The organism is Desulfolithobacter sp., assembly GCF_054025815.1.
On the sequence record NZ_JBPMMS010000035.1, the window covers coordinates 115,343 to 160,013 of the forward strand.

The window sequence follows — 44,671 nt, forward strand, 5'->3', positions numbered from 1 at the left end:
GTAGCGCTGGAAGCGGATCACCTGGCTGTCAGGACCGTCAGCATGATGCAGGGTCCCGTCTTCCAGGACCACGGTTACCAGCATTCGTTCCACATCGGCCTCCATGTGTCCGCCCCTGGCCATGGTGATCATGGGCTGCTTCCGGCCCCGCATATCCGAGACATACACCCCGTGCCACTGCCTGTCGCGGTCTACCCGGTCCACATAGATAACCAGGTTGCCCAGGGCTTCAGTGAATGTGCCGGCCTCGATCCCCCGGTCGATCTTTTCCCTGGCCAGCTGGAACATGAGCTGGCGCATGGCCACCTTGCCCGCCGGAACGAGATGGACGGAAAAGAGGAGGGTGATTCCGGTGATGGCCGCTGCCACCAGGATCACCGGCAGAGCCAGTTGATAGATACTGACACCGCAGGCCTTGAGGGCCAGGATCTCCCGTTCGGTGGTCATCCTTGTAAAGCCTATAATGACTCCGGTCATGCTGGCCATAGGCAGGACATAAAGCAGCATGTGCGGAGAAAGATAGGTGAAAAGGCGGATGAAGTCGCCAATGCCGATACGCAGGGCCAGAACCTCTTCCAGGATGGGCATGAGCCGGACCAGAAAAAAAACACAGTAGAGGATGGCTGCGCTGGCGAAAAACGGCGCCAGAAGTTCGGTGGCGATGTAGCTGTAGAGCAGAAGCGGCAGGCGGAGACGCGGCATGGCAGGTCGATGAACTCCGGGTCATCCCGGGATGACCGTAAGGCTGCTTTGATTGCAGCCCGTTGTCATCCCGGAGGCAATGGCGGGCGGCAGGGATTTAGAGCTGGCTGTCACTGAGCACGGCATTGATGTTGACATCGATCCAGTGTTGATCCCACCATTCCACAGGGGTGACGAAGATGCCGTGAACCAGCATGGAGAAATGGAGGTGGTCTCCTCCGGCCATGCCGGTGGCCCCGGAATGACCTATCAGGTCGCCTTTCTTGACCAGTGTTCCGGTTTCGGTATCGATACGGCTTAAATGGGAATAGAGGCTGTAAAGACCCTGGCCATGGTCGATAATCACGGTGTTTCCATAGATACCCAGATAATCAGTGAAGACAACCTTGCCGTTGTTGGCAGCCTTGATCGGAACTCTGGCCGTGGAAGCGATGTCCATTCCCAGGTGTACCTGGTGGTCAATGGCTTTATTTTTGTAATAATAGGTTCGCTGGTCGGCGAATCCGGCCCGGCCGGCCCCGGGCATGCGCAAGAAGCGGTCTTTCCACATCTGATCAGGCACCGGGTTGGCGCATATCTCCCTGATGGCACTGGCATTACGCTGGCGGATCTCATTGTTGGCAAAGAGATATTTTTCCAGATCGGAACCGCTCATCTCCGGGTAATGGGCCTCGAACTCGGGGATCTTTCGCTTGAGGAAACCGTCGCTGACATTGATCCGGTCTTTCTTCTCCCGGACCTTCTTGTAGATCATGGAAAAGACAGCCTTGCCACGGTTTCCGGCCCTGTCTTCGGCGATCACCTCGGTTTTCCGGGGTGGTTCGGCGTTCCAGGGCAGGGCTATGTAGGCAATATATCGGTTATCCCTGATGGGCAATGGATAGCCTTGAAAAAAGTTGTCATCGATGAGAACTCCGTGGCGTACGGTTTCTTCCGAGAGGTCGTAGACCACGATCCCTGAACCACCAGGGCGGATGTAGCGCTGGGCATGGGCCATGGTGACCCTGGGGGCGCGGGTATCGACAATCACCTCCAGGCGCTGTTCGGTGGTGTTGCCTTGAAACGTCTTGTTCAGGGAAAAATCACGGACCTGGAGGACCAGTTCCGCCTTGCCATCCTTGATTCCGGCCTTGCGGGCGTCAAAGGAAAAGGTGCCGCTTTCGCTGGCGGGTCCGGCCTGGGAGAACCAGGCCTGGCGCGGAAATTTTTTCTCCAGAAGGACGACGGATTTTCCGTTCTGGACAATGGAAATGACAATGGACGAGATGCCGCTCTTCCCGTCCCGGGCATGCCAGGGAAGGGAGGCCCTGGTGCCCAGGTATTGAGTGTCGGAGTCGATGGTGATGGTGGGCTTTTCATTTTCAAAGAGGATCAGTCCGCCGGCCGTCAGTCCGCCGGCCAGGATGATGATGAGGAGGAAGAGAATTTTGCGGCCAATACCGCTGTTTTTTCTCGATCTTTTGAGTCTGTTATGTCGTGCCATGCCTGTAACCGTCCTTATCGGTATTCAATCTGTTCACAGTGGCTCATTGTCTGCCGGTACGATATGTAGCAGGGGACAGTCATTATGCGCGATAACGTTCCTGCTCCGGCCTTTGTTCCGGACGCCGAGGCGTTTCTCAGGTCCTGTTTTTTTAGGCCAGCTGAAAAAATTATTCGTTCCAGATGACCTCGTAGCGCTTGATGTGAATATCCCGAACCGGGATGATGGTGAAACGCTTTCCCGTTTCCTGCTCCAGCATTTCGATATTGGAGCTCTCTTCCCGCAACAGCATGTCAGCCACCCGGGGGTGTACCTTGATGGTCACGTTGCTGCCGCCGATTTTTTTTGCGTCACGGGAGATCTTGCGGAAGATCTCATAGCATATGGAGCGCCTGGACTTGATGATCCCGTCACCGCCGCAGTAGAAACAGGGCTCGCTCATGAGCTGGGAGAGACTTTCACAGGAGCGCTTGCGGGTCATCTGGACCAGGCCAAACTCCGAGAGTCTGAGAATATTGACCCGATTTTTGTCCTTGCGCATGGCCTCCTGGAAGGCGGTAAACAGCTCCTCGCGGTGCTGTTCGCTGTCCATATCGATGAAATCGATGATAATGATTCCGCCGATGTTGCGTAGCCTCAGCTGGTAGGCAATTTCCTTGACCGCCTCCATATTGGTTTTGAAGATTGTCTCGGCCAGATCGTTTTTTCCCACATAACGCCCGGTGTTGACGTCGATGACGGTCAGAGCCTCGGTGGTCTCAATGATGATATAGCCGCCCGAACGAAGCCAGACTTTTTTATCCAGGGCCCGGTTGATGTCCACCTCGATTCCGTAGGACTCGAACAGCGGCGTTGTTCCGTCATAGTGGACAATTTTGCTCTGCAGTTCCGGGGCAAAGGTCTGGACAAAGGAGAGCAGACGTTCGTATACCGGCCTGGAGTCTACAATCAGTTCATTGATATCCTTGGTGAACAGGTCGCGGACCGAACGGAGCACCATGTCCAGGTCCTTGTAGACCAGGCTGGGTACCGGGGCCTTGGCGGCCGTGCCCTTGATCTCGTCCCAGAGAACGAGCAGAAACTCCATATCCGCCTCCAGCTCATCGTCGCTGACGTTTTCCGCCACGGTGCGGACAATGAACCCGGTTCCCTGTGGACGCAGTTTTTCAATGGTTTCCCTGAGGCTCTGGCGGACTGCCTCGTCGGTTATTTTGCGCGAAATACCGATATGATCGGTAAGAGGCATAAAGACCAGATTGCGGCAGGGCAGGGTGATGTGGCAGGTCAGGCGGGCACCCTTGGTTCCAATCGGTTCTTTGGAAATCTGAACCAGTACTTCCTGCCCTTCCTTGAGCAGTTCATCAATGCCTGGAGCACTGGTCGACCGTTCAGGGCTGTCCTGCTCAGGGGAGTCCAGGGTGTACTGGGTGCAGGGCTGGTCACCGTTGACCATGCGTTTTTCAATATCATCGGTTGCCGCGATGTGAATGTCATCCACGTAGAGAAAACCCGTGCGCTCCAGGCCGATATCGACAAAAGCCGCCTGCATTCCAGGAAGGACCCGGACCACTCTGCCCTTGTAAATGTTTCCTGTCAGGCCCTTTTCCGCAGGCCTTTCAAGGTGAAATTCCAGAAGATTACCGGCCTCCACCAGGGCGATACGGTTTTCATAGGGTGTTGCGTTGATCAGGATGTCTGTGTACATATATATCTTTTGTTTATGGAGAGTGCAGAAGTGATCGGCTCGGATCAGAGTCCGTGACCTGAAAAGATTTTTGTCTCCCAACTGTCAAGTATACCCGAGACCACAAGGTCTGTGCCATAACAAATTCCCGTCCATTGGCCTAAGTACCATGATTTCAGTCATCATTCCCACCTGTAACCGGGCCGTTCTCCTGAAAAAGGCCCTGGAATCGGTCCTGGCCCAGACCCGGCCACCGGATGAGCTTCTGGTGGTGGATGATGGTTCCACCGATTCCTCGGCCGAAGTGGTGGCCTCCCTGGCAGCCGGTGCGGATTTTACGGTGCGTTATTTCTATCAGGAAAACCGGGGCGTCTCCGCGGCCAGGAACCTGGGTCTTCACAATGCCCGGGGAGACCTGATCTGCTTTCTCGACTCTGATGACCAGTGGGTCCCGCAAAAGCTGGAGGTGCAGAGCCAGGCCATGGATCGCATGTCGGATTACCTGATTTCCCATACCCGGGAACTATGGTTTCGCCAGGGCAAACGGGTGAACCAGAAGAAAAAGCATGATCCACCCCACGGAAATATTTTTTCCCGCTGTCTGAGCATGTGTGTTGTGGGTATGTCTACTGTTATGGTTCGCCGGGAGTTTTTTGACCGCTTCGGCTTGTTTGACGAAGAGCTTGTCTGTTGCGAAGATTATGATCTCTGGCTTCGGGCCAGTGTCCATATCCCCTTTCTGCTGGTCGGCGAACCACTGACAGTCAAGGACGGTGGACGGCCTGATCAGCTTACAGCTGTTCACCGTCAGGGCATGGACAGGTACCGTATCCGCGCCCTGGTCAAGTTGCTTGAAAGCGGCCTTGAGGACCGGGAAATGTTCCGCATGACCCTGGCTGAACTACGCAGGAAGTGCACCATCTACGGGCGTGGCTGTATCAAGCATGGCCGGAGCAGGGAAGGGCGGTACTATCTCACGCTCCCGGACCGGTTTGCCGGAGCAGACACCTGATTGCATCCTGATTCGAGCAATTCATCCGCTGTTGAGCCTGGACAGCTATAAGGTGTGATGGACTTCCTCCGAGACCATCCCGCATATACAGAGGTTTTTTTATGTCGTACGGTGATCCATCCACCCATGTCACCCATCTCTACGTGAACCGTGACTGCAGCGATCTTCCCTATGCACGCGAGATCATCGATCGCAGCAGGTTGCCTGTAACCGTCCTCGATGAAGGCCAGGTGCCTGAGGTGCCGGGAAGGTATCCTGATAACCTGACCCGCGGTAAACATCATCTTTTGCTCTGCCGGAACCGGGGCGCTTTTTTCAAGCCCTGTCCTGCGACCAGGGAGTACCGCTGCTGCGAGTACCAGGTCCTCAGTGTGGGGATGAACTGCCCCATGGACTGCGTCTACTGTATTCTCCAGGCCTATCTCAACAATCCGTGGCTCTCGGTGTTTGTCAATATCGAGGATATGTTCGCGGAACTGGACCAGGCACTGGACCAGGCCGGGCCCGGGGAGTTTTTCCGCATCGGCACCGGTGAGTTTACCGACAGCCTGGCCCTGGACCGGCTGACCGGACTGAGCCGCCACCTGGTGGAGTACATGGCGGGCAGGGCCGCAAAAAAGGAAAACTGTGTCCTGGAGCTTAAAACAAAGAGCGTGGTGATCGACAATCTGCAGGGGCTCGACCACCGCGGCCGGACCGTGGTGGCCTGGTCTCTGAACAGCCCCGCGGTGATGGGCAGCGAGGAAATCCGGACCGCCAGCCTCGATGAACGCCTCCAGGCCGCAGTCACCTGCGCCGAATGGGGTTACCACCTGGCCTTTCATTTCGACCCTGTCATCTGGCACGACGGCTGGGAACAGGGATACAGGGAGACCATTGACCGGCTTTTTGCCACAGTCCCGGCCGAACGGATCGCCTGGATCAGCATGGGGGCCCTGCGCTACCTGCCACCCCTTAAAGGTATCGCCGCCACCCGTTTTCCGCGCTCGCGTTTTTTTTACGAGGAGTTTATCGACGGGCTGGACGGTAAGGCCAGATATTTCATCAGCCGGCGGATCGAGATGTACAAGGTGCTTGCCGACGCGCTCCTGCCACGGCTCCATCCACGGACCTGTCTCTATTTCTGCATGGAAAGTGATCGGATATGGCGGGAAGTACTGGGCTTTGCCCCCGGAGAACGCGGTGGCTTGCCGGCCATGCTGGACAGGACTCTTTCTGGTGGTGATTGTCCATAAGATGGTGTTTTGGCACAGACACCTGTTCATAAACAGGTGCGAGAACAAAAAACGCGCTGGATTTTTATCCAATGACAGGTATTATACATCTGATAAAATTTTCACGACACCCAAGGTAAACGTAAGGATGGAAAAATGGTTAACAAGGTGATATTAATAGGTAATTTGGGAGCTGATCCCGAGATTCGCTACACTCAGAGCGGCACGCCGGTTGCCAACTTCAACCTGGCGACATCTGAGACATGGCGCAATCAGGACGGGACCAAGGAAGAACGCACCGAGTGGCATCGGATCGTGGCCTGGCGTCGGCTGGCAGAGATCTGTGGCGAATACCTCAACAAGGGCACCCGGGTTTATATCGAGGGGTCCATCCGGACCAGAAAATGGGAAGATCGGGACGGGAATCCCCGTTATACTACGGAAATCGAGGCCCGGGAAATGAAGATTCTTTCGCCCCGTTCCGGTGGCAGCGGCGGAGGCGGCACCTATGCCCAGGAACAGTCATCCTACGAGCCGCCTCCCGGGGTTGGCGACGACGTTCCCTTTTAGCCGGCTGTTTGGCCTGAAAGCGCCACCGGGTATGAACCGGACTGCTTTAGCGAAAAGAGCGATGTTCTCTGTCGGCACATCTATTTACTGAATTTTACTGATAATCACAAAGACAAAGGAAAAAAGTTTCGCGGCGGTTTTTGCAGAATGGTCGGTTCGACTGTGGAGCTGCCGGTATAAGGTGGAAGGGGAGACCTTTCCACCTTTTTTGCGTCTGCAAAATGGACAAGCTGTAAATCGGTATTATAGTTTAGGCGCAATGAATCTGTTTGAAAAGAACGGTTATTATAGTCAACTCGTACACAGAAAAGACACAGCACAATGTCCATGGATTATTACGAGGTTCTTGGTGTTTCAAAGACCGCCTCAGCCGTTGAAATTAAAAAAGCCTACCGTAAACTGGCCCTTAAGTACCATCCTGATCGCAACAAGGGCGACAAGACGGCCGAGGCCAAGTTCAAAGAAATCAACGAGGCTTATGCGGTGCTCTCTGATCCGGAGAAACGCAAGCAGTATGACACCTTCGGCTCCACCGAGTTCCATCAGCGCTATTCCCAGGAGGATATTTTCCGGGGCTTTGACATCAACGACATCCTGCGCCAGTTCGGTTTCAGTAGCGGCTCGTTTCGGACCAGCGGGAGTTTCCGCTCTTCCCAGGGAGGCAATCCCTTTGAATCGATCTTTGGCCATGCCGGCGGCATGGGTGGCGGCTGTCAAAGCGGGAGCTGCCGGACCCAGGCTGTCAAGGGCGCGGACATTACCTACGAGCTGAGCATCTCCCTGGAGGATGTGCTCCACGGGGCGGAAAAGACGATATCACTGCGCCACAACGGTACCACCGAGAATGTCTCGGTCAAGATACCCAAGGGTATCGAAGCCGGCAAACGGCTCCGGCTCACCGGCAAGGGCCGGCCCGGTTCAGCCGGCGGTCCTCCCGGAGATTTATACCTGAAAATAAACATAGCCCCCCACCCGGATTTTGTCCGGGATGGGGACGATCTGCTTGTCGAGCGCAAGATTCCGTTCAGCCAGGCATGTCTCGGTACCACGGTCAAGATCACCACCCTGGAGGGCAAGACCTTCAGTGTCAAGGTCCCGGCCGGAGTGCAGCAGGAGTCCAGGCTGCGGATCAAGGGCTACGGGTTGCCGTCCGGCCCCATTGGCCGGCGGGGTGACATCTATGTCCGGATCCTGGTTCAGATTCCGAAGAAACTGACCCGGGAGCAGAAAAAGCTGGTCAAACAACTTGCTGAGGTGGGCTTGTAGGGTAGAACGATTACTGGCGCATGAACGCCAAAGGCCGCCTGGCCCGGGGACTTTTTTTCTTTTCTCATCCCCGGGCCAGGCGGCCTTTTTTGGTGATTGTAAACGGACGTAGCCGAAGGGGTTAATAGTTTTGATCTGCGTAGGCGAGCCAGCCGCCGGCGGCTACCAGCTTCTTGTCAAAGGGGTTGAGGCTGAAGGAGCAGGTCACCGACTGGTCGCCCGCGGTGGCGGTGAGCTCTTCGCGCTCCAGATCCACTCGGATGAAGACCTTGCCGGGCAGTGCAAAAAGTCTGTCCAGGTCAGCCGGGTCGAGCTCCACGGCCAAGATGCCGCAGTTGAACATGTTCTGCCTGAAGATACGAGCAAAACTCTCGCCGATCACCACGTTGATGTCATTGACCTCCAGGGCCCAGACCGCGTGTTCCCGCGATGAACCACAGCCGAAGTTGGAACGGGTCACCAGGACGCGGGCCTCCTGCAGCTCCTCGCTCGCCGGATCAAAGTTTTGGCCTTCCAGGTGCAGGTCTTCGAGAAGGTGTGGTTTCAGCGCTTGCTTGGAAATCTCTGTCAGGTATTTTGCCGGAATAATTTCATCGGTATTGATGTCGTTTCTATCGATAAAAAATGCCGGTCCACCGAATTCTTTCATATTCTCTCTCCAGGGTTGGCTCTGCCGGAGTTGCAGGTTGCGGCCTGCATGCAATACATGGGCAGGCTCTCACAAGTTACAGAAACTGTCGCGGATCGGTGATCTCGCCGGTAATCGCGGCCGCCGCCGCACTGAGCGGACTCATCAGGTGCACCATTCCGCCCTTACCCATGCGGCCATTGAAATTACGGTTGGTGGTCGAGGCGCAGACCTCACCTTCGGCCAATACACCGCTGCTCATGCCGAGGCAGGCGCCGCAGGTGGGGTTGAGGACGCAGAAGCCGGCGTCCATGAAAATCTTGATCAGCCCTTCGTCCAGGGCCTGGGAATAGATAGTCGGCGTGGCCGGGGTCAGGATGCCCCGGACCGTATCGGCAATGGTTCGTCCCTCGAGGATGGTGGCCGCGGCCCGGATATCCTCGATACGGCCGTTGGTGCAGGACCCGATGTAGATCTGATCCACCCGGGTGCCGGCCATCTCGCCGATATCGCGAACCTGGTCAGGTTTGAAGCCAAAGGTCACCTGGGGCTCCAGGTCAGAGACATCCAGGATCAGGGAGGCTGCATAGTCGGCATCGGGGTCTGAATGCCATTTTTCGAAATCCTCCACTGCCTCCTCAATGGATTCATAGTCATTTTTTATAAACTCCCACAGGTAGCGGGCCGTGGTCTCGTCGGGCAGGCAGAGACCCGAAGTGGCTCCGGCCTCCACTGCCATATTGCAAAGCGTCATCCGTGAAGACATGTCCATCTTCTCCACGACCGTGCCGCTGAACTCCATGACATGGTCCGTGGCACCGTTGACGGTCAGTTCCCTGATGATCCGCAGGATAACATCCTTGGCATAGACCCCTTCGGGCAGGGTGCCGGTGATCTCGATTTTCATGGACTTGGGAGCGCGGAAGGCGCAGACTCCCTTGAGGATGCCCACTTCCAGGTCAGTGGTTCCTACTCCGGCGGCAAAGGCTCCGAAGGCACCATGGGTGCAGGTGTGGGAGTCGCCCATGATGACCGTGTAGCCGGGGCGGATGAAGCCTTTTTCAGGAAACAGAGCGTGGCAGACTCCGTTGCGGCCGATATCAAAAAAATCCTTGATGCCGTGCCGCCGGGCCCATTCACGCATGATTTTGGACTGGGTCGCGGTCTTGGAGTCCTTGGGTGGGGTGACATGGTCGATGACGGCCTTGATCTTGTCCGGATCAAAGACCCGGTCCATGCCCTTGTCCATGAGATCCATGATGGCTATGGGAGTGGTGATTTCATGGCACATGACCACGTCCAGATCCAGCACCATGTTATCCGGGGTCGGGGTATCTCGAAGGTGGGCTTCAAATATCTTCTGGGTAATTGTTAGTCCCATTCCTGTCCTCCATGGGATGATGTGCAGGAGGCTGAGGGGGTGGACACCCCTTCAGCGCTGTACGCGAAATTAAAAAAAATGAATCCTTCATGTTACACCTGTGCCGAAATTTGGTCAATTGTTTCCGGGAATTTCTTTTCCCGTCTCCACCGTTGTTGACCGGGGTTGAATCAGGTGTATAATACGAGAGATACGCTCACCCTGTAACTTTTTCCCTGACCATGGATTTCATGCCTGTTTTTCAATGGATCTTTATCCTGTTTTTCTGTTTTTTCTCTCCGCTCAAGGCCCTGGCGGCGCACGGAATCAGTCTTGACGGCAAACTGAAGTATCCTGCTGATTTCACCCGGTTCGACTACACATCGGACAAGGCCCGCAAGGGGGGGCGCCTGATCCTGCATGATCTTGGCAGCTTTGACAAGCTCAACCCCTTTACCCTCAAGGGCAACGCACCCTTTGGCCTGGAGATGTTTGTCTTCGAGACCCTGGCCGTGGCCAGCCTTGATGAGCCGTTTGCTGAATACGGACTGGTGGCCAGTGATATTGACCTGGCCGGTGACCGGACTTCGGTGACCTTTACCATCGATCCCAGGGCCCGTTTTTCCGACGGTACGCAGGTGACCCCTGAGGATGTGAAATTTTCTTTCGAGATCCTCAAAAGTGATAAGGCGCATCCCTTCTATCAGATCTATCTCCAGGATATTGCCGGTACCAGGATACTGGACGACCGCCGGATCCAGTTTCTCTTTTCCCGTCCCAACCGGGAGCTGCACATGATTGTCGCTCAGCTGCCCGTCCTGAGCAAAGCCTTCTATACCCGCCACCCCTTTGACTCTCTGGACGACATGCGAACCCCACCACTTGGTTCGGGGCCTTACGTGGTGGCGTCGGTGAAGCCGGGCAAATCGATCACCTACAAAAGAAACCCCGACTACTGGGCCGCAGAACATCCTGTACGACGTGGAATGTTCAACTTTAACACCATCACCATCAAGTACTTCAAGGATCAGATCGTGTCGGTGGAGGCCTTCAAGGCCGGCGAATTCGATTTCATGGTGGTCAATATCGCCAAACAGTGGGTGCGGGATCTCAAAGGTCGACGTTTCGACAATGGCGAGCTGGTGAAAAAACGGTTTCCGCACAGGAATAATGCCGGCATGCAGGGTTTTGTTTTCAACACCCGTCGGTCTCTGTTCCAGGATCCTTTGGTCCGCCAGGCCCTGGGCCTGGCCTTTGACTTTGAATGGACCAACCGAACCCTGTTTTTCAACCAGTACACCCGCAGCAACTCCTATTTTTCCAACTCGGACCTGGCAGCCACCGGTCTGCCAAAGGGCCGGGAGCTCAAGTTACTGGAACCGTACCGCGACCAGTTGCCGCCCGAGGTGTTCACCACTCCGCTTGCACCGCCGTCCACCAATCCGCCAAACAGTCTGCGCCGCAACCTTGTCCAGGCCCGCAAGCTGCTCATGCAGGCCGGATGGCAGGTTAGGAACGGTCAGCTTCAGAACCAGGCCGGCGAACCCTTTCAGTTCGAGATCCTCCTTGTCAGCCCCTCCTTTGAAAGGGTCATGGCCCCGTACGTGAAAAATCTTCATAAACTCGGTATCAAGACCACCTACCGGACCATTGACGCGGCCCTCTACACTGACCGGATTAAAAATTTTGATTTCGATATGGTGGTCAACGTCTTTGGCCAGTCCCAGTCGCCGGGCAATGAACAGCGCGACTACTGGTATTCCTCCTCGGCTGCGCGCAAGGGATCGAGGAATCTGGCCGGAGTGCGCTCGCCTGTGGTGGACGCACTGGTAGATGAGATTGTCTACGCCTGGACCAGGGAGGAGCTCACCGCTGCCTGCAGGGCACTGGACCGGGTCCTCTGGTACGGGTACTACGTGGTGCCCAACTGGTATCTCGCCAGTCACCGACTGGCGTATTCTTCCCGGTTCCACCAGCCCGAAACCCTGCCTCTGTACTATAACCCCTACCAGCTGCTCATGACCTGGTGGATCGAGTAAAGGGGACACTGCAGATGATATCAGGACACATTCCAGGCTCCAGTCCGGATCGACAGATCAAGGTACTCTTTGTTGACGACGATCCCATCAACACCACAAGCTTTGTCGTCAGCTTCAGCGACCAGTACGATATTCTGACCGCGGCTTCCGGCGAGGAGGGTCTGGAAATCTTTCAGCGGGAAAAGGACATCGCCATTGTCCTCTCGGACCAGAAAATGGACGGGATGAGCGGGGTGGATTTTCTCTGCCGGGTCTATGAGAAAAGCCCGGAGGCCGTGCGCATCATCGTTACCGGTTATGTGGATGTGTCCGATATCATTGACGCCATCAACAAGGGTCATATTTATCAGTATGTGCTCAAGCCCTGGGATATCGTCCAGCTGGGATTGATCCTCGATCAGGCGGTACAGACCTGGGTGCTGACGAAGGAAAACATGTTGCTGGCCGAGAAGCTCAGGCGCAACAACGAGCTCCTGCAGGCAACCAATGAACAGCTGCGCAATTCTGAGGAACGGCTCCGCTTTCTCTCCTCGGCCCTGATCAAGGCCCAGGAGAATGAGCGCAAGCGAATTTCCATGGAGCTCCACGATGAACTGGGGCAGTCGCTGGCTGCGGTCAAGCTGCAGATAAAGGTGCTGCAGAATAAACTGCATGGTTCCAGTGAGATGTCGGAGAGAGAGATCAATGGAAACCTGGAACAACTCCGCAGTGTTCTTGACGAGATTATCGAAAATGTTCGCCGGCTGTCAAAGAACCTGAGCCCTGTGATCATCGATGACCTCGGCATGGATGCGGCCATCGAGAATCTGGTCCTCAACTTCAGCAAGATCTACGGTATCCGCTGCTCTTTTCATCCCTGTCCGCTGGGGCACCTGTTCGGCCACGACGCCCAGCGGTTGATCTACCGTTTGATTCAGGAGGCGCTCAACAACGTGGGCCGCCACTCCAATGCCCGGACCGTGGACATCTTGTTTCTGCTTGACGGGGAACAGCTCGTTATCCGTCTCCAGGATGACGGCGATGGATTCGACCTGGAGGAAATCGAGCAGCAGGATGCTTCCGAACGGGGAATCGGCCTGACCGCCATGACCGAGAGAACCAACATGTTAGGGGGTACGGTGCAGATCAAATCGGAACAGGGGCAGGGAACGCTGGTTGTTTTTGACATTCCGATCCCGGCCGAGAACAGTCAGTCCCAGAAAAAGAGCAGTGGTTGATTCGGGAGACTACATGATTCTTTATCTCAGGTCGTTGACCGATACTGAAATATTCGGTCGCCTGGTGGGAACCCGCTCCCGGCCCGGCGATCTGATCCTGCTCTCCTCTGACCTGGGCGGGGGCAAGACCACGCTGACCCAGGCCATTGCCAGGGGGCTCGGCGTGCCCGGAGAGCAGTATGTTTCCAGCCCCACGTTTGGCCTGCTTCATGAATATCACGGCCGATTGCCCCTTTACCACATGGACTGTTACCGGCTCATGGGGGAAGACGACATCCTGGCTGCCGGCCTGGACGAATACCTGGACACCTCCGGAGTAACTGTCGTTGAATGGCCGGAACGGCTCGGCAGCCTGGTGCCGGGGGAGCGGCTGGAGATCACTCTTGTGCGCGGTCCCGATGAGCAGGAACGAACAGTGTACCTCAGGGGCCGCGGCGGGGACTGGCCTGAACGGGTCGCCGATATCCTTGAATCCTTTGTTCATGAACAGGAGAGACCCCTGTGAGCATGGATGTTTACCTGGCCCGGCAGCCAATCTTTGACCGGCACAAACGGGTCTTTGGGTACGAGCTTCTTTACCGCACAGCCGGGCAGAATATCTGCCAGGAAACCGACGGGGACCTGGCCACTACCAGGGTGGCGGCCAACAGTCTCCTTTCCATCGGCATGGAGACCCTGGTCGGCACCGGCCGTGCCTTTATAAACTTCACGGAAAAACTGCTTCTGGAGAACCTTCCGTCCATTTTCCCCCCGGACATGATTGTTGTGGAAGTACTTGAGCACGTACCGCCAAGTCCGGAGATCACCGCAGCCTGTCAGCAACTCAGGGAGCAGGGGTACGTGCTGGCCCTGGATGACTTTGTCTTTTCCCCTGGTATGGAACCGCTCATCGATCTGGCCGACATCATCAAGGTGGATATCATGCAGACACCCCTGGACAGGGTGGAAGACATCTGCCGTTCCCTGCGGGGACGCGGCATTCGCCTGCTGGCAGAAAAGATAGAAACCTACCAGGAGTTTGACCAGGCGGTCCAGCTGGGGTTCAGCTATTTTCAGGGATACTTCTTCCGCCGGCCAGAAGTCCTCAAGCGCCGGGAGGTTGGCTCGACCAAGCTCAACCTCTTCAACCTGCTTGCCGAGGTGAATAAACCTGGTTTTTCCATGGGCCGGATCGAAGAACTGGTCAGCTCTGATGCATCGCTTTCCTACAAGTTGCTCCGTTATATCAACTCGGCCTATTATTCCCTGGTCAGCGAAGTAACCTCCATCCGACATGCTCTGATCTATCTCGGAGAAAAGGGAATACGGCAGTTTGTCTCCCTGGTAGCTACCAGTTTCATGGCCGGGGACAAGCCCGAAGAGCTGCTGCGGGTCTCGGTAATCCGGGCCCGGCTCTGTGAGCTGCTGGCAGAGCGCGGGCGGATGGCCGAGGACAAGAGTAATTATTTTCTTCTGGGTCTTTTTTCTCTCCTGGATGCCATGCTGGACACCGAGATGGAAAACATCATGGAACAGTTGCCCGTAACCACAGAGATCAAGGATGCTCTCGTTCATCGGCGCGGGCCCATGCGCCCCCTGCTCGAAGCGGTGATCGCCCAGGAACAGGGAAACTGGGATCAGAGTCGAAAACTGCTGGTCGATATCGGGGTGGACCCTGATGAAATAATGCAACTCTATCTTGAGTCCATCGCCTGGGCTGACATGTTTACCGCTGGAATCCAGAAGGAATAAACAGAAGTCGGTGATGGAAAAAATTCGCGGATAACCTGTCTTCTCCAATTCCTTCTTGCATGAATTGTCATTTTATGCTCAGTATAGCCGGAACAAATAAACCACAATGTGGGATGAGCTGAAGATGGGTCCCACTCTTTTTACTAACCAAATACCAACAGTTCTCATGAAAAAACAACCAATACGCATTTCAAGTTGCCAGAAGGTGTACACCTATGACCAGGACAAGGCCTGTACGCCGGAAGAAACCGTTGCCCGCTTCCACGAGCGGCTCAAGGCCACAGGCCTTGACATCCTCAAAGAGGTCCGTCGCATTGACACCGGGAGACTTGATATCCCGGTTTATTTCAGTGTTTGCGGAGAGGACGCCCTCAAGACCATCGGCACGAAGAAACAGATGGGCAAGGGCTCGACCCCGGAGCAGTCCAGGGCCAGTGCCTGCATGGAGCTTGGCGAGCGGTTCAGTTTTTTCAGCTTTCTGAAAAATCCCGATAATTTTGTCGTCGGGGACTACCGGACCATGCGCGAGGCCGGCTATCCGGTTCTTGACATTGAGGTCCTGCTCCAATCAGTACACGACACCAAAAATGATTCCGGGTTGCTTGAGAATCTTCTGGAAGGTTTGCCCATGCGGTGGACCTGGGCCACCTCCCTGACCCGCGAAACCGAGATACTGGTCCCTTTTTCCTGGTTCTACGCCATCAACGAGTTTAATGGCCCTTCGGCGGGCAATACTTATGAGGAGGCGATTCTCCAGGGAATCTCCGAGATCGTGGAGCGTCATGTCTGTGCCGTGGTGACCAGGGAAAGGATCAGGACCCCGGGGATCGATCCTGATTCGGTCACAGATCCGGTGGCCCGGCGGCTGATCGAGCGGTTCCAGAGGTGCGGTATTAAGCTCTACCTCAACGATTTTTCTCTGGATACAGGCATGCCCACTGTCGGTGCTCTGGCCTGGGACCCTTCCACCTTCCCGGAAAAAAGCGAGATCGTCTATACCGCCGGCACCACGCCCAACCCGACCAAGGCCCTGATCAGGGCCCTGACCGAGGTCGCACAACTGGCCGGTGATTTCAATACCGAGGCCAACTATGTGGCTTCCGGCCTGCCCAAGCCCTTGAGTTTGGATGAGGTGGACTACGTGGTTCGGCCGGAGAGAAAAATCCGTCTCGATGAGATGGTTGATATCAGTGCGTCGGACATGCGCCAGGAAATCGTCAACTCCCTGCAGGCCCTGGAAAGGATCGGCATGGAAGTCCTGGTGGTCAACACCATCCACGACAAGTTGCAGATCCCGGCCATCTACACGATTGTGCCCGGGGCCCATTTCCGGGAGCGGGCCGCTGGTGGCGATGCGGCGCTCTTTGCCGCCAAACTGGCAGCCGAGCTGCTTGAACCGGCAGCCCTGGAAGGGAAACTTTCAGCCATGCAGCAGATTCTGCCCGAGGCGTATTATCTTGAGTTCTACCGGGGCCGTAATCTTTATGACCAGGGGATGGTGGAAGAGGCACTGGGCTGTTTTGACCGGGCTCTTTTGCGTAATCCCGAAGAGGAAGACTTGCCCTATATATACTCCTACAAGGGATGTTGCCTGCGGGATCTTGGCCGGTGGAGCGAAGCGGTGGAGGCCCTGGAACTTGGTCGGAGGCTCGATGATGAGCGACCCGACATCCATAACATTCTCGGTGTCTGTTACTTCAAGCAGGATAACCATGAGCAGGCGGTCTTTCATTTTTCCCGGGCTGTGGAGCTTAATCCAGTATCGGCCATTGATTATGCCAACCTGGCCATCAACCTGGAACGGCTCGACCGGCACGACGAGGCCATCCACAACTACCAGATAGCCCTGTCCATGAATCCTGACATCGAGTTCGCCCAGGCCGGGCTGGCTCGTTTACTGGAGAAAGAGGTCGAGGCCTGACCCTGACCGTTTCAAGGTTTGGGAGAAGAGGAGTTTGAAAAGATCCGGTCGCTTTGGCGACTGGATCTTTTTTGTTGTCCTTTTTCGGAATTTACTGTCAACTCCCGGCAAAGTTGGTAACGGACGGCTGTCCGGTCGATCAAACCAGACTTTATTGGCCAGTCAGCACTCAGCCATTTCTGAACAGTGATGGATTTCCCGCAAGTTTATCAAAACAGGGAGAGCCTGACATTCCAGCCGTTGCGAAGGATTTCATTGACCACCGGGTTGAGAAGTTCGGCAGGGGTGAAGTTGTAGTCGCCAGGTTGTGTCTGGCGATAAATATCCAGGCTCCAGTCCTTTCCCAGGCGGATGCCGAAAAAGGGCCGGGGAAACCCCAACCAGCCCTGTTTCACCTTGATCGGACACAGACTCAGGTCAACCGACCTGCTCCGGCCGCTCACGATCACGGTCCGGGTGGCCGGATCGAAGCGGAGCTTGAGCTCAAAGAGTCGTTTGAGCCCCTGTTGTTCCATCCTTTCACACCACAACCCCTCTTCACAGCGCCAGGAAACAAGGAAGGTTTTTCTCTTTTTCCGGATCCGGACAGGACTGGCGTGCATGTCGTTGACCGAAAGCAGCAGCGACTGAAGAAGTTCCGGGGGTACCGGCTCGCCTTTACCCGGGAAGAACCAGAATTTCCGGACGATGCCGCTGAGCAGCAGGGGGAGGGAGAGGGCAAAAAGAGACAGCCAGATCATGAAATAGGTGAGAAACTGGCCGGCGGTCATTTGATCTCTGGCCAGTAAACCTGGCCAGAGAATCAGCCAGTAGGCCAGCAGCAGGGGCAGGGTGGCGCCGATTGTCTTCAGGTAGCGTCCGATCATCGTTTTACCCCGCCTGCCGGGCTGAACCTGGCTGGAAGAGAAGCCTGCCGTCCAGGTCGTCCATTTCTGTTTCCATGCCGATGGGCAGGGCCTGGTTTCGATCCCGGTGGCCAAAGGGAAGGCCAGCCCAGATCGGAAACTCTAAATCATGGCTCAGCTCCAGGATTCGCTGCCATACCATCTCCTGCAGCCGGAGAGTCTCCAGACTGTCACCGTGGCCTGGATCGAAAACTCCCAGGATCAGGCCGGCCAGTTGTCTGTAGCCACGGCTCATGGCCAGTTGGGTCAGCATTCGGTCCAAGCGGTAGGGTGGCTCTCCGGTATCTTCCAGGATAAGGATGCGACCGCGCAGATCCACTTCCCAGGGGGTGCCGAGCAGGTGAACCAGGGTCGACAGGTTGCCGCCGACAAGTTCTCCTCGGCCGCGGCCCGGCTTGAGGATCTCCAGATCCCGGCTTTCCATCGGGGAAAAAATGCCACTTATGATTTCGAAAAAACGTTCGATGGAATCCCGGTCAAGCCTGGTGAGCGAGTGGGCGGTGGGTCCGTGGAGGGTGATGATGCCGGTTTCCCTGAATAAGGTGTTGAGCAGGACGGTGAGATCGGAAAAACCGACCAGCCACTTGGGCCGGCTGCGGATGAAGCTGAAGTCAAGACCAGGAAGCAGGCGCAGACAACCGTATCCGCCCCGGACGGCGAGGACGGCTTTGACCTCTTCGTCAGCCCAGAGGCGGTGAAGCTCGTCCAGCCGTTCATGGTCCGCGCCGGCCAGGTAAACGTCAGCCGCGTATTGATCGACCGGGCGGAGCGTTTTGACCCGCAAACCAGCGTCGTGCAGCAGATCGACACCCTTCTGCAGCCGTCCTGTGTCGCGGATTGGCCCGGCTGGAGCACACAGGCCGATGGTGTCTCCGGGACGCAGGGGTGAGGGCAGGATTGAGGTTGCTCTTTTTTCCATCTCAGCCCTGGTGACGTTCGTGGATCAGCCTGAGTCCGGTGAGGGTGAGCAGCGGGTCGACGTGGCTGATGGTTTTGGCATAGGGGGCGATCAGGTGGGCCATGCCGCCGGTGGCCACGGTGTGGACGGTCTCGCCGGCAGGTCCCAACTGCTTGCTGATCAGTTTCACCATCCGATCCACCAATCCGCCGAACCCATGGAGAATGCCGGAGCGGATTGCATTGGCCGTGGTGTCGCCGATGACCTGTTCAGGCTTGCGGTCGATGTCGATCCGTGGCAACTTGGCCGTCCTTCCGGCAAGGGCGTCCAGGGAAATGCCGATACCAGGATGGATGGTGCCGCCCAGGTATTCCCGTTTGTGAGAAACACAGTCAAAGGTGATGGCGGTGCCGAAATCAATCACGATGAGCCGGTCCTGGAAGTGGTCCCAGGCCGCCACAGCGTTGACGATCCGATCGGCGCCCACTTCAGCGGGGTTCCTGGTTTTAATCGTTATTCCGGTATCGGTTTCATGGTTGACAGATAGTGGCCTGGTGTGGAGATGACCGAGGTATTTTTCAGCAAATCCAAGCCAGCTGCCCTCCAGGGTGGGGACCACCGAGGCAAGCACAAAACCGTTTATCTGGCCCGGGTCCACGCCGGCCATTTGAAAGAGGGAGTGATAGCGGATGGCCAGTTCATCGGCGGTCCGGTCCTGATCCGATTTGAGCCGCCACTGACAGGCCAGCCGTTTTCCTGTGAAAACACCGCTTACCGTGTGGGAGTTACCCACGTCAACCGCAAGGAGCATTTTGTCGTCTGCCGGGTACCAGGTGATGTGTTAGGACAAAGACCTCTGCCTGTGGAGTGTACCCATCCCGATCACCACCGCATGGTGTCTGTCCGGTCGGGTCATCTGGCATGTTGCAAGTCACTCCGGGATGATTACAATATTCCATAACATTAAAAAATACCAGTGTGCGGGGCGGGATCATGAATAAATATATTCAGGTCGTGACGACCTTTGAGGACTATGAAGAGGCGAAAAAAGTAGCAGAACAGCTTGTGTCGGCCCGGCTTGCCGCCTGTGTCCAGATCGTACCCAACTGCCTCTCGATCTACCGGTGGCAGGGAAAGGTGGAATCGGCCGCTGAGATCGTCTGCACCATGAAATCTCGGCGCGATCTTTTTTCCCGTCTGAGCGAGGCGATCAGGTCCATGCACTCCTACGAAGTGCCGGAGATCATCGCCACTGAAATCATCGATGCCAGTCAGGACTACCTCGACTGGCTTGACCAGGAACTTTTTTCTCGAAAAGATGACTGACGAAACAAAGAAGACAGGCAGGGCCGGGAACCACCGGCGACGGAAAAGGGAATTTAGATGCCACTGCTGCAGGCAGGTGCAACCTTTTTGCTGGAACTGCACCTGCGGCTTCCAGATCTGCCCTCAATGCTTTGCAGAAAACAGGTGGGGAATGAGCAACGGCCCCACCTGGATCTGCCCGGATTGCGAGCGGGTTCACATGATGGAGTAGGCGGCCGACTGGTCGGGCCGGGACCAGTCGGCAGGGCCTGATCATTTTTGCGTTTTTCAGGCTGTTTCTGTTCCTTCTTTTCTTTCGCCGGCCTTATGGACAGTAAGTTGCGGAAAGGGAATCTCCCATCCTTCACGGGTGCAGGCTTCCACGCACCATTTTTGCAGAGATCTTCGCATCCGGTTGTAAAGCGGAGCCATTTCTCCGTCAAAATCCGCGATCACCACCAGATTCAATGAAGATTCGGCGGCCTCCATGAACTCAATCCGGAGGTTTTTGAGGTGCTCCCCATATCCCTCCTCGCCAATCCTGCGCGACAGGTATTGCCTCAGGGTCTCGGGAATCTCTTTGGTCGCCTCTTTTTGCAGGTCATAACTGATACCAAATGGTACCTTGAGCCTGAAGTTACTTGAGAGGTTCAATGGTGCCAGGGCGAGAAAGTCCGAGGTGCGATACATCCGTCGTGCTCCACCACGCTGGACAAGCTCTACTGCTTCATGGCTCTGGCTGACAACTTTACCCCGGGTCCCGTCGGCGAGAATGACCCAGTCTTCTCTTTTGCAGGGAAACCATCGTTCCCAGCGCCGGAAAGGCCGTGATTCCATGTCAAGAAGTCTGCCAATGGGCAGGCGCAGAGTTACACCGAGGTCTGGATTTTCGACAATGGTAAAGACATTGATTTTACGAACCAGCCATGGAATTCCATCTATCACGATTCGTTCCCCCTCCCGAACAGATCCTATATTGAGCATCAGCTGGCTCTGGTTCCATATCTTGGGAATGGTTTGCCGGGCGGTCCAGCCTATCCCTATGAGGAGGATGATCGACATACTGAGAAGAACCCAGTCCTGCGCTGCGTACAAGACTCCAAACAGGCCAATGACGGCAAGAAAAAACGTCATCACCCGAATTCCCAGATCCAGGACCCGGAGCCGCAGGGGGATATGTTCCTGGCGGTAACCGGGCAGAATCCTGGTCAAAAATCTGTGCAGCAGCCAACAGCAGCCGATTATGACGGTGACTGTAAGCAGGGACATAAACAGGTACATCCCCCTGGTTCGGAAAAAATGTTTGATCGATTCCTGCAGCTCCTCGCGGACCGACATCTTGGTTCGGCTGAGTTGCTCAAGCTGCATCTTGGCGATATTTTGTTTGTTTTCCAGCTCTTTTTGCCGGTTCTTCCAGGTGGCCAGTTCCTTGCGGAGTTGTTTTTTCAGTGTTTTGTCGCTAGTTTTCTTGAGAAGCTCTGTAAGGTTTCGGATAGCATCCTGGGTTTCCGGTAACAATTTGGCGTATTGTTCAAGCTCGACTTTGAGCTGGGCCTGTTGCCTGACCCTGGCCGTCATTTGCTTCATTTCGCTGACCAGAGGCTTGAGGAGAAAGGTCATCTCCCGCTTCAAGTCAAATTTTTCCTCTTTTCTTGCAGGACGAAAATCTTCAAGCTCGATACCGGTTGAGATGCGGGTGAAGTCTTCTTCGGATTCCTTGATCTGCTGCTCAAGTTGCGTTATTTCCTGTTGCAGCTGTTCTTTTTCACTTTCGGACAGGCTTCGTTTGAACAGTTTCCTTTTTTCTCTCAACTGGTTTTCCAGGCTGGAACGTAATTCCAGGATGGATTTCAGGGTTGGCAGGATATTGTCCTGTATCTTTTGAACCTGGTCCTGTTCTTCTGACTGAGGAGGTGGATTACCTTCGGCCAGAACATAACCGGCCGGCAGGAAGAGAGAAAACCACAGGCACAGGACCAGTCCGGTCATCAGAAAACGTGAACAGTGAAGAAGATGCATTCGGCAATATTCCTCCTAAGATATACCGGTGGAATGCAGCATGGGACCACATCCATCTTGATGACGAATAATTCTTTTATCGGCGCTCCGGTCAAGCAGGTGCTGGAGCAGAGCGACCGTTTTCCGGAAAGCCTGTTCGCGGGAACACCCCAGGCAGAGATATGCGGCAAGGGCCGAGGCAAAGGTACATCCCGTGCCATGGGTATTTGCGGTCTTAATTTTATGGTGTGTAATGGATATCCTGTGTATTTTTTCGTTTTTGCGACAGAAAAAAGAATCTTCAATCTGTTGGCCCGGATAATGCCCTCCCTTGACGATCACTGCCTGCAGGCTGTCCGAGCCGTCGAGCAAATCTGTTGCCGCCTGCCGGACGTCGAGTGATCCATCGGTTCCGGTCAGTCGGGCCAGTTCGGGAAGGTTCGGGGTCAGGACAGTAGTCCGGCGCAGCAGTTCCTTCTTGAGCAGGTCCAGCCCGGATTTTTCCATCAGGTCCTGACCGGTGGTCGAGTTCAAGACCGGATCATAGACAATATCTCCCTCAAAGCCATCAAGACTCTCGCCGATGGCCCGGGCAATGGGGGCAGATCCCACCATGCCGATCTTCACCTGGTACACGTGGTGGTCGTCGAGTACGGCCCTGATCTGCGCTGCCACCAGTTCCGGGTCCAGAGTCTGGATGGCGGCGACGCCATGGGAGTTTTGCACTGTGACGCAGGTGATTGCCGCTGCTGCGTAAACTCCGAGCATGGTCAGGGTTTTTATGTCGGCCTGAATACCGGCGCCGCCGGTGGGGTCGGAGCCGCCGATGGCGAGAACCGTGCGTGTCATATCTTTTGACTTGTTTGGGACAAGTGGGTAAACTGTCCTGATTGTTTAAGGGGCATCGACATCCTCGACATCCGTTTTCCTGTCCGTGCACAGCGCTTTCATGTCGCTTTGTACAGGCCTGATCCGAGACAGACAGCGGCAGCGCCGGTGGCACATGGATGCACCAGGTTGGAGAACCAAAGAACGCCCCGGTTCTGGCTTGGGAAAAAAACATAAAACAGACCGTACCTGGCTGGCATTGATTCATAATCCAAAATTCACAATTCTTCATCGCAAAACGTGTCCTCCCATCTTTACGACGAATCAAAGATAAAAACCCTGAGTTCGCTTGAGCATATCCGCAAGCGGCCGGGTATGTATATCGGTCGGCTCGGGAATGGCTCCCACCCGGACGACGGGATTTATATTCTGCTCAAGGAGGTTATCGACAATGCGGTGGACGAATTTATCATGGGCTATGGCAAGCAGGTCGATATCTCCATCGCAGACAATGGCCTGTGCCGGGTTCGCGATTACGGCCGCGGCATTCCTCTGGGCAAGGTGGTGGAGTGTGTTTCGGTGATCAATACCGGCGCCAAATACAACACCGATGTGTTCCAGTTTTCGGTCGGGCTCAACGGAGTGGGCACCAAGGCGGTCAATGCCCTCTCTTCTCATTTCATGGTCTGCGCCTATCGGGACGGTCGTTTCAAGAAGGCTGTTTTTTCCTGTGGAAACCTGTTGGCCGAGGAGGAAGGGGAGACCGACGAGAAGAACGGGACCCTGATTGAGTTCCTGCCCGATGGCGAGCTGTTTTCCGGCTTCAACTTTGACCGGGAATTCGTCAACAAGCGGCTCTGGCGCTACGCTTATCTCAATGCCGGGTTGCGGCTCTGTTTCGATGACAGCTGCTACTATTCCGCACAAGGGCTTCTGGATCTGCTGGCCGATGAACTGGACGGCAAAGAACTCTATCCTCCCATTTATTTTTCCGATAAGTCCCTGGAGTTCGCCTTTACCCACACCGATGATTATTCAGACACCTATTATTCGTTTGTCAATGGCACCTACACAAGTGAAGGCGGCACCCATCTCTCGGCCTTTCGGGAGGGGATCCTGAAAGGGGTCAACGAGTTCTCCGGCAAGAAATTCGCCGGCCGGGATGTGCGGGACGGCATTGTCGGAACCCTGGCAGTCAAGGTCCAGGAACCGGTGTTCGAGTCCCAGACCAAGAACAAGCTGGGCAATACCGATATCCGCCCCTGGATCGTCAACACGGTCAGGGAAGCCGTGGCAACCCATCTCTACAAGCATCCTGAAACCGCGGAACTGCTGATGGACAAGGTCCAGCGCAACGAGCGGGTTCGCCGGGAGCTGCAGTCGGTTCGCCGGGAGGCCAAGGCCAAGGCCCGTAAGGTGGCCTTCAAGATTCCCCAGCTCAAGGACTGCAAGTACCATCCCCGTCGGGGCAAACCGTCCAGGGAAGACCGGGAGAACATGATTTTTATCACCGAGGGCCAGTCGGCCGCCGGTTCCATTGTCTCATCCCGTGATCCCATGACCCAGGCCGTGTTTTCGCTTAAGGGCAAACCCATGAACGTTTTTGGCCAGCGGCTGGACCTGCTCTACAAAAACGATGAGATGTATGCCCTGATGCGGGCCCTGGATATCGAGGAGTCGGTGGGCAATCTCCGGTTCGACAAGGTGATTCTGGCCACGGACGCCGATGTGGACGGGCTCCATATCCGCAACCTGCTGCTGACCTTTTTTCTCCATTATTTCGAGCCGCTGATCAAACTTGGCCATGTCTACATCCTCCAGACTCCTATTTTCCGGGTTCGGAACCGAAAGCAGACCACGTACTGTTATTCAGAGGAGGAAAAGGAAAAAGCCATCAAGAACCTGAAAGGGCGGGGCAGGGCAGATAACGTGGAAGTGACCCGGTTCAAGGGGCTGGGTGAGATTTCACCGCCTGAGTTCAAGCAGTTCATCGGCCCGGACATGCGCCTTGACCGGGTAGATATCGATTCGGTCTCCGAGGTGAGCAGGGTGCTCAGATTTTATATGGGTAAAAACACCCCGGAACGCCGTCAGTACATCATGGACCATCTTGTATTGAGGCCGACATGAGCGAGCAGGATATCCGCAAGACAAACCGCGGTCGGCTGCACCGCCTCTTTGATACCAACTTCCTGGACTACACTTCCTATGTGATCAGGGAAAGGGCCATTCCTGACATTGACGACGGACTTAAGCCCGTTCAGCGGAGGATTCTCGAGACCCTGCATAACATGGATGACGGCCGCTATCACAAGGTCGCCAACGTGGTCGGCGAGACCATGAAGCTGCATCCCCACGGGGACCAGTCCATCTTCGCCGCCCTGGTCAACCTGGCCAACAAGGGCTATCTCATCGATCGCCAGGGTAATTTCGGTAATATTTTCACCGGCGACCAGGCATCGGCGGCCCGCTACATCGAGTGCCGGCTCACGCCGCTGGCCCGCGAGACCCTTTTTAACCGTGATCTCACCGAATATGTGGACTCCTACGACGGACGGATGCAGGAACCGGTGACCCTGCCGTCCAAACTACCCCTGCTCCTGCTCCTGGGGGCTGAAGGTATTGCTGTGGGCATGGCCACAAAGATCATGCCGCATAACTTCTGCGAACTGCTGGAGGCCATGATCGATTGCCTGAAAGGCAAGGATTACACCCTGTATCCCGACTTTCCACGCGGTGGGATTATCGATGTCTCGGACTACCAGGGTGGCCATGGCCGGCTGCGCTGCAGGGCCAGGATCGAGACCAGAGACGACAAAACCATTGTCATCCGGGAGCTGCCTTACAACGTCACCACCCAGACCCTGATCGACTCGGTGGAAAAGGCGGCCAAGGCCGGAAAGCTCAAAATTGTCTCTATCAACGACTACACCGCTGAAGAGGTGGAGGTGGAGATCAAGCTGCCCCGTGGAGTTCATGCCGAGGAGACCATCGACGCACTCTACGCCTTTACCGACTGTGAACTGGCCATTTCACCCAACCTGGTGGTGATCAAGGATTCCATGCCCTGCCTGATGAAGGTGGAGGATGTTTTGCGGCATAATACCGCAAAGCTTAAGGGTGACCTGGAAAAGGAGCTGCGCATCGAGCTTGGCAGGCTGCAGGAAAAACTGCATGCCCGCAAGCTTGAGCAGATATTCATCGAAGAGCGGCTCTACAAGCAGATAGAGGAGCAGATCAGCTACAAGGCTGTGATCTCCACCATCCGCCAGGCCCTGCTTCCATATGCTGACGAACTGCAGCGCAAGGTAACCAGGGACGATATCGAACGTCTGCTGGAGATCCGGATCAAAAGAATTTCCCGCTATGACATCAATCGCCAGCAGAAGGAAATCGATACCTTGGAAAAGAATATCCGGATCATCGAGAAACACCTGAAGGACATCGTTGGTTTCACCATTACCTATCTGCAAGGGCTGCTGAAAAAATACGGCAAAGAATTTCCACGCAAGAGTGAGATTCGGGAATTTGACGAGGTGGACGCCCGGGCGGCGGCCTTGTCCAACCTTCATCTCTGCTATCACCGGGACAGCGGTTTTCTGGGCTCCAGGGTTAAAAAAGAAAACCCCAAAAAAGACCTGGACCTGCATTGCTCGGAATACGACAGGATCCTGCTCATCTACAAGGATGGGCGGTACAAGGTCATCTCCGTGACAGACAAGCTCTTTGTCGGTAGCGATCTTTTATGGATGGGCGTTGTGAGAAAGGATCAGGTGTTTAACGTAATTTATCGTTTTGGCGCTGAAAACATGTCGTATGTCAAGAGGTTCAAAACTCCGAAGTACATCATCAATCGGGAGTATCGTCTCTTCCCAGAGCATAAGCGCTCCCTGATCCAGTTTCTGGCTGTGGGCGAAAAAGGGGTCAGGGCCAGGGTCAGCCTGGTTCCTTCGAGCCGGGCCCGGTACAATGCCATTGAAATCGAGATGGACGACTACCTGATCAGGGGACCGGGTGCCAAGGGCAAGCGGGTGAGTAACCGGGTTGTACGCCGGGTGAGCAATATAACCGGCAAGCCCGCCCCTGCCAGACCGGTCCTTCCGTCCCTGCCAGGTTTCGAGAACTCGACATCCAAGGACAATGCCTGAGGGAAATGACAGCCTCTGGGTTGTCTCTCAAGCCCGTTCTCAGCAAATCATCAACAATCACAGGAGAGTTCCTGCCATGTTTCGTACTGCGAGCCGTTTTTCAACCCTGCTGTTGCTCTTTGTTGCTTTTCTCACCTTTCCAGAAAACTGCCAGAGCGAAGAGAGGATTTCTGGCAGAATTGTCAGCGGTTATCGTATTCTGACCGTGCCGCCCATGGAAAAAACATATGATTTTACCGTGTATCGCGGCGATTACATCAAGTTTCGCTACGATACCCGACTCGGACCGCTGCTTTTTTCCATGCCAGAGTTGGGCTACAGACAGACCGTGCGGCCGGATCCGGGTAAATCACCCTATTTCAAGATGAAGAAAACCGGATCTTATGCCTACACCCTGGGAGACTATACTGGAACGATCCGGGTCATCGAACTCGTGCGAGCCAACTACACCGCGGTGGATGCGGCCCAGGGAGCAAAAATTCTGGCCAATCTGAAACCCTTTATTCTTGATGTCCGAACCCCGCAAGAGTATGCCCAACTGGCCATCAAGGGCGCCTATCTCCTCCCGATCCAACTCCTCCAGGCCAGAATAGGGGATCTTGAAGCGTACAAGAACGAGGATATTTTTGTATACTGCGCCACTGGGAACAGAAGCACGGTGGCGTCCAAGATCCTGACTGACCACGGGTTCAAGCGGATCTACAACCTGAGATACGGCATCTACGACTGGGCCAGGCGCGGGTATCCTGTGGTGCACCCTGGACCTCGATAATGTTTATCCTGGAAAACAAGATTATTTTGTAATCTTATTCACCGGTTGCGTCCTGTTGCCGCATCTGCAGGCCGGCCTGGAGGCTGAATTTATGCCACCAGGTCTTGATTTCCAAAACTGTCTGCCGGCAACCGCCCAGGTTGTTGTCAGCGGCCGCTCTTTCCAGCCGCCCCAGTGAGTCGGCAAACGTTTCCAGCCCAAGATTGAGGGCCGAGCCTTTGATCCTGTGAGCGGCCTGGGCTGTTTTTTCCAGTGCAGCGCTTTCATTTTCCAACAGCGGCATAAGTTCTCCGACCCCTTCATCCAGAGCTATGAGCGTCGTTTCTACCAGGGTGTCGATCTGTTCGTCTGAAAAAGGATAGCTCCGGCCAATAAACTCCCTTATATCGTCAAGGCTCGGAATGGTATCCAGGTTGAGACCGGTGGTGGAGTGACCATCCTTTGCCCCTGCGTCCTGACCTGTAAGATCAGACAGGGTATGGCGTAACTGTTCCGGAGTAAATGGTTTGACGAGGTATTTGTCCATTCCAGCTTCCCTGCACCGGTGCTGGTCGCTGAGCAGGGCGTTGGCCGTGAGCGCAATGATTGGCGTGTACGTGTTACGAAGTTTTTCGAGCAGTCTTTCAACTGTCTTGCTGGGCAAGGATGATGGAAATTCAGGGGTGAGACCGGCTTCAGCGGCACGAATGATCCTGGTCGTTGTCAGGCCGTCCATCACCGGCATCTGCATATCCATGAAAATCAGATCAAAGCGTGTGCGGCCAAGACACTCGAGCACTTCCAGGCCGTTTGCGGCAACCAATACCTGATGGCCATCATGCTCCAGCATCATGCTCAGGATTTTCTGGTTCGCCTCGTTGTCGTCAACGATAAGGCAGGCAAGAGAATTTTTTGCCAAAACGGAAACCGGCTTATCACTTGCACTTCCATCTGGCTGGCCGGGACCCTTATTTTTTGAATCGTTTATACCGCACACAATACTGAAGAAAAAAGATGTTCCACGCCCTGGCTCACTTTCAAACCATATCTTTCCGCCCATGAGACTGCACAGTTCCCGGCAGATGGAAAGTCCAAGTCCGGTCCCGCCATATTTCCTGGAGATCGAATTGTCGGCCTGGGTGAATGCATCAAAAAGCCTTTCCTGGTGTCCGGCAGGAATACCAATGCCGGTGTCCCGGACCTCGCAGGTAACCTCCATTAACTGTTCATTTTTCGGCTTGCCGGTCACGGTTACAGTGATGCTACCCTGTTCGGTAAACTTCAGACTGTTGGCAACAAGGTTCATGATAATCTGCTGAATGCGAAGCTGGTCACCATAAAGGGTATCAGGAACGGTTTCGTCTACTTTGTATCGGTATGCAAGGGATTTTTCACTGAACTGGCTGGCGAGAATATCACCTGTCTCGGTCAGGATTTCTCTGAAACTGAACGGAAAATTATCCAGAACGAGCTGGCCGGCCTCTATTTTTGACAGGTCGAGCAGGTTGTTGAGGAGGCTGAGAAGATATTCGGCCGCCCGCTGCCCGGTTTGGACGAGCTTTCGTGCATCCCGGCCAATGGGCATGGTGTTGATCATGGTGAATGTACCAATGATCCCATGAAGAGGGGTGCGTATGTCGTGACTTATATTGGCCAGCAGCCTGCTTTTCATGGCGTTGGCCTCTTTCGCCTCTTCTATTGCCTGTTTGAGTTTCTGCTCGTCCTGTTTTCTCGAGGTGATGTCCTCGGCGATCCAGATTCCCCCCTGATCTGGATTTTCCGGATCAAGATGTTTTCCGGTAATGGAGCACCAGAACAGGGTGCCGTCCCTGCGGCGCAGCTTGGTCTCTTTGTTGAAGACTACCTGTTGTCTGGAGGGATTGTACATCTCCCTGCCCATTTCCAGGTAGGTCTCTTCGTCTGGGTAAAGTGCCTTGACAGAGTGGCCGATGACCTGCTCTGCACTGTCATAGCCAAACATTCTGGCTCCGGCCTGGTTGACCCAGCTCAGGCGCCGATTGGAGATAACAGCAATCCCAAGCCCGGCATGCTCGACGATGAGTTCAAGCTTCTCTTTTTCAGCCCGCAGCTCCTCTGTGAGCGCGATTCGGTCGGAAATATCCTCTTTGATGGCTATGTAGTGGGTGATATCGCCATTCTCATCTGTTATCGGTGATATGGTTGCCTCTTCCCAGTAGAGTTCTCCGTTTTTCTTTTTGTTGTGCAGGACTCCTTTCCACGTTTTTCTCCCTTTCAGAGTCTGCCACATTTTTTCATAGACTGAAGACGGTTGGCTCCCTGACTTAAGGATTCGGGGGTTTTGCCCGAGGGCTTCGGAAGAGGTATATCCGGTAACAGCAGTGAAATGGGGATTAACGTAGATGATTTTCCCTTCGCGGTCTGTAATGACGATGCTGTTTCCACTTTGCTCGACCGCCTTGGAAAACAGGCGCAGGCGCTGCTCGCTGCGGACCAGGGCGTCTGCCTGTTGACTTATGATCCGGTGGCGTCTGTCAAAGAGAAAGATCAGGACGCAGGCAATGGCCAGAAGCATTGAAAACAGGAACAGCAGCCCTTTGTAAAAGCCAGATATGGGCATCACCTTCTGGTTGAACCAGGAAGCCTCGACTATATGGACAATGGACAGGTTCCAGCCAGCCAGTGGGGCGGCGAAAAGGAGGTATTCCTGGCCCCTGGCCGTAATCCTGAGCAGCTTTTTCTTTTTCAGGAGCTCCCATGTTCCTTTTGGAAAGTCGAATGATCGTATCGCTGGTAACGGGAACTGACGGGAGGCGGTCAGCTCCTTTTCCTGCTGCGGGCTGAGGGGTTCAAAGCTTAACAGGGAGGCATGGCCGGCAGGCTCGACAAAGATGCCTGTGTCCGTAACCAAGCCGGTGCGGAGGTCGTCTTTGTCAACGTCCCAGGGGGTAAAGGAAAAATCAAGGGTGGTTTCAAGAAAAGAGGGGTTGATTTTGAGCACAGCCACACCTGTAACGTTGTCCTGGGCGAGGTTGTAAATCGGGCGTGAAAAGTAGACACCGAGTTTTTTGGAGGTGACGCCCTTGGCCAGGTAAACCGGGGAATTCCCCTGCATGGCCAGTTTGAAATAGGGCCGGAACCTGTAGTTGTTGCCAAGGAAATCAGCTCGGCTGGAAAAAACGCAGTTTCCCTTGCTGTCCAGAAGATAGGCAGCGCTTACGTGTCGAATGGCTGACAGGCTGGAAAGAAGATCGTTTATGGAATCGTGATTTTTAGTTGCCCTGGAACTTGAGCCAGGCGTATGGGTGCTCATGCCCCTGATGACCGCCGGGTTGTTGGCCAGGAGGCTGGTCAGGGTAGAAAGCTGTTCGATTCGGCTTTTCAGGTTTATTGTTTCCTGGTAGACGAGTCTTTTGTACGTAATGACAGCCTCTTTTTCTCTCTGCTTGCTGATGTTGTAAAAAAAAACCGAAGAAAGGACCAACAGCAGCACCAGCGCAAGAATGGACCCGGTCACAACTGGAGAAAGTTGTTTTTTCATAGTAGTCGGAGTACGTGGCGGCACAAAGAAAGCGTGGTGGCGAATCTTTATTTCTGCAGTATTTCCAGGTTGTTCTCGGTGTGGATGCCTGAAGCGCCTAAGTTTTTATCAGGAAAAGAAATAAAACAGGTAAGAGCAGGACAGTGACCCGGTGCAGCACAAGGTTTTCTCTCCTTGTTGGGCGAGCAGGCAGGGTAATTCAAAACAGGGTTAAAAAAGATTCTCATCATCCTTGAAACGCTCACGGATGGCGAGCCACTGGTTTTCCCTGCGAAAAAAGGCATCGACGATCATCGGGTCGAAATGAGTGCCCTTGCCGTCGCTGATGATGGCCCTGGCTGTTTCATGGTCCATGGACTTTTTGTAACACCGGTTACTGGTTATGGCGTCGTACACGTCTGCCAGGGCGACCAGACGGGCGGACAGAGGTATGTCTTTCCGGCTGAGGCCTTGGGGATAACCGCTGCCATCCCATTTTTCATGGTGATACAGGGCCACCTGAGAGGCTACAAAGAGATAACTGTCCTGGCTTTTTTCGTACAACTCAAGCAGAATGGAACCTCCAGAAACAGTGTGTTTTTGCATGAGCCTAAATTCTTCAGCGGTCAGACGGCCTGGTTTGTGGAGAATGGAGTCTGACACGGATATCTTTCCCAGGTCATGCAGGGGGCTGACCCTGGCTATCTCTTCGGCCTGGGAAATCGAGAGGTTCTGTTCCGGATGGTTCTCCGAGATATCCAGGGCCAGAAGTCTCGTGTAGTGCTGGACCCGCTCCAGGTGATAACCTGTTTCCTGGCTCCTGTATTCAGCCAGCTTGGCCATGGATAATATAAGCTCCTCCTGGCTTTCCAGGCGCAGCAGACGCTCTCCAGCGCAAATCCTGAGGTTGAGTTCGTCCTGGGAGATAGGCTTGTTCAGGTAGTCGTCAGCTCCGGCACGAAGGGCTTCAGTAACGCTTTTTCTACGGTTTTTTGTTGTTAAAACTATAATATACGTGTATCGGCGTTCTTTTTTTCTCAGTTCCTCTACCAGTTCAAAACCATTCATGACCGGCATGTTGAGATCTGTTATGACCAGTCGAATATCAGGAGAGCGTTCGAAAACAGATAAGGCCGCGGCGCCGTTTTCAGCCTCAACGACCTGGTGTCCAGAGAGTTCAAGGGCCATTTTGAGTATCAGTCTCTGGGCCGGGTCGTCTTCGACAAGTAGTATCTTTCTTGACTTGTTGTCCAGGGATTTCATGGAAGGGAGGGGTTCACGCATGTATGATCATGATCAGGCGCCGGCATGGAAACCACTGTTAAGCCTGAATTAACTAGAGCTTTCTAAGCCTATCAGGAAAAACCCTGTATGTCAAACCGGGTAGCCTGTAGTCTCCGCTGGTGCTGGAATGCTTTCTGTTCCCGGGCGATATGGAAGAACAGTTTTCCGGACAGACTGTTGGTGCGCCAGGGGGCCAAAACACAGCCAGGGATGCAAGAAAGCGAATGAGGTCACTAATCAGTACAGACAGGCAACGAAATTGCGCATATCTTTTCGCAGGGCAAGATATTGTTCCCGGGACAACCCCGCACCGAGGGCCACCTTTTCGGCCATTTCCGCAGTGAGAAAGTCTCCTGGTTCATGGGCGTCGGCATTGACAGCCAGTGAGGCACCTGCCTGAATCGCCATCCGCGCAACGTGGCCATTGGTCAGGCTGTGACCTTTACGTCCTGACAGTTCGAGAAACACCCCTTTTTCCGCGGCCAGTTCTGCTTCTTTTTCAGTAATAAATCCCGGATGGGCCAACAGTTCCACTCCGGCCTCAAGGGCTGCCCTGTTGGTGCCTGGCTTGACCGGTTCCACAGGAGTTTCGCCATGAACAACTACCATCCTGGCACCGAGTTCCCTGGCCCGGGCGGTCAGGGGAGCGATAAGATCAGGGGGGACATGGGTCAGCTCGATACCTGGAATGAGGCGGGTGGTGTAGTGGGGGGTTAACTCTTCGGCAGCCTTGACAATCCTGGGAATGATGAAGTCCAGGTTGGAAGAATCGGCGTGGTCGGTAATGGCCACCGCCTCGTAACCAAGAACCTCGACCCGGCGCAGATGCTCGGCCGGCACCAGAGCGCCGTCGCTGAAAAAGGTGTGGGTGTGCAGATCAATCATTGGCAGCTGTCGGTTGAATTCTTTTTTTATTTCTGGACGCCGGGTTCCTTCTCAGGTCCGGTATACTCTCCCTTGAGTGAATGTTTACCGGCCTGGATGACACGGATCGGGACGATGTCTCCGGGCCTGATCCCGGCACAGGGAGGGCAGTGGACGATGTGATTTGTGGTCGTTCTTCCCTGAACTCCCTCTCCGGCAACTGATTCAACCATAATATCCATCGTTTTTCCAACATATTCGGTGTTGCGCTCAAGGCTGATCTGGTCCTGGAGTTCCTGGAAGCGGGCCAGTCGTTCCTTTTTGACCTCTTCGGAAACCTTATCGTCAAAATCCGAGGACCGGGTCCCGGGACGATCGGAATACTTGAAGGAAAAGGAACCGTGATAACGGACCTCCCGGAGCAGATCCACGGTCTGCGCGAAGTCGGCCTCAGACTCGCCGGGAAAACCGACAATCACATCGGTGGTCAGAGCGATATCGGGGCGAAAGCTGCGCAGGTTCGCAACCCGTTCCAGGTAGAGTTCTCTTGTGTATTTACGGTTCATGCGGGCCAGGATCCGGTTGGAGCCGGACTGGACCGGCAGGTGGAACTGGGGGCAGAGGATATCTATCTCGGCAAAACAACTCATCAGTTCCCTGGAGAGATCTTTGGGGTTGGAGGTGGTGAACCGCAACCGCTCAAGGCCCGGCGTTCTGGCAACCAGGCGCAGAAGATCGCTAAATGTTACATTTTGACTGTCCACCGGGTTGGTTCGTCCATATGAATTGACGTTCTGGCCAAGGAGAGTAATTTCCCTGACTCCGGCAGAGACCAGTTTTTCAACTTCTTCCAGGATATCCTTTACCGGACGGCTGATTTCCCGGCCACGTGTTTCGGGAACCACGCAGTAACTGCAGTAGTTGTTGCACCCCTGCATAATGGTCACGAACTTTCGGAACTGGTCCGGGGCAGGGGAGGGGGTCATCTCCTGAAGTGCGGGGATGTGAAAAGAACTCGACAGGTCAATGGCTATCTCCCTGCTGGATTCGCCCCGCTGCAGGCGGCCAAGCATATCGGGAAGGTGATAGAACTGCTGGGTTCCGACCACGATATCCACGTGTGGCATCCTGTTGATGATCTGTTCCCCTTCCTGCTGGGCCACGCAACCGGCCACCCCGATGAAAAGCGGTTTGTTCCCTGTTTCCTTTTTTTTCTTAAGCTGGCGGAGGTGCCCCAGCAGGCTGAAGACCTTCTGCTCAGCCTTAGCCCTGATACTGCAAGTGTTGAGGATGACAAGATCAGCTTCTTCCATAATCCCCGTGGGGACGTATCCGGCTTGACTGAGCAGGTACTCCATGATTTCAGAGTCACGCTCGTTCATCTGGCATCCAAAGGTTTTTATGTGTACGAGTCCTGACATTATATCCAAATCACAGCAAGATAAAGATTAGTCTTCATGTCGTTTGTCTGAATTGTTCCTGAGCTTTGGGGCCAGGGCGGAAATCACATCAAGAAGTTCGCCGTACCTGGAAGAGGGGACCATCAATCGGACCAGCCCTCTGGTGCGGTCGAGGGTCGAGAGGGTAGCAAGATTGTCGTACCCCTCAAGAATAAACTTGAAGAATCCTATCCTAGTCGGGCGGATCCGCAGGTACAGTTTCAGGATGCTCTCCTCTGTCAATTTTTACACCTTGAGGCTTGAATCCACCTGGCCTATCATCTCCTGATACTTCTCCAGTACCGGCTGCACTACTTCTTCGAGATATTCCTCGGTCTGTTCCCTGGCCCGGCCGGTGAACTCCTGGTAATTACCGAGCAGACCGCTGAGTTCCTCGCGGTCAAAGGGAATCCGTTCATCGGCAGCCAGCCGGTCCAGCAGGTCATTATCCTTTCCTTCCTCCTTGACTGCAAGCCCGGCCGCCACAGAGTGTTCGCGGATGACCTCGTGCATTTCCTGGCGGCTCTCGCCTCGTTCAACGCAGGCCATGAGGATTTTCTCTGTAGCCATAAAAGGAAGCTCGGCTCGCAGGTATTTTTCGATTTGTTTCGGATATACAACCATATCACTTGTAATGTTAACGTAGAGCTTCAGTATGGCGTCGGTGAGGAGAAAGGCTTGAGCCATGTCCATCCGGCGGATGGCAGAGTCGTCCAGGGTGCGCTCAAACCACTGATTGGCGGCAGTGGCGGCAAAGTTTGCCGGCAAGCCCATCAGTTTTCTTGCAAGCCCGGTCATCCGCTCGGACCGCATGGGATTTCTTTTGTACGCCATGGCAGAGCTGCCGACCTGCTTTTTGGCAAACGGTTCTTCCTGGACCTTCAGGTTGGAGAGCAGCCGCATGTCGACAGCAAACTTATGGGCCGAGGCCCCGATACCGGCCAGGGTTTCGGCGGTCTTCATGTCCAGCTTGCGGGGATAGGTCTGACCAGTCACGGGAAACACTGTGTCAAACCCGAGTTTTTTTGAAACCAGCCGGTCTAATTCGCGTACCTTTGCATGATCCCCGCCAAAGAGCTCCAGAAAGGTGGCCTGGGTTCCAACCGTACCCTTGGCGCCCCGGGCCTTTTGCTGTTTTTCGAGCATCTCGATGTATTCCAGATCCATAAGCAGGTCCTGGATGTAAAGGGTATTGCGTTTCCCAACAGTGGTCGGTTGAGCAGGCTGGTAATGGGTGAAGCCCAGTGTCGCCACATCTTTGTACCTCCTGGCAAAGGAAGCCAGGTTGGCGATGACATTGACAAGGGCTGCTTTGATCTGCAAAAGCGCCTTTTTCTGGATGATCAAATCGGTATTGCAGACCACGAATTGAGAGGTGGCACCCAGATGGATAATTGCCTCGGCTTCGGGACACTGCTTGCCATAGGCATAGACGTGAGCCATAACGTCGTGCCGGATTTCTTTTTCTTTTTTTGCCGCCAGGTCGAAGTCCACATCTTCGACATGACTTTTCAGTTCGTCGACCATATCCCTGGTGACAAGGGAAAGACCCAGTTCATGCTGGGCTTCTGCCAGCGCGACCCAGCAGCGGCGCCAGGTGGTGAACTTGAATTTTTCGGAAAAGAGTTTCTGCATTTCACGGCTGGTATATCGGCTGACAAGGGGTTCCTGGTACACGTCCCGGTTCATAACATTGTCTCCTTGAAAGAATTGGGCGCGGTAAACTTGCAATACAGTATGAAAGGTGTCCTGTTACTGATTGAAATTACGTTCAACTTTCAACTTATCTCTGAGCGAGGATGACGAACTGCTCATCCGGGTCAGGTATTAGACAGCAGGACCTTGAAAATGTCCAGCAGGAAAATAGTCTCAAATGGGCACCAAGCAATGGTTTTGAGCTGGTTTCTTCATGCTCTATTTATAATGTCGCATAATATATATTATGTTAAATTTTCATATATCTTAATAAATCAATCGGTTGGCTCAATATGGACCGCATGGAGTTCAACGCGCTCCTCTCCCCGATAGATGGAGCTTTTTAACCTGAATGCCAACCGGACGGATCGGGACCGGGCCTGACTGAGACTGGAGGCCATCCCGAATCCAATACCGCGATAAATTCTGTTATTGAGCTTGATGCGAAACCGGAGATGTTCTTTCAAGGTCTCCGGTTGAAGCAGCTTCAGTCTGTCCAGCAGGAAAACCGGTTCAGGATTTCCCTCGCCAAATGGCTCCAGCCACTCGTACTTCTGTATAAATTGACTGGAAAATATCTCAGCGCTCTCGGCCTGGTAGTCATAGGTAACCCTGCCTTCCCGTTCCCCACTGACCACTTCAGCGCACAGGCGGTTAAATATCCTGGTAAAATCCTCAAGCTGGCTCTTGTCCAGGATTAAACCCGCGGCCATCGCATGTCCTCCATATTGTATGAGGTGTTTTCCGCATCTCTTTAATATATTGTGCAGATTAACCCCTTCTATGGATCGACCTGACCCTTTCAGGATTTCTGTGTCTTCACCAGGATCCTCGGTCAAAATAACAGTTGGCAAGCCAAAAGCGTCCACCAATCTGGAAGCCACGATGCCAACGATACCCGGATGATAATCGGTACCGTACACCACAAGGCCCCGTTTTCCTGCATCTACCATCTTTCTTGCTTTTTCCAGGGCGTCGTCAGTCGAGCGGCCTTCGACAGCCCGTCTTTCACGGTTGGCCTGTTCGAGGCGTGCAGCAATTTCCAGGGCCTCGTCAGCTTCCTGGCAGAGTAAAAGCTGTATGGCAAGCTCTGGCTTGCCAAGTCGTCCAGCTGCATTAATCCGCGGAGCCAGCCGATAACCGATATCTTCTGACCGGATGCGTCCTTCACTGACACCGGCCTGTTCGCACAGAGCCCAGATGCCAGGCCGGGCCCGTTCGCTCAGAACTTCAAGCCCTGCCCTGACCAGGATACGGTTGGACTCGAGCATGGGCATGACGTCAGCCACAGTACCAAGCGCCACCAGGTCCAGGTATTTCTTCAGGTTTGGCGCACTTTCCCTGCTCCAGAACCCCTCCCTGATCAAACGGTTGCGTATACCCCAGACCAGGAAAAAGGCCACTCCAACCCCGGACAGGGCTGAAAAGGGAAACCCACAGTCCTTTCGCCGTGGATTAAGCAGGGCCTCTGCAGGAGGCAGGATCTCGGGGGGCAGGTGGTGATCGGTGATCACCACGCGAAATCCCAGCTGCCGGGCATAGGCCACCTCTTCCACCGCCGATACCCCACAGTCCACGGTGATGAGCAACGCCGGCATCCGAACCCCGGCAGCCAGCGAGCCGATCACATCCCTGTGCAGGCCATATCCTTCCACCAGCCGATTTGGAATATGGTAGTGGACATCCATGTCCAGTGTTTTGAGAAAACTGACCAGAAGAACTGTGGCCGAAATGCCGTCCACGTCATAATCTCCGTGGACAATGACCGGTTTCTTGTCCCGGAAAGCCCGCATAATCTCGTCCACAGCCCTATCCATGTCCTGCATTTTTTCAGGTGGGGGCAGTTGGGCGAGCTGGGGATGGAGAAAACGGGCCGCTTTTTCAGACTCGCACAATCCCCGCTGGCAGAGAAGGGTCGCCAGCGGAAGAGGTATTGCCAGTTCAGCTGCCAATCTCCGGCGCGCCCCCAGGTCAAGGCTGGTGCTGACCGGTTGCATGATTGATGCTAACTTGGAACGACTCATTAATTAACTTAAAGTAACACTTTAATATTCACCGTTTGACCATGGTCGGTCTCGATCCTTGGTGCTTCATGGAGAAGTCAGAGATTCATGACCACCGCACCGGGAAAGAAAAGTCTCGATCCTGGCCAGGATATCTCTGGTCCTGGTTCGTTGATGCCACTCAATATCCTTTTGGGCTGTGAACCAGGTCATCTGTCGCTTGGCGTATCTTCTTGTATCACGCACCAGTGTTTCCTGCATAGTGGCTGCGTCCCATATCCCGTCGATATATCTGTTGGCATGACGATAACCTATGGACTGCATGGAACTAAGCTTTGGTCCATAACCCATCCGGCGCAACTGTTCCACCTCTTCGATCAGCCCCTGGTCAAGCATGATGGTGGTCCGCCGGTCAATGCGTTCATAGAGCAGATGCCGCTCGCAATGCAGGCCGAGCTGCAGGATGTTGGTGAAACGCGAAATTTTCTGTTTCTGTTGCTGCCGTTGGTTGTTGAGATGGACGGACCAGGGGACAGAGGTCAGGTAAAAAATCTCCAGCCCTCGCAGGAGCCGCTGGGTATCATTTGGGTGAATGCGCGCCGCGGTTTCCGGGTCCACCTGGACCAGTTCGGAAAAAAGAGCCTCCCTCCCCTCTTCCTGCAGACGCTGGTGCAGCCTGTTGCGCAGATCGTTGTCTGTTGGCAGAATCTCAAAAAGACCATGAACCAGGGATTTCAGATAGAGGCCCGTTCCACCGGTGAGCAGGGGGATCCTGTGCCGACTCCGGATACTGTCCATCGCATCCAGGGAATCGCTGACAAAGCGGGCCGCGTCATACTGTTCATCCGGATTGATGATATTAATGAGATGGTGGGGTATCCGGGCCATCTCCGCAGCCGTGACCTTGGCCGTGCCGATATCCATGTACCGATAGACCTGCATGGAATCCATGGAGATGATTTCGCATCCAAATCGCTCGGCGATCTCAAGGGACAGGTCGGTCTTGCCGATGGCTGTCGGGCCGATAAGGACCAGGATCGGTTCATTTATCGGGAATGGTGTCATGGCTCTTGGTCATAAGTGATGAGGGGACGCAGGCGTTTCAGGGTTTCGGTGCCGATTCCCTCCACCTGCAACAGGTTTTCATCGCCCTGTATGGATCCGTGCTCACTGCGAAAACGAATGATATTGTCAGCCAGCCGGGGGCCAATGCCCGGCAGCATGACCAGCGTCCTGGCGTCGGCCTGGTTGACAGGTACCGGGCGGCCCAGCAGCAGTGCCAGCCGGGGCGGTGGTTTCCCATCATCCGCAACTTTTTCCGGGTCGTCGCTCTCACCTGACTCATCGAGGAGGACTTGAACGCCCTGCTCTCCTTCCTTGCGCAGGGGCGGTTCCGGGGACAGAGGTTGCGATCGGTAAAGAAGCGGTTCGGTTATTAACCACCAGCCAAACGCAAGAAGGACAAGCAAACGCTTGTCCTTCTTGCAAAGTCGTGCCCCGGTCATGTTTCTCGTCCTTTCAGCCCCGGTTCAGAGGTCGTTGTCGGCCCTCGGTGGCATCGGTGCGCCTGTCTGGCTGCTATTTGTCTTTTTCATCCTTCATCAGCTTGTAATTGACCGAATCCACGAGTGCCTGCCAGCTGGCTTCGATGATATTGACCGAGACCCCCACAGTGCCCCAGGAACACTTGTGGTCCCGGCTTTCAATGAGGACCCGTACCTTGGCCCCGGTACCGTGCTCCCCGGAGAGGACCCGGACTTTATAGTCCACCAGTTCCATTTCTTCCAGGCTCGGATAGAAGCGGGTCAAGGCCTTGCGCAGGGCGCGGTCCAGGGCGTTGACCGGTCCGTCACCCATGGAAGCTGTGTGTACTTCGTTCCCTCCGACATAGAGCCGGATGGTCGCCTCGGTGAGTGGTGGTTTATCCATCCGGTACTTGTTGTTCATAACCCGGAATCCTTCCAGGTCAAAGAATCGCCGCTGGAGCCCCAGTGCGCGGCGCATGAGGAGTTCAAAGCTGGCCTCGGCTCCCTCATACTGGTAGCCCTGGTTCTCCAACTCTTTGAGTTCGTTTATAATGGCAGCCACCACAGGATCCGATGCCTCCAGCTTGAGGCCGTATTTCCTGGCCTTGTGAAGAACATTGGACCTTCCAGCCTGGTCTGATATCAGGATCCTGCGGATATTACCCACCTTTTCCGGCTCGATATGCTCGTAGGTGAGTGGATTGCGCTCCACGGCACTCACGTGGATGCCACCCTTGTGGGCAAAGGCGGATTCACCCACATAGGGCTGGTATCGGTTGTGGGGCAGATTGGCCAGTTCGTTGATCAGGCGGGAGGTCTCGTAGAGCTTGTCGATGTGGTTTGCGGTCTCGCATTTCAGGCCCATTTTGAAGACAATGGCCGGAATGATGGAAGTCAGGTTGGCGTTTCCGCATCGCTCGCCATAGCCATTCATGGTGCCCTGAATCTGTGTGACACCGCTATGGACCGCCAGGAGCGAATTGGCTACCGCGCATTCGGAATCGTTGTGGCAGTGGACACCAAGACGCACCGGTCGATCCAGCCGGTCGAGGTATTTTTTTACCTCCTCGACAATGGGCTGGATCTCATGGGGCAGAGTACCGCCATTGGTGTCGCAAAGCGTGATGGTTTCCGCCCCGCCGGACACCGCCCGGCCAAGCGTTGCCAGACAGTATTCGCGGTTATTCTTGAAGCCATCGAAAAAATGTTCAGCGTCATAGATCAGATGCTCGATTCGGGGACGCAGGTAGGCCAGGGAGTCCTCAATGATCTGGAGGTTGTCGTCCAGCTCGATGCGCAGGGCATCAAAGACATGCACATCCCAGCTCTTGCCAAAGATGGTTATGGCCGGAGTCCCGGCGGCCAGCAGTGCCTGCAGGTTGGGGTCTTTTTCCGGTGGATTCTGAAAATGTCTTGTGGAGCCGAATGCGGTCAGTTTGGCGTGTTTGAGTTCAACAGTTTTCATCTTTTCAAAGAACTCTACCGCCAGGGGGTTGGAACCTGGCCAGCCCCCTTCGATGAAATCTATGCCCAGTTCGTCCAGTTTCCTGCTGACCTTGATTTTGTCGTCCACGGAGAGGTTGAAGTTCTCCGCCTGGGTGCCGTCGCGCAGGGTCGTATCATATATTTCCATGTTCATGCGTCACTCCTGCCTCGCAAGCGAGGACTTATCCGTGTCGAGTCATATCCGGCTCGGGAAGTTTTTCGTGGACAGGCTCCTTGTCAAGCGCAAAGGCATCGTGCAGGGCCCGGACCGCAAGTTCTGTATATTTTTCGTCTATGACACAGGAAACCTTGATCTCCGAGGTGGAGATCATGTGGATATTTATATTCTCCTTGGCCATGATCTGAAACATGGTTGAAGCGATTCCTGAATGGTTTCGCATGCCGACGCCGACAATGGAAATCTTGGCGATATCCTCGTCTCCGGTCACACTTTCCGCCCCGATCTCTTTACTGATCTCCTGAAGCAGTTTCATGGCCCGTTCAAAGTCGTTCCGAAGGACTGTGAAGGTCATGTCCGTGGATTTGGCCCGGGTGCCAGTATTCTGGATGATCATGTCAACGATAATCCCTGCATCGGAAATGGGCAGAAAAATCTTGGCTGCCACTCCGGGCTGATCCGGAACATTGTTGATAGTGATTCGGGCTTCGTTTTTATTGTATGTTACACCGGAAACCAGCATGGACTCCATGATTTTCTCCTCCTCCACAACCCAGGTGCCTTCATTATCGGTAAAAGTTGAACGTACATGCAGGGGAACGCCGTAGCGTTTGGCCAGTCCCACGGAGCGGATGTCAAGGACTTTGGCCCCCAGGCTCGCAAGCTCCAGCATCTCGTCATAGGATATCCGGTCAATCTTGCGGGCATTCTTGCAGATATTGGGATCTGTGGTGAAAACCCCATCCACATCGGTGAAGATCTCGCAGGCATCAGCCTTGAGCGCTGCAGCCAGAGCCACCGCAGTGGTATCGGAGCCCCCGCGGCCCAGGGTGGTGATGTCGCCGTCCTCGGTCACACCCTGAAAACCGGCAATGGTAACCACCTGGCCCTCATCCAGATGCTTTTTTATCCGGCTCGTGTCGATATGTTTGATCCGGGCCTTGGTATGCATGGTGTCGGTCTGGATCCGGACCTGGTCGCCGAGCAGGGATACCGCATCGCCGCCCATCTCCTTGACAGCCATGGCAAACAGGGCAATAGTGACCTGTTCGCCGGTTGAAAGCAGCATGTCCATTTCCCGAAGGCTGGGAATTTTCTGGATTTCACTGGCCAGGCCGATGAGTCGGTCGGTTTCACCGGACATGGCAGAAAGGACGACAACGACCTGGTTGCCCTGCTGCTGGCAGTCCAGGACCCGCCTGGCTACAGCCTTGATCTTGTCAGTGGACCCCACGGACGTTCCACCAAATTTCTGGACTATAAGCGCCATGATCAGTTCATTTGGGTTAGGTTTGAAATTTCGGATTATCAGGTTCGGTCTGCCTGAAGGGAAAAGAAAAGGGAGATACGTGGCGGTCCGGACCTGATTCCAGTTTCGGGCTGAAAAACCGAATGTAAGACGTATTTTTAATTTTGCAAGCTCTATATATACTGGTACTGTATGCAATTCAGTAAAAAATACGGTCCAGAAACCTCTTCGAAAAGAAGAATCATTCATGCAGCACGCCGAAAAAAAAAGCTCTCCTTTTCATATTGCCCTGGTGGAGCCGGAAATTCCGCCTAACACTGGTTCCATTGCCAGACTGTGCGGAGCCACGGATTCCGTCCTGGACCTGATCCATCCCCTGGGGTTTTCCACCGACGACCGGCATCTCAAACGGGCCGGGCTCGACTACTGGGAACATGTGAGGATCAATCACTGGCCGGATCTGGATACCTTCCTTGGGGCCCAGGATGAACAGAGGCTTTATTTCTTCACCACCAAAACCCGTCGGCCCTATTACGAGGCCCGCTACCGCCCCGGGGACTGCCTGATCTTCGGTCGGGAAACCAGGGGACTTCCCGGGGAGATCCTGGATCTCTACCAGGACCGCTGCTACACCATCCCCATGTCCAATATCCATATCCGCAGCCTTAACCTGGCCATGAGCGCCGGTATTGTCCTCTACGAGGCCTTGCGCCAGCTGGCGATCTCTCCTTCCGGCAGGAAGAGTTGATCTGGATCAGAGACCTGTAATTTTCAGCCTAACAAGGAGTACAAACAATGCCTGAACGTATCTATAACTTTAGCCCCGGACCAGCCACCCTGCCCTATTCTGTACTGCAGGAGGCGGCAAAAGACATTGTCAACTACAAAAACCGTGGCATAGGGCTCATTGAACTGAGCCACCGGTCAAAGGAATTCATGGCCGTGGCTGAGGAAACAGAGCAGCTCATCCGCGAACTGCTGGCAGTGCCGGACAACTACAAGGTCCTCTTTCTCCAGGGCGGCGCCTCGTCCCAGTTTTTCATGATTCCCATGAATCTGCTCGGCGAGGGCAAGAAGGCAACGTATCTCAACACCGGAACATGGTCGAACAAGGCAATCCAGGAGGCCAGGCTTTTTGGCGACATCGAGGTGGCGTACTCCAGCCAGGAGCAGAAGTTCAACCGGGTTCCCCGGGATGACGAGTATACGGTGGCGCCGGATTCAGAGTACCTTTACTTTGTCTCCAACAACACCATTTACGGGACTCAGTTCAAGGACATGCCCAAAGCCGACTGCATGCTTGTATCCGATATGTCCTCCGACATCCTCTCCCGGCCCATTGATGTGAGCAGGTTCGGAATAATCTTTGCCGGGGCGCAGAAAAACATGGGGCCGGCCGGGGTGACAGTGGTTATCGTCCGTGAGGATCTTCTGGACAGAGCCCCGGATAATCTGCCTACCATGTTGAGATATAAAACCCATGCCGACAAGGGTTCCATGTTCAACACCCCGCCCTGTTTTGCCATCTATTGTGTGGGGCGGGTCATGAACTGGCTCCGCGAGCAGGGCGGGGTCGAAGCAATGCAGCGCCGCAACGAGGAAAAGGCGACCCTGCTTTATGACGCCATCGATGCGACGGATTTCTATCGTGGACATGCGGAAAAGGATTCCCGCTCCATGATGAATGTCTCTTTCAACCTCCCCTCTCCGGAGCTGGAGGCAAAATTCGTTGCAGAGGCCGCAAAACAGGGGCTGGATGGCCTCAAGGGGCATCGCTCCATCGGCGGAT

The 44,671-nt window shown here is 54.7% G+C and carries 36 protein-coding genes (1 of these 36 only partly in view); 15 read left to right on the plus strand and 21 right to left on the minus strand.

Features of this window, described 5'->3' with window-relative positions:
• The 3 genes from lptF to ACXJJY_RS10445 form a co-directional block, all read right to left on the minus strand.
• Nucleotides 1-702 carry the beginning of an LPS export ABC transporter permease LptF gene (lptF, locus tag ACXJJY_RS10435; RefSeq protein ID WP_456387501.1) on the minus strand. 729 nt of this gene lie to the left of the window's left edge, so the window shows 702 of its 1,431 coding nt (coding positions 1-702); its start codon is at nucleotides 700-702; its stop codon lies off the left edge, out of view.
• Between the two features lie 97 nt (nucleotides 703-799).
• Complete coding sequence (locus ACXJJY_RS10440) at nucleotides 800-2,185, minus strand: M23 family metallopeptidase (RefSeq protein WP_456387503.1); 1,386 nt, start codon at nucleotides 2,183-2,185, stop codon at nucleotides 800-802.
• 169 nt (nucleotides 2,186-2,354) lie between these two features.
• Nucleotides 2,355-3,890, minus strand: coding sequence for an Rne/Rng family ribonuclease (locus ACXJJY_RS10445; RefSeq protein WP_456387505.1), 1,536 nt, complete (start codon nucleotides 3,888-3,890; stop codon nucleotides 2,355-2,357).
• A 148-nt stretch (nucleotides 3,891-4,038) separates the two neighbouring features.
• On the opposite strand from ACXJJY_RS10445, the gene ACXJJY_RS10450 reads away from it, so the two are divergent.
• The 4 genes from ACXJJY_RS10450 to ACXJJY_RS10465 all read left to right on the plus strand — a co-directional run bounded on the left by ACXJJY_RS10450 (nucleotide 4,039) and on the right by ACXJJY_RS10465 (nucleotide 7,931).
• On the plus strand, nucleotides 4,039-4,881 hold the full coding sequence (locus ACXJJY_RS10450) for a glycosyltransferase family 2 protein (RefSeq protein ID WP_456387507.1): 843 nt from the start codon (nucleotides 4,039-4,041) through the stop codon (nucleotides 4,879-4,881).
• 101 nt (nucleotides 4,882-4,982) lie between these two features.
• Nucleotides 4,983-6,116: an SPL family radical SAM protein gene (locus ACXJJY_RS10455; protein WP_456387509.1), complete on the plus strand. Its 1,134-nt coding sequence runs from the start codon at nucleotides 4,983-4,985 to the stop codon at nucleotides 6,114-6,116.
• Between the two features lie 135 nt (nucleotides 6,117-6,251).
• Nucleotides 6,252-6,665 carry a single-stranded DNA-binding protein gene (locus ACXJJY_RS10460; protein WP_456387511.1) on the plus strand — a complete coding sequence of 138 codons (414 nt, stop codon included), beginning with the start codon at nucleotides 6,252-6,254 and terminating at the stop codon, nucleotides 6,663-6,665.
• 327 nt (nucleotides 6,666-6,992) lie between these two features.
• Nucleotides 6,993-7,931: a DnaJ C-terminal domain-containing protein gene (locus ACXJJY_RS10465; protein ID WP_456387513.1), complete on the plus strand. Its 939-nt coding sequence runs from the start codon at nucleotides 6,993-6,995 to the stop codon at nucleotides 7,929-7,931.
• A 121-nt stretch (nucleotides 7,932-8,052) separates the two neighbouring features.
• On the opposite strand, the gene ACXJJY_RS10470 is transcribed toward ACXJJY_RS10465, so the two are convergent.
• On the minus strand, nucleotides 8,053-8,580 hold the full coding sequence (locus tag ACXJJY_RS10470; RefSeq protein ID WP_456387515.1) for a 3-isopropylmalate dehydratase small subunit: 528 nt from the start codon (nucleotides 8,578-8,580) through the stop codon (nucleotides 8,053-8,055).
• Between the two features lie 76 nt (nucleotides 8,581-8,656).
• Nucleotides 8,657-9,940 carry a 3-isopropylmalate dehydratase large subunit gene (locus ACXJJY_RS10475; RefSeq protein WP_456387517.1) on the minus strand — a complete coding sequence of 428 codons (1,284 nt, stop codon included), beginning with the start codon at nucleotides 9,938-9,940 and terminating at the stop codon, nucleotides 8,657-8,659.
• Nucleotides 9,941-10,170: 230 nt separating this feature from the next.
• Between ACXJJY_RS10475 and ACXJJY_RS10480 the strand changes: the two genes are divergently transcribed.
• From ACXJJY_RS10480 to ACXJJY_RS10500, 5 genes are all read left to right on the plus strand, one after another.
• Nucleotides 10,171-11,958: an extracellular solute-binding protein gene (locus ACXJJY_RS10480; RefSeq protein ID WP_456387519.1), complete on the plus strand. Its 1,788-nt coding sequence runs from the start codon at nucleotides 10,171-10,173 to the stop codon at nucleotides 11,956-11,958.
• Between the two features lie 14 nt (nucleotides 11,959-11,972).
• Nucleotides 11,973-13,175 carry a response regulator gene (locus ACXJJY_RS10485; RefSeq protein ID WP_456387521.1) on the plus strand — a complete coding sequence of 401 codons (1,203 nt, stop codon included), beginning with the start codon at nucleotides 11,973-11,975 and terminating at the stop codon, nucleotides 13,173-13,175.
• 13 nt (nucleotides 13,176-13,188) lie between these two features.
• The gene (gene tsaE / locus ACXJJY_RS10490) at nucleotides 13,189-13,680 is read left to right on the plus strand and encodes a tRNA (adenosine(37)-N6)-threonylcarbamoyltransferase complex ATPase subunit type 1 TsaE (RefSeq protein WP_456387523.1); all 492 of its coding nucleotides are present in this window, start codon (nucleotides 13,189-13,191) and stop codon (nucleotides 13,678-13,680) included.
• Between the two features lie 2 nt (nucleotides 13,681-13,682).
• Complete coding sequence (locus tag ACXJJY_RS10495) at nucleotides 13,683-14,906, plus strand: EAL and HDOD domain-containing protein (protein ID WP_456387586.1); 1,224 nt, start codon at nucleotides 13,683-13,685, stop codon at nucleotides 14,904-14,906.
• Between the two features lie 166 nt (nucleotides 14,907-15,072).
• On the plus strand, nucleotides 15,073-16,827 hold the full coding sequence (locus ACXJJY_RS10500; protein WP_456387525.1) for a YcaO-like family protein: 1,755 nt from the start codon (nucleotides 15,073-15,075) through the stop codon (nucleotides 16,825-16,827).
• Between the two features lie 209 nt (nucleotides 16,828-17,036).
• Here the strand turns inward: ACXJJY_RS10500 and ACXJJY_RS10505 are convergent, their stop codons facing one another.
• The 3 genes from ACXJJY_RS10505 to ACXJJY_RS10515 are packed head-to-tail and all read right to left on the minus strand — an operon-like array spanning nucleotide 17,037 to nucleotide 19,441.
• Nucleotides 17,037-17,693, minus strand: a complete 657-nt coding sequence (locus tag ACXJJY_RS10505; RefSeq protein ID WP_456387527.1) for a hypothetical protein — start codon at nucleotides 17,691-17,693, stop codon at nucleotides 17,037-17,039.
• A gap of 4 nt (nucleotides 17,694-17,697) precedes the next feature.
• Entirely contained in the window at nucleotides 17,698-18,651 is a 954-nt protein-coding gene (locus tag ACXJJY_RS10510; RefSeq protein ID WP_456387529.1) for a S66 peptidase family protein, read from the minus strand.
• Nucleotide 18,652: 1 nt separating this feature from the next.
• Nucleotides 18,653-19,441 (minus strand): type III pantothenate kinase, encoded by a 789-nt coding sequence (locus ACXJJY_RS10515; protein ID WP_456387531.1) that lies wholly within the window; start codon nucleotides 19,439-19,441, stop codon nucleotides 18,653-18,655.
• Nucleotides 19,442-19,623: 182 nt separating this feature from the next.
• Here ACXJJY_RS10515 and cutA point away from each other — a divergent pair, with 182 nt between their 5' ends.
• Complete coding sequence (gene cutA, locus ACXJJY_RS10520) at nucleotides 19,624-19,956, plus strand: divalent-cation tolerance protein CutA (protein WP_456387533.1); 333 nt, start codon at nucleotides 19,624-19,626, stop codon at nucleotides 19,954-19,956.
• Between the two features lie 267 nt (nucleotides 19,957-20,223).
• Here the strand turns inward: cutA and ACXJJY_RS10525 are convergent, their stop codons facing one another.
• Together ACXJJY_RS10525 and thiD are read right to left on the minus strand one after the other, a co-directional pair.
• The gene (locus ACXJJY_RS10525) at nucleotides 20,224-21,954 is read right to left on the minus strand and encodes a hypothetical protein (protein ID WP_456387535.1); all 1,731 of its coding nucleotides are present in this window, start codon (nucleotides 21,952-21,954) and stop codon (nucleotides 20,224-20,226) included.
• A gap of 15 nt (nucleotides 21,955-21,969) precedes the next feature.
• Nucleotides 21,970-22,782: a bifunctional hydroxymethylpyrimidine kinase/phosphomethylpyrimidine kinase gene (gene thiD / locus ACXJJY_RS10530; protein ID WP_456387537.1), complete on the minus strand. Its 813-nt coding sequence runs from the start codon at nucleotides 22,780-22,782 to the stop codon at nucleotides 21,970-21,972.
• Nucleotides 22,783-23,061: 279 nt separating this feature from the next.
• On the opposite strand from thiD, the gene ACXJJY_RS10535 reads away from it, so the two are divergent.
• From ACXJJY_RS10535 to ACXJJY_RS10545, 3 genes are all read left to right on the plus strand, one after another.
• Nucleotides 23,062-24,891, plus strand: a complete 1,830-nt coding sequence (locus ACXJJY_RS10535) for a DNA topoisomerase IV subunit B (RefSeq protein ID WP_456387539.1) — start codon at nucleotides 23,062-23,064, stop codon at nucleotides 24,889-24,891.
• Nucleotides 24,888-26,909, plus strand: a complete 2,022-nt coding sequence (locus tag ACXJJY_RS10540) for a DNA topoisomerase IV subunit A (RefSeq protein WP_456387541.1) — start codon at nucleotides 24,888-24,890, stop codon at nucleotides 26,907-26,909. The genes ACXJJY_RS10535 and ACXJJY_RS10540 overlap by 4 nt, the downstream gene beginning before the upstream one ends.
• 76 nt (nucleotides 26,910-26,985) lie before the next feature.
• On the plus strand, nucleotides 26,986-27,681 hold the full coding sequence (locus ACXJJY_RS10545; protein ID WP_456387543.1) for a rhodanese-like domain-containing protein: 696 nt from the start codon (nucleotides 26,986-26,988) through the stop codon (nucleotides 27,679-27,681).
• A 34-nt stretch (nucleotides 27,682-27,715) separates the two neighbouring features.
• On the opposite strand, the gene ACXJJY_RS10550 is transcribed toward ACXJJY_RS10545, so the two are convergent.
• From ACXJJY_RS10550 to ACXJJY_RS10600, 11 genes are all read right to left on the minus strand, one after another.
• Nucleotides 27,716-31,180, minus strand: coding sequence for a PAS domain S-box protein (locus ACXJJY_RS10550; RefSeq protein WP_456387545.1), 3,465 nt, complete (start codon nucleotides 31,178-31,180; stop codon nucleotides 27,716-27,718).
• 210 nt (nucleotides 31,181-31,390) lie between these two features.
• Nucleotides 31,391-32,443, minus strand: coding sequence for an HD-GYP domain-containing protein (locus ACXJJY_RS10555; RefSeq protein WP_456387547.1), 1,053 nt, complete (start codon nucleotides 32,441-32,443; stop codon nucleotides 31,391-31,393).
• A gap of 237 nt (nucleotides 32,444-32,680) precedes the next feature.
• On the minus strand, nucleotides 32,681-33,328 hold the full coding sequence (locus ACXJJY_RS10560) for a histidinol phosphate phosphatase domain-containing protein (protein ID WP_456387549.1): 648 nt from the start codon (nucleotides 33,326-33,328) through the stop codon (nucleotides 32,681-32,683).
• A 26-nt stretch (nucleotides 33,329-33,354) separates the two neighbouring features.
• Nucleotides 33,355-34,728 carry a tRNA (N6-isopentenyl adenosine(37)-C2)-methylthiotransferase MiaB gene (miaB, locus tag ACXJJY_RS10565; protein WP_456387551.1) on the minus strand — a complete coding sequence of 458 codons (1,374 nt, stop codon included), beginning with the start codon at nucleotides 34,726-34,728 and terminating at the stop codon, nucleotides 33,355-33,357.
• A gap of 27 nt (nucleotides 34,729-34,755) precedes the next feature.
• Nucleotides 34,756-34,989: a DUF4911 domain-containing protein gene (locus ACXJJY_RS10570; protein WP_456387553.1), complete on the minus strand. Its 234-nt coding sequence runs from the start codon at nucleotides 34,987-34,989 to the stop codon at nucleotides 34,756-34,758.
• Between the two features lie 3 nt (nucleotides 34,990-34,992).
• Nucleotides 34,993-36,435 carry an adenylosuccinate lyase gene (gene purB, locus ACXJJY_RS10575; protein ID WP_456387555.1) on the minus strand — a complete coding sequence of 481 codons (1,443 nt, stop codon included), beginning with the start codon at nucleotides 36,433-36,435 and terminating at the stop codon, nucleotides 34,993-34,995.
• A gap of 281 nt (nucleotides 36,436-36,716) precedes the next feature.
• Nucleotides 36,717-38,438, minus strand: coding sequence for a single-stranded-DNA-specific exonuclease RecJ (recJ, locus tag ACXJJY_RS10580; protein WP_456387557.1), 1,722 nt, complete (start codon nucleotides 38,436-38,438; stop codon nucleotides 36,717-36,719).
• 93 nt (nucleotides 38,439-38,531) lie between these two features.
• Nucleotides 38,532-39,509: a tRNA (adenosine(37)-N6)-dimethylallyltransferase MiaA gene (miaA, locus tag ACXJJY_RS10585; RefSeq protein WP_456387559.1), complete on the minus strand. Its 978-nt coding sequence runs from the start codon at nucleotides 39,507-39,509 to the stop codon at nucleotides 38,532-38,534.
• Nucleotides 39,506-39,949, minus strand: coding sequence for a ComEA family DNA-binding protein (locus ACXJJY_RS10590; protein ID WP_456387561.1), 444 nt, complete (start codon nucleotides 39,947-39,949; stop codon nucleotides 39,506-39,508). The genes miaA and ACXJJY_RS10590 overlap by 4 nt, the downstream gene beginning before the upstream one ends.
• Nucleotides 39,950-40,022: 73 nt before the next feature.
• Nucleotides 40,023-41,609: a citramalate synthase gene (gene cimA / locus ACXJJY_RS10595; RefSeq protein ID WP_456387563.1), complete on the minus strand. Its 1,587-nt coding sequence runs from the start codon at nucleotides 41,607-41,609 to the stop codon at nucleotides 40,023-40,025.
• A 28-nt stretch (nucleotides 41,610-41,637) separates the two neighbouring features.
• Nucleotides 41,638-42,903, minus strand: a complete 1,266-nt coding sequence (locus ACXJJY_RS10600; RefSeq protein WP_456387565.1) for an aspartate kinase — start codon at nucleotides 42,901-42,903, stop codon at nucleotides 41,638-41,640.
• Between the two features lie 226 nt (nucleotides 42,904-43,129).
• On the opposite strand from ACXJJY_RS10600, the gene ACXJJY_RS10605 reads away from it, so the two are divergent.
• Together ACXJJY_RS10605 and serC are read left to right on the plus strand one after the other, a co-directional pair.
• Nucleotides 43,130-43,630, plus strand: a complete 501-nt coding sequence (locus ACXJJY_RS10605; protein ID WP_456387567.1) for a tRNA (cytidine(34)-2'-O)-methyltransferase — start codon at nucleotides 43,130-43,132, stop codon at nucleotides 43,628-43,630.
• Between the two features lie 47 nt (nucleotides 43,631-43,677).
• A partial coding sequence (gene serC / locus ACXJJY_RS10610; RefSeq protein WP_456387569.1) for a 3-phosphoserine/phosphohydroxythreonine transaminase occupies nucleotides 43,678-44,671 on the plus strand: 994 nt, incomplete at its 3' end.

Coding starts and splice junctions, on each gene's coding strand:
- ACXJJY_RS10440 (WP_456387503.1), bottom strand. CDS start 2,185: ATGGCACGACATAACAGACTCAAAAGATCGAGAAAAAACAGCGGTATT.
- ACXJJY_RS10445 (WP_456387505.1), bottom strand. CDS start 3,890: ATGTACACAGACATCCTGATCAACGCAACACCCTATGAAAACCGTATC.
- ACXJJY_RS10450 (WP_456387507.1), top strand. CDS start 4,039: ATGATTTCAGTCATCATTCCCACCTGTAACCGGGCCGTTCTCCTGAAA.
- ACXJJY_RS10455 (WP_456387509.1), top strand. CDS start 4,983: ATGTCGTACGGTGATCCATCCACCCATGTCACCCATCTCTACGTGAAC.
- ACXJJY_RS10460 (WP_456387511.1), top strand. CDS start 6,252: ATGGTTAACAAGGTGATATTAATAGGTAATTTGGGAGCTGATCCCGAG.
- ACXJJY_RS10465 (WP_456387513.1), top strand. CDS start 6,993: ATGGATTATTACGAGGTTCTTGGTGTTTCAAAGACCGCCTCAGCCGTT.
- ACXJJY_RS10470 (WP_456387515.1), bottom strand. CDS start 8,580: ATGAAAGAATTCGGTGGACCGGCATTTTTTATCGATAGAAACGACATC.
- ACXJJY_RS10475 (WP_456387517.1), bottom strand. CDS start 9,940: ATGGGACTAACAATTACCCAGAAGATATTTGAAGCCCACCTTCGAGAT.
- ACXJJY_RS10480 (WP_456387519.1), top strand. CDS start 10,171: ATGCCTGTTTTTCAATGGATCTTTATCCTGTTTTTCTGTTTTTTCTCT.
- ACXJJY_RS10485 (WP_456387521.1), top strand. CDS start 11,973: ATGATATCAGGACACATTCCAGGCTCCAGTCCGGATCGACAGATCAAG.
- tsaE (WP_456387523.1), top strand. CDS start 13,189: ATGATTCTTTATCTCAGGTCGTTGACCGATACTGAAATATTCGGTCGC.
- ACXJJY_RS10495 (WP_456387586.1), top strand. CDS start 13,683: ATGGATGTTTACCTGGCCCGGCAGCCAATCTTTGACCGGCACAAACGG.
- ACXJJY_RS10500 (WP_456387525.1), top strand. CDS start 15,073: ATGAAAAAACAACCAATACGCATTTCAAGTTGCCAGAAGGTGTACACC.
- ACXJJY_RS10505 (WP_456387527.1), bottom strand. CDS start 17,693: ATGATCGGACGCTACCTGAAGACAATCGGCGCCACCCTGCCCCTGCTG.
- ACXJJY_RS10510 (WP_456387529.1), bottom strand. CDS start 18,651: ATGGAAAAAAGAGCAACCTCAATCCTGCCCTCACCCCTGCGTCCCGGA.
- ACXJJY_RS10515 (WP_456387531.1), bottom strand. CDS start 19,441: ATGCTCCTTGCGGTTGACGTGGGTAACTCCCACACGGTAAGCGGTGTT.
- cutA (WP_456387533.1), top strand. CDS start 19,624: ATGAATAAATATATTCAGGTCGTGACGACCTTTGAGGACTATGAAGAG.
- ACXJJY_RS10525 (WP_456387535.1), bottom strand. CDS start 21,954: ATGCATCTTCTTCACTGTTCACGTTTTCTGATGACCGGACTGGTCCTG.
- thiD (WP_456387537.1), bottom strand. CDS start 22,782: ATGACACGCACGGTTCTCGCCATCGGCGGCTCCGACCCCACCGGCGGC.
- ACXJJY_RS10540 (WP_456387541.1), top strand. CDS start 24,888: ATGAGCGAGCAGGATATCCGCAAGACAAACCGCGGTCGGCTGCACCGC.
- ACXJJY_RS10545 (WP_456387543.1), top strand. CDS start 26,986: ATGTTTCGTACTGCGAGCCGTTTTTCAACCCTGCTGTTGCTCTTTGTT.
- ACXJJY_RS10550 (WP_456387545.1), bottom strand. CDS start 31,180: ATGAAAAAACAACTTTCTCCAGTTGTGACCGGGTCCATTCTTGCGCTG.
- ACXJJY_RS10555 (WP_456387547.1), bottom strand. CDS start 32,443: ATGCGTGAACCCCTCCCTTCCATGAAATCCCTGGACAACAAGTCAAGA.
- ACXJJY_RS10560 (WP_456387549.1), bottom strand. CDS start 33,328: ATGATTGATCTGCACACCCACACCTTTTTCAGCGACGGCGCTCTGGTG.
- miaB (WP_456387551.1), bottom strand. CDS start 34,728: ATGTCAGGACTCGTACACATAAAAACCTTTGGATGCCAGATGAACGAG.
- purB (WP_456387555.1), bottom strand. CDS start 36,435: ATGAACCGGGACGTGTACCAGGAACCCCTTGTCAGCCGATATACCAGC.
- recJ (WP_456387557.1), bottom strand. CDS start 38,438: ATGCAACCGGTCAGCACCAGCCTTGACCTGGGGGCGCGCCGGAGATTG.
- miaA (WP_456387559.1), bottom strand. CDS start 39,509: ATGACACCATTCCCGATAAATGAACCGATCCTGGTCCTTATCGGCCCG.
- ACXJJY_RS10590 (WP_456387561.1), bottom strand. CDS start 39,949: ATGACCGGGGCACGACTTTGCAAGAAGGACAAGCGTTTGCTTGTCCTT.
- cimA (WP_456387563.1), bottom strand. CDS start 41,609: ATGAACATGGAAATATATGATACGACCCTGCGCGACGGCACCCAGGCG.
- ACXJJY_RS10600 (WP_456387565.1), bottom strand. CDS start 42,903: ATGGCGCTTATAGTCCAGAAATTTGGTGGAACGTCCGTGGGGTCCACT.
- ACXJJY_RS10605 (WP_456387567.1), top strand. CDS start 43,130: ATGCAGCACGCCGAAAAAAAAAGCTCTCCTTTTCATATTGCCCTGGTG.